Origin of the sequence: Streptomyces sp. RLB3-17 (assembly GCF_007113425.2) — a bacterium.
In the GTDB taxonomy this organism is placed as follows: domain Bacteria; phylum Actinomycetota; class Actinomycetes; order Streptomycetales; family Streptomycetaceae; genus Streptomyces; species Streptomyces mirabilis_D.
The window spans coordinates 11658096-11713530 of the sequence record NZ_CP041610.2 but is presented as its reverse complement, the minus strand read 5'-3'; the positions used below and the strand labels follow the sequence as shown (position 1 = coordinate 11713530).

At 70.8% G+C, this 55435-nt stretch carries 53 protein-coding genes and 5 pseudogenes (2 of these 58 only partly in view); 23 read left to right on the top strand and 35 right to left on the bottom strand.

The genetic code is table 11. From position 1 onward, the window contains the following. A pseudogene (locus FNV62_RS52960) lies at nt 1–772 on the bottom strand (integrase core domain-containing protein) (it extends 316 nt beyond the left edge of the window). Between the two features lie 329 nt (nt 773–1101). Here FNV62_RS52960 and FNV62_RS52955 point away from each other — a divergent pair. From FNV62_RS52955 to FNV62_RS52945, 3 genes are all read left to right on the top strand, one after another. Then, on the top strand, nt 1102–1398 hold the full coding sequence (locus tag FNV62_RS52955) for a hypothetical protein (protein ID WP_144316293.1): 297 nt from the start codon (nt 1102–1104) through the stop codon (nt 1396–1398). Beyond that, nucleotides 1386–1535, top strand: coding sequence for an alpha/beta fold hydrolase (locus FNV62_RS52950; protein ID WP_143672189.1), 150 nt, complete (start codon nt 1386–1388; stop codon nt 1533–1535). The genes FNV62_RS52955 and FNV62_RS52950 overlap by 13 nt, the downstream gene beginning before the upstream one ends. A gap of 285 nt (nt 1536–1820) precedes the next feature. Then, entirely contained in the window at nt 1821–3407 is a 1587-nt protein-coding gene (locus tag FNV62_RS52945) for a Na+/H+ antiporter (protein ID WP_060895859.1), read from the top strand. A gap of 245 nt (nt 3408–3652) precedes the next feature. Here the strand turns inward: FNV62_RS52945 and FNV62_RS52940 are convergent, their stop codons facing one another. Genes FNV62_RS52940 through FNV62_RS52930 form a run of 3 tightly spaced genes read right to left on the bottom strand, consistent with a single transcriptional unit; the run spans nt 3653 to nt 5772 of the window. Next, nucleotides 3653–3946 (bottom strand): DUF1330 domain-containing protein, encoded by a 294-nt coding sequence (locus FNV62_RS52940; RefSeq protein ID WP_143604950.1) that lies wholly within the window; start codon nt 3944–3946, stop codon nt 3653–3655. A gap of 33 nt (nt 3947–3979) precedes the next feature. Beyond that, on the bottom strand, nt 3980–5413 hold the full coding sequence (locus FNV62_RS52935) for an MFS transporter (RefSeq protein ID WP_144316292.1): 1434 nt from the start codon (nt 5411–5413) through the stop codon (nt 3980–3982). Next, nucleotides 5410–5772 (bottom strand): MarR family winged helix-turn-helix transcriptional regulator, encoded by a 363-nt coding sequence (locus tag FNV62_RS52930; protein WP_097281887.1) that lies wholly within the window; start codon nt 5770–5772, stop codon nt 5410–5412. The genes FNV62_RS52935 and FNV62_RS52930 overlap by 4 nt, the downstream gene beginning before the upstream one ends. A 151-nt stretch (nt 5773–5923) precedes the next feature. Between FNV62_RS52930 and FNV62_RS56710 the strand changes: the two are divergent. Next, nucleotides 5924–6168, top strand: a pseudogene (locus FNV62_RS56710) (arsenite S-adenosylmethyltransferase); the annotation flags it as partial. A gap of 149 nt (nt 6169–6317) precedes the next feature. On the opposite strand, the gene tnpB reads toward FNV62_RS56710, so the two are convergent. From tnpB to FNV62_RS52905, 4 genes are read right to left on the bottom strand one after another with little or no spacing between them, the layout of a single operon-like run. Beyond that, entirely contained in the window at nt 6318–7775 is a 1458-nt protein-coding gene (gene tnpB / locus FNV62_RS52920) for an IS607 family element RNA-guided endonuclease TnpB (protein WP_143604948.1), read from the bottom strand. Next, a complete protein-coding gene (locus FNV62_RS52915; protein WP_143604947.1) occupies nt 7772–8347 on the bottom strand; it encodes an IS607 family transposase in 576 nt (191 codons plus the stop codon). The genes tnpB and FNV62_RS52915 overlap by 4 nt, the downstream gene beginning before the upstream one ends. Before the next feature lie 4 nt (nt 8348–8351). Next, the gene (locus FNV62_RS52910; protein WP_225900745.1) at nt 8352–8942 is read right to left on the bottom strand and encodes a DNA glycosylase AlkZ-like family protein; all 591 of its coding nucleotides are present in this window, start codon (nt 8940–8942) and stop codon (nt 8352–8354) included. Nucleotides 8943–8966: 24 nt separating this feature from the next. Beyond that, entirely contained in the window at nt 8967–9701 is a 735-nt protein-coding gene (locus FNV62_RS52905; RefSeq protein WP_143604946.1) for an alpha/beta fold hydrolase, read from the bottom strand. Nucleotides 9702–9780: 79 nt separating this feature from the next. Between FNV62_RS52905 and FNV62_RS52900 the strand changes: the two genes are divergently transcribed. Further along, nucleotides 9781–10752, top strand: coding sequence for a helix-turn-helix transcriptional regulator (locus FNV62_RS52900; RefSeq protein WP_143604945.1), 972 nt, complete (start codon nt 9781–9783; stop codon nt 10750–10752). Between the two features lie 36 nt (nt 10753–10788). Here the strand turns inward: FNV62_RS52900 and FNV62_RS54945 are convergent, their stop codons facing one another. Together FNV62_RS54945 and FNV62_RS52895 are read right to left on the bottom strand one after the other, a co-directional pair. After that, the gene (locus FNV62_RS54945) at nt 10789–10962 is read right to left on the bottom strand and encodes a hypothetical protein (protein ID WP_225900960.1); all 174 of its coding nucleotides are present in this window, start codon (nt 10960–10962) and stop codon (nt 10789–10791) included. A 122-nt stretch (nt 10963–11084) separates the two neighbouring features. Continuing rightward, nucleotides 11085–11576, bottom strand: a complete 492-nt coding sequence (locus FNV62_RS52895; protein WP_097287833.1) for a DUF4231 domain-containing protein — start codon at nt 11574–11576, stop codon at nt 11085–11087. A 757-nt stretch (nt 11577–12333) separates the two neighbouring features. Here FNV62_RS52895 and FNV62_RS52890 point away from each other — a divergent pair. Further along, nucleotides 12334–13272 carry a Ppx/GppA phosphatase family protein gene (locus tag FNV62_RS52890; protein WP_143604944.1) on the top strand — a complete coding sequence of 313 codons (939 nt, stop codon included), beginning with the start codon at nt 12334–12336 and terminating at the stop codon, nt 13270–13272. Between the two features lie 181 nt (nt 13273–13453). Here FNV62_RS52890 and FNV62_RS52885 read toward each other — a convergent pair whose 3' ends face one another. Then, nucleotides 13454–13843 carry a hypothetical protein gene (locus FNV62_RS52885; RefSeq protein ID WP_143651821.1) on the bottom strand — a complete coding sequence of 130 codons (390 nt, stop codon included), beginning with the start codon at nt 13841–13843 and terminating at the stop codon, nt 13454–13456. A 289-nt stretch (nt 13844–14132) separates the two neighbouring features. Further along, nucleotides 14133–16193, bottom strand: a complete 2061-nt coding sequence (locus FNV62_RS52880) for a SpoIIE family protein phosphatase (RefSeq protein WP_143651820.1) — start codon at nt 16191–16193, stop codon at nt 14133–14135. A 220-nt stretch (nt 16194–16413) separates the two neighbouring features. Here FNV62_RS52880 and phoU point away from each other — a divergent pair, with 220 nt between their 5' ends. From phoU to FNV62_RS52865, 3 genes are all read left to right on the top strand, one after another. Further along, nucleotides 16414–17082 (top strand): phosphate signaling complex protein PhoU, encoded by a 669-nt coding sequence (gene phoU / locus FNV62_RS52875; RefSeq protein WP_143604941.1) that lies wholly within the window; start codon nt 16414–16416, stop codon nt 17080–17082. Nucleotides 17083–17252: 170 nt separating this feature from the next. Further along, a complete protein-coding gene (locus FNV62_RS52870) occupies nt 17253–17435 on the top strand; it encodes a hypothetical protein (RefSeq protein WP_143653922.1) in 183 nt (60 codons plus the stop codon). A 359-nt stretch (nt 17436–17794) separates the two neighbouring features. Further along, nucleotides 17795–18394 (top strand): hypothetical protein, encoded by a 600-nt coding sequence (locus FNV62_RS52865; protein ID WP_143651819.1) that lies wholly within the window; start codon nt 17795–17797, stop codon nt 18392–18394. Here FNV62_RS52865 and FNV62_RS52860 read toward each other — a convergent pair. From FNV62_RS52860 to FNV62_RS52845, 4 genes are all read right to left on the bottom strand, one after another. Next, nucleotides 18391–18660, bottom strand: coding sequence for a hypothetical protein (locus tag FNV62_RS52860; RefSeq protein ID WP_143651818.1), 270 nt, complete (start codon nt 18658–18660; stop codon nt 18391–18393). The genes FNV62_RS52865 and FNV62_RS52860 overlap by 4 nt on opposite strands. 73 nt (nt 18661–18733) lie before the next feature. Continuing rightward, entirely contained in the window at nt 18734–19402 is a 669-nt protein-coding gene (locus FNV62_RS52855; protein ID WP_143651817.1) for a peptidase E, read from the bottom strand. A gap of 343 nt (nt 19403–19745) precedes the next feature. Then, nucleotides 19746–19916, bottom strand: coding sequence for a hypothetical protein (locus tag FNV62_RS52850; protein WP_054229772.1), 171 nt, complete (start codon nt 19914–19916; stop codon nt 19746–19748). A gap of 145 nt (nt 19917–20061) precedes the next feature. Next, nucleotides 20062–20637 carry a transcriptional regulator gene (locus FNV62_RS52845; protein ID WP_143651816.1) on the bottom strand — a complete coding sequence of 192 codons (576 nt, stop codon included), beginning with the start codon at nt 20635–20637 and terminating at the stop codon, nt 20062–20064. A 574-nt stretch (nt 20638–21211) separates the two neighbouring features. Here FNV62_RS52845 and FNV62_RS52840 point away from each other — a divergent pair. Continuing rightward, entirely contained in the window at nt 21212–21712 is a 501-nt protein-coding gene (locus tag FNV62_RS52840) for an allene oxide cyclase barrel-like domain-containing protein (protein WP_225900744.1), read from the top strand. A 191-nt stretch (nt 21713–21903) separates the two neighbouring features. Here FNV62_RS52840 and FNV62_RS52835 read toward each other — a convergent pair whose 3' ends face one another. Beyond that, a complete protein-coding gene (locus tag FNV62_RS52835; protein WP_399223606.1) occupies nt 21904–22065 on the bottom strand; it encodes a helix-turn-helix domain-containing protein in 162 nt (53 codons plus the stop codon). 292 nt (nt 22066–22357) lie between these two features. Here FNV62_RS52835 and FNV62_RS52830 point away from each other — a divergent pair, with 292 nt between their 5' ends. After that, the gene (locus FNV62_RS52830; protein ID WP_143651814.1) at nt 22358–23092 is read left to right on the top strand and encodes a DUF1345 domain-containing protein; all 735 of its coding nucleotides are present in this window, start codon (nt 22358–22360) and stop codon (nt 23090–23092) included. Between the two features lie 151 nt (nt 23093–23243). On the opposite strand, the gene FNV62_RS52825 is transcribed toward FNV62_RS52830, so the two are convergent. From FNV62_RS52825 to FNV62_RS52815, 3 genes are all read right to left on the bottom strand, one after another. Then, complete coding sequence (locus FNV62_RS52825; protein WP_143651813.1) at nt 23244–24167, bottom strand: RNA polymerase sigma-70 factor; 924 nt, start codon at nt 24165–24167, stop codon at nt 23244–23246. A 181-nt stretch (nt 24168–24348) separates the two neighbouring features. Continuing rightward, on the bottom strand, nt 24349–24822 hold the full coding sequence (locus tag FNV62_RS52820) for a carboxymuconolactone decarboxylase family protein (RefSeq protein ID WP_143651812.1): 474 nt from the start codon (nt 24820–24822) through the stop codon (nt 24349–24351). 107 nt (nt 24823–24929) lie between these two features. Next, on the bottom strand, nt 24930–26435 hold the full coding sequence (locus tag FNV62_RS52815; RefSeq protein WP_225900743.1) for a hypothetical protein: 1506 nt from the start codon (nt 26433–26435) through the stop codon (nt 24930–24932). A gap of 253 nt (nt 26436–26688) precedes the next feature. On the opposite strand from FNV62_RS52815, the gene FNV62_RS52810 reads away from it, so the two are divergent. Then, nucleotides 26689–27510 (top strand): maleylpyruvate isomerase family mycothiol-dependent enzyme, encoded by an 822-nt coding sequence (locus tag FNV62_RS52810; RefSeq protein ID WP_382207862.1) that lies wholly within the window; start codon nt 26689–26691, stop codon nt 27508–27510. A 9-nt stretch (nt 27511–27519) separates the two neighbouring features. Here FNV62_RS52810 and FNV62_RS52805 read toward each other — a convergent pair whose 3' ends face one another. Continuing rightward, nucleotides 27520–28056, bottom strand: coding sequence for a hypothetical protein (locus tag FNV62_RS52805; protein WP_143651811.1), 537 nt, complete (start codon nt 28054–28056; stop codon nt 27520–27522). Between the two features lie 160 nt (nt 28057–28216). Between FNV62_RS52805 and FNV62_RS52800 the strand changes: the two are divergent. Continuing rightward, a pseudogene (locus FNV62_RS52800) lies at nt 28217–28375 on the top strand (IS982 family transposase); the annotation flags it as partial. A 73-nt stretch (nt 28376–28448) separates the two neighbouring features. Here the strand turns inward: FNV62_RS52800 and FNV62_RS52795 are convergent. Then, nucleotides 28449–29045, bottom strand: a complete 597-nt coding sequence (locus FNV62_RS52795; protein ID WP_143651810.1) for a DUF308 domain-containing protein — start codon at nt 29043–29045, stop codon at nt 28449–28451. Between the two features lie 212 nt (nt 29046–29257). Between FNV62_RS52795 and FNV62_RS52790 the strand changes: the two genes are divergently transcribed. The 3 genes from FNV62_RS52790 to FNV62_RS52780 all read left to right on the top strand — a co-directional run bounded on the left by FNV62_RS52790 (nt 29258) and on the right by FNV62_RS52780 (nt 32577). Then, entirely contained in the window at nt 29258–30442 is a 1185-nt protein-coding gene (locus tag FNV62_RS52790; RefSeq protein WP_143651809.1) for a sensor histidine kinase, read from the top strand. Next, nucleotides 30439–31098 (top strand): response regulator transcription factor, encoded by a 660-nt coding sequence (locus FNV62_RS52785; protein WP_143651808.1) that lies wholly within the window; start codon nt 30439–30441, stop codon nt 31096–31098. Before FNV62_RS52790 ends, FNV62_RS52785 begins: the two co-directional genes overlap by 4 nt. Before the next feature lie 276 nt (nt 31099–31374). After that, nucleotides 31375–32577, top strand: a complete 1203-nt coding sequence (locus tag FNV62_RS52780; protein WP_143608937.1) for an IS110 family transposase — start codon at nt 31375–31377, stop codon at nt 32575–32577. Nucleotides 32578–32825: 248 nt separating this feature from the next. Here the strand turns inward: FNV62_RS52780 and FNV62_RS52775 are convergent, their stop codons facing one another. Both FNV62_RS52775 and FNV62_RS52770 read right to left on the bottom strand, forming a co-directional pair. Then, nucleotides 32826–34706 carry a glycoside hydrolase family 15 protein gene (locus FNV62_RS52775; RefSeq protein WP_143651807.1) on the bottom strand — a complete coding sequence of 627 codons (1881 nt, stop codon included), beginning with the start codon at nt 34704–34706 and terminating at the stop codon, nt 32826–32828. Nucleotides 34707–34841: 135 nt separating this feature from the next. Then, nucleotides 34842–36098 (bottom strand): serine hydrolase domain-containing protein, encoded by a 1257-nt coding sequence (locus FNV62_RS52770; RefSeq protein ID WP_143651806.1) that lies wholly within the window; start codon nt 36096–36098, stop codon nt 34842–34844. A 532-nt stretch (nt 36099–36630) separates the two neighbouring features. On the opposite strand from FNV62_RS52770, the gene FNV62_RS52765 reads away from it, so the two are divergent. Both FNV62_RS52765 and FNV62_RS52760 read left to right on the top strand, forming a co-directional pair. Next, complete coding sequence (locus FNV62_RS52765; protein ID WP_143606309.1) at nt 36631–37107, top strand: hypothetical protein; 477 nt, start codon at nt 36631–36633, stop codon at nt 37105–37107. A 2-nt stretch (nt 37108–37109) separates the two neighbouring features. Then, a complete protein-coding gene (locus FNV62_RS52760; RefSeq protein WP_143652498.1) occupies nt 37110–37856 on the top strand; it encodes a hypothetical protein in 747 nt (248 codons plus the stop codon). A gap of 187 nt (nt 37857–38043) precedes the next feature. Here the strand turns inward: FNV62_RS52760 and FNV62_RS52755 are convergent, their stop codons facing one another. Continuing rightward, nucleotides 38044–38274, bottom strand: a complete 231-nt coding sequence (locus tag FNV62_RS52755; RefSeq protein ID WP_143651805.1) for a response regulator transcription factor — start codon at nt 38272–38274, stop codon at nt 38044–38046. 308 nt (nt 38275–38582) lie between these two features. Here FNV62_RS52755 and FNV62_RS52750 point away from each other — a divergent pair, with 308 nt between their 5' ends. Then, a complete protein-coding gene (locus FNV62_RS52750) occupies nt 38583–41174 on the top strand; it encodes a SpoIIE family protein phosphatase (RefSeq protein WP_143651804.1) in 2592 nt (863 codons plus the stop codon). 310 nt (nt 41175–41484) lie between these two features. On the opposite strand, the pseudogene FNV62_RS56705 reads toward FNV62_RS52750, so the two are convergent. The 8 genes and pseudogenes from FNV62_RS56705 to FNV62_RS52710 form a co-directional block, all read right to left on the bottom strand. After that, a pseudogene (locus tag FNV62_RS56705) lies at nt 41485–41781 on the bottom strand (SpoIIE family protein phosphatase); the annotation flags it as partial. A gap of 116 nt (nt 41782–41897) precedes the next feature. Beyond that, nucleotides 41898–43145, bottom strand: coding sequence for an RNA-guided endonuclease InsQ/TnpB family protein (locus tag FNV62_RS52740; protein ID WP_143652497.1), 1248 nt, complete (start codon nt 43143–43145; stop codon nt 41898–41900). Between the two features lie 713 nt (nt 43146–43858). Next, on the bottom strand, nt 43859–44452 hold the full coding sequence (locus tag FNV62_RS57395) for a hypothetical protein (protein ID WP_144316291.1): 594 nt from the start codon (nt 44450–44452) through the stop codon (nt 43859–43861). Nucleotides 44453–44605: 153 nt separating this feature from the next. Next, nucleotides 44606–45061: a DUF1153 domain-containing protein gene (locus FNV62_RS52730; RefSeq protein ID WP_144078807.1), complete on the bottom strand. Its 456-nt coding sequence runs from the start codon at nt 45059–45061 to the stop codon at nt 44606–44608. Nucleotides 45062–45216: 155 nt separating this feature from the next. After that, nucleotides 45217–45810: a hypothetical protein gene (locus FNV62_RS52725; protein WP_205522184.1), complete on the bottom strand. Its 594-nt coding sequence runs from the start codon at nt 45808–45810 to the stop codon at nt 45217–45219. Between the two features lie 746 nt (nt 45811–46556). Beyond that, nucleotides 46557–47786 (bottom strand): annotated as a pseudogene (locus tag FNV62_RS56695) (DUF6777 domain-containing protein); the annotation flags it as partial. Between the two features lie 592 nt (nt 47787–48378). Beyond that, nucleotides 48379–49431: a serine/threonine-protein kinase gene (locus FNV62_RS52715; RefSeq protein ID WP_054229523.1), complete on the bottom strand. Its 1053-nt coding sequence runs from the start codon at nt 49429–49431 to the stop codon at nt 48379–48381. 231 nt (nt 49432–49662) lie between these two features. Then, the gene (locus tag FNV62_RS52710) at nt 49663–51003 is read right to left on the bottom strand and encodes an aminotransferase class V-fold PLP-dependent enzyme (protein ID WP_143653946.1); all 1341 of its coding nucleotides are present in this window, start codon (nt 51001–51003) and stop codon (nt 49663–49665) included. 334 nt (nt 51004–51337) lie between these two features. On the opposite strand from FNV62_RS52710, the gene FNV62_RS52705 reads away from it, so the two are divergent. Together FNV62_RS52705 and FNV62_RS52700 are read left to right on the top strand one after the other, a co-directional pair. After that, nucleotides 51338–51799, top strand: a complete 462-nt coding sequence (locus tag FNV62_RS52705) for a hypothetical protein (protein WP_143651800.1) — start codon at nt 51338–51340, stop codon at nt 51797–51799. A 278-nt stretch (nt 51800–52077) separates the two neighbouring features. Then, complete coding sequence (locus FNV62_RS52700; RefSeq protein WP_225900742.1) at nt 52078–52401, top strand: acyl carrier protein; 324 nt, start codon at nt 52078–52080, stop codon at nt 52399–52401. Nucleotides 52402–52507: 106 nt separating this feature from the next. Here FNV62_RS52700 and FNV62_RS52695 read toward each other — a convergent pair whose 3' ends face one another. Continuing rightward, nucleotides 52508–53176 (bottom strand): nitroreductase, encoded by a 669-nt coding sequence (locus FNV62_RS52695; RefSeq protein WP_143651799.1) that lies wholly within the window; start codon nt 53174–53176, stop codon nt 52508–52510. A 145-nt stretch (nt 53177–53321) separates the two neighbouring features. Here FNV62_RS52695 and FNV62_RS52690 point away from each other — a divergent pair, with 145 nt between their 5' ends. Further along, the gene (locus FNV62_RS52690) at nt 53322–53972 is read left to right on the top strand and encodes an FMN-dependent NADH-azoreductase (RefSeq protein ID WP_143604919.1); all 651 of its coding nucleotides are present in this window, start codon (nt 53322–53324) and stop codon (nt 53970–53972) included. A gap of 162 nt (nt 53973–54134) precedes the next feature. On the opposite strand, the gene FNV62_RS52685 is transcribed toward FNV62_RS52690, so the two are convergent. Continuing rightward, nucleotides 54135–54620 (bottom strand): MarR family winged helix-turn-helix transcriptional regulator, encoded by a 486-nt coding sequence (locus FNV62_RS52685; protein ID WP_075032243.1) that lies wholly within the window; start codon nt 54618–54620, stop codon nt 54135–54137. Between the two features lie 286 nt (nt 54621–54906). On the opposite strand from FNV62_RS52685, the gene FNV62_RS52680 reads away from it, so the two are divergent. Continuing rightward, nucleotides 54907–55435, top strand: partial view of a condensation domain-containing protein gene (locus FNV62_RS52680; protein WP_143651798.1) — the 5' portion only. Its footprint extends 983 nt past the window's final position; the window shows 529 of its 1512 coding nt (coding positions 1–529); its start codon is at nt 54907–54909; its stop codon lies off the right edge, out of view.

Sequence of the window (55435 nt, the reverse complement as noted above, 5' to 3'; positions counted from 1 at the left end):
GACATCAGGGCGTCGAAGGCGGCGGTGAACTTGGAGTCACGGTCGCGGATCAGGAACCCGGCCCCGCTGCCGGCGTCCTGGAGGTCCATGAGGAGAATCCGCCCGAGCTGCGCGATCCAGTCCTCGGTCGGGTGCGCGCCGGCGCCAGGATCCGCACCCTGCGGGTGGCGTGCCCGATGACGGCGCAGACGTAAGCGTGCCCCGGTCAGTGCGGACTTCGAAGAGGCCGCAGGCGAGCAGGGCCTCGGCCTGGCCGCGAAAGAAGTCGGCCCAGGTGGCGCTCTGCCGTTCGGGCGCGGGCGGGATGCCGTGCTCGCGGAGGATCTCCCCCGACGGTGGAGGCGGCGGTCTTGATGCCGAACGCTGCAAGCTCGCCGTGGATCCTGCGGTAGCCCCAGGAGTAATTCTCTCGCCCAAGGCATAGGACCAGGACGCGGACCGAGCGGACGGTGGGCGGGCGTCCGCGTCGTTTCGGCACACAGGTCGCAGCGTGGCGACGGTTGAGCAGGTCGCGGTGCCACCCCGCAGGATGGTGTCCGGGGCGTACCAGCAGGAGGCGCCGCAGTCTCGCTGCCGGGAAGCGGTGGAACAGGCCGGCAAGGACCGCACGGTCGGTGCCGGCGAACACAGGCCGGCCGGCCTGGCACTGCAGAACGAGCAGCAGGTGCCGCAGCGCAAGGATCTCAATGCCTTTATCGCGACCGCTCATCGGCAGCAGGCGCAGGAGCGCCAGAGCACTGGCCGCGGCGATGAAGGCCAGGCACAGCAGCACGACAGACCGTGATGCCGCCCGTGGGCCCGTGCAGATGAAAACCCCGGGCGAGAGTCGCAGGCAGCCACACATCCAGCGATCAAGGCCTCGACCAACACGGATGCCTTACCAGCACCCGCAATGCCGGGTCGCCTGGTCCACCGCGCTGATGCGGCCTGACGTCGTCCGGGGGTTGTGGGCTTCGGTGTCCCGCCGCCGCAGCGTGGGCCGGTTCCTCCGCTGCAGGCGATGCGCGAGCGCTTCGGCGGTCAGTTCTCTGGAGTTACTTTAAGGCACCCGGCGTCGCGGACGCCGAGCTCGCGAAGGACCCGCACCGCACCTTCCGCCGCGTGATGTACGGGCTCTCCGGCGACAATCCGCACAGCGACCCGCCGGTCGAGCCGTTCGTCCCACCGGGCAACGGATTCCTGGACCTCTTTGAGGACCCTGAGGAACTTCCCTCCTGGCTCGCCGAAGCCGACATCGACACGCTCGCGACCGAGTTCACCGAAGCTGGGTTCACCAGCGCTCTCAACTGGTACCGCAACTGGCAGCTGACCGCCCCGTGGGAGGGCGCGCAGTACCGGATGCCCGGCCGCTACGTCACCGTGACCTGGTCTACGGGTTCCCGGGGATGGACCAACTGATCCCCGCCCTGCCCACGCTTCACCCGGGCATCGGACCGGCACACATCCTGCCCGGCTGCGGCCACTGCATCGCCGAGGGGCACTCCGACCAGGTCAATGCGACGCTGCTGGAATTCCTGGGTTCGCTGAAAAGTTGACCGGCTGACAAGTTGACGGGCACCGGATAGCACGCTTCCGGAATACCGCCTCTCCACCAGTTCGCCAGTCACCCCGACCGCGAGGCGATCATCGATCGCATGTGCGAGCCCGGAGCGCTCACCGCCGGCAGGGCCTGCCCCATGGGCAGGTGCACCGCCGCAACGACTGCCGCGCCCTGGATGGTCGCGGCTGCCTGTCAGCTGCATCACCGCCCGAGGTCGGTTACGTTGATAAAGCACCTGGTCAGAGGGGGGTAACAAGCCGTAACCCACCCGGGACACTCCATGACCGGCCTGACCGTCATCCTGCTGCTCGTGGTTCTGGCCACCGCCGTGGCGACCGGTGCCCGACGCTGGAGCTTGCCCGCCCCCTCGCTCCTCGTAGTTGCCGGTCTGGTCGTGGGGCTGATGCCCTGGGTTCCAGAGGTGCGCCTGCCGCCTCACGTGATCAACGTGCTGGTGCTGCCACCGCTGCTCTACGCCGCGGCCGGGGAAATCTCCGTCCGCGACCTGCGCACCGTGTGGCGGCCTGTGACCGGCCTGGTCTTCGGCCTGGTCCTCGCCTCGGCCATCGCCGTCGGGTACGTGGCCCACGCGATCACCCCGCTCACGGCCGCAACCGCGTTCATCCTCGGCTCTGTCCTGGCCAGCACCGACCCCGTGGCCGTGACCGCGCTTGGCCGGCGCCTGTCTCTCCCACCGCGCGTGCAGGCCATGGTGCAGGCGGAAAGCCTGTTCAACGATGCCACCTCACTGGTCCTGTACAAGGTCGCCGTGGCCACCGCGGTGTCCGGCAGCGCCATCAGTGTGCCCGGGACCGTTGAGCAGTTCCTGATCCTTGCAGGCGGAGGAGGCCTCATCGGCGCGGCGGTCGCCGCAGTGGTGGCCCTGATCCGCAGACGGACCGAGGACCCCATGCTGGAGACCGTCATCGCATTGGTCACGCCGTACGCCTCTTACGTCATCGCGGAGCAATCGCACACCTCCGGCGTGACCGCCGTCATCGTGTCCGGGGTCGTCCTCGGCAGCACCGGCCACAAGCTCAGCAACGCCCCCGTCCGCCTCCAGGTCCACGCCGTCTACGACACCGTGACCTTCCTGCTGGAGAGCGTCGTCTTCGCCCTGATCGGCCTCGAGCTCCCCTCGGCCGTCCGTCATCTCGCGCGCGACGAGCACGGCTGGCCGCTGTGGGTGCCGGTGATCGCCTTCACTCTGCTGGCGATTCGCCTGCTGTGGATCTTCCCGCTGTCCGCCCTGATCCACCACCGGCACAGGGAGGTCGACAACCGCCTCTCCTGGCGCGTCCCGGCTGTCCTGTCCTGGGCGGGCACCCGAGGCGTCATGCCGCTGGCAGCCGCGCTCTCCATCCCCCTGGTCACCCACACAGGGGCGCCGCTGCCGCACCGGGCGCTCATTCTCACGCTCACCACCGGGACCATCGCGCTCACTCTGATCTTCCAGGGTTTCACCCTGGTCCCCGTCGTCCGCCGCTCCGGCATCGCTCTGGAACCGGAGCGCACCGCCCGCGAGGAGGCCCGGACCCGCCGGCACATTGCAAACGCCGCTCTCGAAGAGCTCAAACAGCTTGGCGATCTGGATCAGCTCGCTGATCTGGGTGCCGCCGCCGAGGCCGCCTTGAAACAGGCCCGTCGTCATCTGGAAGCGCGCATCCACCAGGCTGAAGACGCCCACTACAGCGACCCGGACGCCCGTCCTGCCGACGCCTACCGCGAGATACGCCGGACACTCATCTCCATCGAGGCGGCCGAGCTCCAGCGCCTCTACGAAGCGAACAAGATCAGCAACGTCACCCGGCGCCGGATCCAGCACGAACTCGACCTCGAAGAAGCCAGCCTCCGTGACCGCGGCTGACTGCCAGTCCCGGTAACCCCCAGGTCGAAGCCTTCCGCCCCGACCAATGGACGAACGAGAGCGGCCGGCTTTGTCGGCCTCGTGCGACCAGCGGGACATGACCGAGGGCATGTCGCCTAGGCGCCCTGCTGCCGCCGGGCCGGCTTCTTCGCCGCCGCGGACTTCTTCGCGGTCTTCTTGGCAGGCACCCTCCCCGCCGTCTTCCGGGCCGTCTTCTTCTTGGCCGCCATCCGACTGGACCTCGGTCAGTCGATGCCTTCGACGATGCGGAAGTCGCGCTCGACGCCGTCGGAGAGGGCGACCAGCGCCTCCTGGTAGGCCGCACTCTCGTGCGCCGCGACGGCCTGCTCGAAGCTGTCGAACTCGATCAGGACGGTGCGCTCGGCGATTCCGGCGTCATGCGCCACGACCCGACTGCCACGGGCGAGGACCCGACCGCCCCCGGCCTCGACGGCCGGACCGGCCAGCTTGTTGTAAGCAGCCAGCTTCTCAGGGTCTGAAATGGTGCGGTAGGCGCTGACCCAGTAGCCCTTGGGCATGGAACCTCCAGTGTTGGGATGAATGCATCTGACTTACGGGTTGGTCTCGGACGAGCGTCGGCGGGCGAGAGCGAGGCTTGTCAGCGTCGTGATCGCCATGGCGCCGATGCCGACCAGCGCCGCGGTGGTGTAGGCGCTGTCGTCGGGGAAGAGGTGACCGGGGCCGGTGCCCGCGGCGAGGATCAGGCCGCCGATGGCGCTGCCCAGGGAGTACCCGACGCTGCGGACGACGTAGTTGAAGCTCATGGCGCTCGACGTCTCGCTCTTGGGGATGACGGCCAGGATGACGCCGGGCATCGCGGCCGAGAAGCCGCCGACGCCGAAGCCGAGCACGCCCATCGCCGCGAACAGTTCGGCCAGGTCCGACCGGGCCGCCGCGAACAGGGCGAACCCGCCGCCGACCACGACGGCGCTGCCGGCCAGGAGCAGGGGGTCGGCGATCCGCGTCCGGACCCGCGGCGTGAGCTTGCCGGCGACGAACCCCAGCACCGAGAACGGGATGAGGACCAGCCCGGCGACGAAGGTCGTCAGCCCGAAGCCGTAGCCGGCGCCGTGCGGCGTCTGCGCGTACCGGGTGATGAGCGTGAGCAGGAGGTACATGCCGATCCCGCCGACGAACATGGCGAGGTTCGCCCCGGCGACCGCCGGGTGCCGCACCGCCCGCACATCGACCAGGGGCGTCGTGCTGCGCAGCTCGATGACGGCCCAGACGCAGAGCAGCACCACCGCGACGACGGCGAGGCCCGCCGCCACGGCGAGGTGCCGGCTCCACAGATTCCGTTCGCCGGCGAGGAACAGCACCAGGAGCAGCGCAGCGGCCAGGACGACCGCGCCTGCCACGTCCACGTGGGCAGAGCGGCCTTCGGGGGCTTCGGGCATGGAGCGCCACGCGGTCAGGAGGGCAGCGGCGGTGACGACCAGGCCAAGGCCGTAGGCAGCCCGCACCCCGCCGAGCTCGGCGAGCAGTGCGGCCAGCGGGTAGCCGACGCCGGCCCCGATGATCGAGACCACCGAGATCAGGGCGATCACGGCCGCGCTGCGCTCCTCGGGGAGGTGGTCCCGGGCCACGCCCATCATCAGCGCCGTCAGCCCGAGCCCGACGCCCTGGGCCGCCCTGCCGGCCAGCAGCCACGCGAACGGCAGCGGCAGCACGGTGAGCGCGCTGCCGGCGACGACGACCGCCAGCGTGGCGAGGATCGTGGCCCGCCGGTGCGAGCCGGCTCCGAGCCGGCCCAGGACCGGCGTGGCGACGGCGCCGCTGAGCAGCGCGACGGTCAGCGTCCACTGCGCGCTGCCGAGCGAGACGTGGAACGAGGTCGCCACGCTGGTGATGAGCGGCGTCCCGAGGCTGGCGACCGCCGCCACAACCAGAGCGATGAACATCAGGGCGGGGACCAGCAGCCGCGCCTCGGAACGCGCCACCAAGAACGCCTTCCCCGCGACCCCGCCGACCGGCTGCCCGGTCACTGCTTCGGCCCTTCGCGGTCCTGGCTTTCGAGCTCTGCCAGATGCTTCAGCGCCGGAAGGGCCGCCACCAGCGCCTCGACCTCGTCGCCGGTGAGCTCGCCGATCAACCGCTCGAACGCGTGGACGCCCGCCTGGCGCCGCGTCCGGACATAGGAGGCGCCGGCCTCGGTCAGGCACACCAGCGTGACCCGCTTGTCGGACGCGTCGCCCCGCCGCTCGACCAGGCCGGACTCCTCCATCACCCGGACCAGGGTGGTCATCGCTGGCTGGGTGACGCCCTCGACCGCGGCCAGATCGGTGATGCGCCGCGGGCCGGTCCGGTCCAGGGTGGCCAGGGTGGCGGCGGACGTCAGGCTCATGTCCCGGGGCAGGCGTCTCGCGGCCCTGGTGGCCAGGCCGTAGAGGGCTGCCCCTATGGCGGCGGACGCGCCAGGAGCGGTGTCTTGACGACTCACGCTCGAAGCATAGCATTTTTATATTCATAGTTTATGTAAATGGTCGACTGCCGCGGGCGGCACCGCCTGTTGCGGACCCGAGGCCATCGAGATCGACGACAACTTCGGCTCCACTCTCTATGCCGCCGACGAGCGCGACACCCTGCCCGCTGAGGCCCTCGCCGCCTCCCTCGGCTGCGGCAACCCGACCGCGGTGCCGACCTCCACGAAGGCGAACGCGTCCTGGACCTCGGCTCCGGCGGCGGCATCGACGTACTGCTTTCCGCTCGCCGCGTCGGCCTCACCGGCAAGGCGTCGGGCAAGCTCGACCAAGGCGGCGTCTCCTTCCGGTTGGCGGCCCCCGACGGCGGGCAGCCAGTCATCGAGCAGAACGTACGTGGCCTCACCGTTGCTAAGAGCCTCAGCGGCTCTCAGCATTCCGGGCATTTCGGCCCGGAAGGTCCGTCTCGTCACCAAAGCGTGAGGGCTTCGGCGTGAGTACGGTCTCTCGCTTCCTCCTGCCGCTGGTGCGGCAGGGTTGCGCCACCTGCCCGCCCCGCGCTCGCCTTGCGGCGGGTGCGGGTGGCGCGGGTCTTCTGGTCGGCTCCACGAGGCTTCGACACCACCTCGGTGGTGTCCTGGTCTCCAGCCACTCCGGTACCAGTCAGGCAGGCTGCCGCGAGAGCGGCGAGGTTGAGTGCGGCGTTGTCGTCCCGGTCGATGACCAGGCCGCAGGTGTCGCATTCGTAGGTCCGGACGTGCAGCGGCAGCTTGGCTTTCACCGCGCCGCACCCGGAACAGGTCTTCGAGGAGGGGTACCAGCGGTCCGCGGCCACGAGGTGGGTGGTGTGGCGCTGGCGGGTCTTGTAGGTGAGCTGGCGTCGGATCTCTGCGAATCCGGCGTCGGCGATCCTGCGCGCGAGGCGCCGGTTGCGGAGCATCCCGGCGACGTTCAGGTCCTCGATCACGACCGTGCCGTACTCGGCCGCAACGCTCGTGGTGAGCTTGTGCAGGGCGTCCGCGCGGAGGTTCGCCACCCGGTGGTGCACGCGGTTGCGGGCGGCGTTGGCCTTCTCCCACCGCTTCGACGGCTTCTGTCCGGTGCGCCGGTCGGGGCCCTGGCGGCGGGAGACGATGCGAGAGGCGCGGCGCAGCTGCTTGCGTGCCCGGTCGTAGTGTCCGGGGTTCGCGACGGTGCGGATCTCACCCGTCGAGTCGGCCATGACCGCGAGGGTCTTCACGCCGAGGTCGATGCCGACCGCCACGTCCGGCCGCGCCACACGTTCGAGGTCGCGCTTGACCTCGGCCTGGAAGGCGACGTACCAGCGTCCGCGCTCGTGCCGCACGGTCGCGGACAGGATCCGGGCCGTCCCGGCCTCAACGCGCGCGAGGAGCTTCACCGTGGGCTCGTGGGTACGGATCGTGCCCAGCCTCGGCAGCGTCACGTGCCGGCCGCCCGTGTCCACGCGGATCGCGCCGGTCGTGAACCGGCAGGAAAGACGGGCCTTCCGCTTCGACTTGAAGCGGGGCGTACCCATCCGCTTGCCGTGCCGCTTGCCCTGCTTGGACTTGGTGTAGTTGTCGAACGCCGCCGCAGCGTTGGCGAGGCCGGTGTTGTACGCCTCTTTGGAGTTCTCCTCCCACCAGGCGGCGAACCTGGGGTCGGCGTGCTTGGTCTCGTTGAACGCCTTCCTCAGTGCGGGCAGCGACCACGGCCGCCACTGCGTCAGCCCGGCCTCGGCGATGCCGTAGGACTCCTCCGCGCGGCGCTGCCACCACGACGCGGTCACCCAACCGACAGCCCAGTTGTATGCGGCACGCGCCGCGCCGCAGTGCGAGCGCAGCGCGTGCTCCTGAGTCGTGTTCGGGTCCAGGGCGAACCGGAACGCCTGAACCTGGAACCCGGGCTGTGGCTGGAATTTCTTCACTCGGCAGCCTCGCCGGTCGCCACGGCCACCGCGCGGGCGGCCCGGTTCTTCGCCGCCCGCCGCCCGTACAGGCGGGCACACATCGAGGTCAGCACCTCGGTGATGTCGCGCACCAGGTCATCGGCGGTCTCGGTGGGGTCGAGGACAACCAGGCGCCGCCCGGAGGCGGACAGGACGGCTTCGAGATGCTCGACGCCGAACCGGGCTAGCCGGTCCCGGTGCTCGACCACGATCACCGCGGCCCGCGGGTCGGACAGCAGGCGGTGCAACTTGCGCCGACGCCCGTTCAGCCCCGAGCCGACCTCGGTCACGACCTCCGCAACCGGCAGGCCGAGCCCGGTAGCCCCCTGGACCACGCGGGCCACCTGCCGGTCAAGATCCGGCTTCTGGTCCGCCGACGAAACCCGGCAGTACGCCACGACACGGCCGGACGTCTCCGGGGCGGGCTCGTCGACCAACCACGTACCAGACGGCGTCTGGCGCACCGGGACCGGCATGCGGCCCTCTTTCGCCCACGTCCACGCGGTCTGGTAGTGCACACCGTTGCGCGCCGCCCATTCGGAAAGCTTCACGCGATCAAGATAACAGATGAGAAAAGCTGAGATTTACTGATGGACCATGCAACAGTTGAAAGCCCCCACGGTGCGGGCCGTGGCAGAGGACCCCGGTGAGTGCGGCGTGTCGGATCAGGTGGAAGGGCACCTGCCCGTCCGGCGCGACGCCTAGGGTCGCGAAGTGCTCGGTCAGCTCGGCGCGGGTGAGCGGGCCGTGCGTCGCGAGGACGCGCCGAAGGAGGCGGTCGGATCGCTGGCGCAGGACGTCGTCCAGGCCGAGTTGGTGGTAGCGGCGGCCGGTGCCAGTGAGGATCCGCGGAGCGAGCAGTCGCAGGACCCAGCGCGCGTCGTCGCTGGGGATGGTGTGCAGGGTGCCGCGCATGAACCATCCGCGGACGATGCTCCGCTCCTCCTCGTATGCCGTACGGATGCCACCGGCCCTGATGTCCCGCCCGCGCACCCGGATGCCGAGGTCGGCGGCCGTGGCGTCCTGGGCCTGAATGGCGAAGACCCGTCGGACGACCGCGGCGGCGGAGGCTTCCCGAACTCCGCCGGCCAAGGCCTGCGCGCGGGCCCGCAGCTCACGAACTCGCTCGTCGTCGAGCATGGTCATCGTGCCTCGTTGGGTCCGTCGGGGTCAGGAGACGGCTGCGTGGAGAATGTCGGCGAGCTCGGTGGGCGCCGACAGCATCGGCCAATGCCCGGTGGGCAGGTCGAAGCGCCGCCACGGCGCGTGGTTGAGGAAGGCCAGCATTGGCACCCCGGCATCCAGCAGACCCTGGAAGTCACGGCAAGCGATCAGGACACGGTCCACGCCGAGTCCGGGATCGGCATGGTTGGCGAGTCGCTGGGTGTAGGTGCCGAACGGCTGAGGAGTGGCACGCCCGCTCAGCACGTCCCGTTGGACCTGGTCGAGTCCGTCGAGGCTGCTGGACAGGCCCACGACCTCGAACGACGGCATCGGCAGCCGCCAGCCATCACCACGGGCCGCGACCTGCTGGCCCAGTTGGTCCGCTGCCTCCGGCGGCATGAGGTCTAGCATGCACATGCCCGCGGCGAACGGTGCGCTGTCCACGTAGACCACCCGCTGCAGCCGGTCGCCGAGGCGCCCGGCCGCCCCGGTGACGGGGGCGGCCGCATAGCTGTGGGCCACCAGGGTGACCTCGCGCAGATCATTCTTCTCGACGAAGTCGGTGAGGTCCGCGACGTGCGTCTCCAGGTCCGTCTGGGGGCCGCCCTCCTCTGCACGCTCAGCCAGACCGGTCAGTGTCAGCGGCAGCACCGTGTGACCGTGCTCCCGCAGCGCGCGGGCAGTGTCCTCCCAGGCCCACGCGCCGAGCCAGGCGCCGGGAACGAGTACGAAGGTAGCCATGTGATCTCCCTGAAGTGAGTGCTGCGGGGAGCGTAAAGTCGATACAGGACAGAATCAGCCCTGAAATGTCGAGTGATCCGTGTCGCATCCCCTGACCCGTGTGCTGACCCTGCTGGAACTGCTCCAGTCGAACGCCGGGCTCAGCGGGCCGGACCTGGCCGACCGGCTGGACACCGACGTCCGCACGGTCCGCCGGTACATTGCCCACCTGCGTGACCTAGGCATCCCCGTGGAGGCCGAGCGTGGCCGCTACGGGGGCTACCGACTGGCGCGCGGCTACCGAATGCCGCCCCTGGTGCTCACCAATGACGAAGCCCTCGCCGTCGTCCTCGGACTCCTCGCGGCCGAACGCCTCGGGATGGGCACGACCGTGCTGGCCGGTGCGGGCGCCCGGGCCAAGATCGAGAGGGTGCTTCCGAACGCCCTGCGGGAGCCGCTCACCGCCATGCGGGAGACCCTGTTCTTCACTGCGAACGCCGTGAGCGCGCAGGCACCCGGGAGCGGCGTCCTGCTGGCCCTGGCCCAGGCCTCCCGCACCACAACGACTGTCGGCATCAAGTACCAGTCCTGGCGGCAGGACCAGACCGAGCGCGACATCGACCCCTACGGCGTGGTCTTCCACACCGGTCGCTGGTATCTCGTCGGCCACGACCATCTCCGCGACGACCTGCGGACCTTCCGCATCGACCGCATCGCCTCCGTCACCCCCCGCTCACAGACCTTCATCACACCCAACGACTTCGACCCCGTCGCCCACCTGACCTCAACCCTCGCTCAAGGGCCGTACCGCTGGCAGGTCGAGGTAACGATCCACGGCCCCCTCGACGAAATCGCCCGCAGGCTGCCGAACAGCGCGGTCACGCTCACCGCCCAGCCCGCTGGCGTCCTGATGCACGCCCGGGCAGAACGCCTCGACGGCATGGCACACATGCTCGCCTCCCTGGAGTGGCCCTTCACCATCCACCACCCCGACGAACTCCGACCAGCCCTCAAGAATCTTGCCGCCAAGCTCGCGGAAGCAGCCGAACGGACAGCGGAGGAACTGCGGTAGTGGCCCCGACCTACGCCAGGGTGATCACATCGCGGGTCAATCGGCCCACGCGACAAGCAGGTTGTAGGTGCCGGCGGTGGTCAACTCCTGGTCGGCGGACCGGAACACGACCGAGTTGAGCGTGACGTTCAGGGTCTTCTCGAAGCGCTCACCGGTGAACCCGTTCCCGGTCGGGTTGTGCGGATCGTCCTTGCCGATCTCGAAGGTCACCGCTGACTGTGCCGTCTCATGAGGTTGGTGTCGCCTCAGCGGCGAGGCTCGCGCCCGGCCATACGTATGGGCCCGCGGCGCGCTTCGTTCTGAGACGCTTCCCACGGTGCGTCAGTGTGTGCTCACCCGCTCGATGCCGGAGATCCAGCGACGGGGGGCTGGGGCGCAGAGCGCCGTGTCTCCGCCCATTCGCCGGCCTCAGACCGAACCAGCTCCTCGGTCCTCGATGCCAGCACGGCCGAGGAGTCCGCGCCATCGTACGGGGCAGACCCACAGCTCCAGTTGACGAGCTCGCCCTGGAGCGCCATCAGCATGGAGTTCGTCCGTACCCAGTTCTCACCCCACCGGAATAGCTGCCGGAGCCCCGCCGAGACCACCACCAACGCACCGAGAATTCCCGTCACCGTGACGGAGGCACCGGCCGCCGCACACGCCGGTATGGACGCGGACAACAGCAGTAGCACGGCCTCCGAAAGGTAGTGGCCGAGCCGCTGCCGCCGCTTGTGCCACTCGTACCACGTCATGCGTTCCCGCACGTTGGGCGGGAGTTCGGCCCCGTCCGACCCCCGCAACTCCGTCCACCAGAAGCTCGCTTCACCTGCGCCGCCTGTCACGCGCGCGACCCTACGGCATGGTGTCCCGCACTGTCCGGGCGTGCCGCACAACCTGCCAGGCCGCCTGAGACGGGGCAGTGATCAGCCGGACCTGTGGAACCAACGTCGTAAGACACCACAGCTAACGCCCACCTCCCGCCAGCCTCACCGGTGCGCCGGCCTCTGTCCGGCGCGAGCGCGGAGGGCCGCCGCCCGACGCGCAACAGACACCAGGCCCGCCCCCGAACCCTCGCTCCCGATCCGCCACGTGTCTGCGTCCCCCACCCAACATCAGATACATCCCAAGAAGCAGGCAGGACAGAGAAGAGGGAAGAGGGTTGTCGCGGCGCGTGGTTGGGGCTGGTCAAGGGGACTGACCTGCGCAAACCGTGAACAAACCGCTACGTCTGCCGGTAGGGGGAACGGTAGGGGCGCCGGTAGGGAGATTGGCGGCTTGCCTGCGATCCTCTGCCTCTTATCCGCCTGCCTGGCAGGGGACCGCGTCGGGGGTGCACTAGCCTCGCTGTTTCGGTTGAGATGACGAAACGTCTCTGACCACCAGCTGTTGGACGTTCGAGGCGTCTTCCGTCCAGCCCACGACCTCGAGGACCACGGAGAACACGACCACCGCGCCAGGCCTTCGCCATGCCCAGTATGACTTCTCGCCGATGCAAGCACAAAAAGTGACACTGTGATCACATAGCGAGACGGGCGCGAGTTCGGGGTGGCCCTGATCGTTCGGTCGGGGGAATCGTGCGATGTCAGGGAAGGCGGTTGGATGCAGCAGGCAGGTGTGCTCGACGTCGGGTGCCACAGTGCGCTACTCACCGTGGCGCGGTCGCGACCAGGTGCGCCGCTGGAGACCGTCTTCTCCCGCAAGGTGCGGCTGAGGCTGCACGAGACGCTCGACCGGAAGGGGCGCCTGGGCAAGGCCGGGGTGGAGAGCGTGGAACGGGCGGTGGCCGAGGTGATCCCCACGGACCCGCATCGTCGCCTGCCGGAAGTATTCGCGTTCGCCACATCCGTCATCCGGGACGCTCCCAATCGCGACGAGGTCATCGCGCGGGTGGCCCAGACCACCGGCACACGTCTGCGAGTGCTGCCCGGCGAGGAAGAGGCACGGCTGGCCTATGTGGCCGCCCGCCAGTGGACGGATTGCGCGTCAGACTCCTTACTTGTCCTGGACATCGGCGGCGGCACGGTGGAGATCGCCTCGGGGCCGGACGCCCAGCCCCGCATCACGCGTTCGCTGCCGATGGGTGCCCGCAAAATCACCCAGGACTGGCTGCCCGGCGGCACCGCCCCCTCCAAACGGCGCCTGGCCGAGGTGCGGCAGCATCTGCGCCACTCCCTGAGTGCGGAGCCCGGCGTGCCGCGGGCCAAGCCTGGCCAGCGGGTTCTCGCCGGCTCGAAAACCTTCGAACAGCTCGCACGGCTCGCGAACGCCACACGTAACAAATCACCTAGTTTGGGACCAGAGCTGACCTTGTCTCAACTCCGGCCTGTGATTTCCCTGCTGGCCAGACTCGGCCCGGACCGCCGTGCGGCGCTGCCAGGCATTTCCCGGCACCGCGCCGAGCAGTCCCTAGCGGGCGCCTTGATCGCCGAGAGCCTCATGGAAGCGTGCGGCGTGGAGAGTGTGGAGATCTGCCCCTGGTCCACCCGTGAGGGGCTGCTGCTCGAACGCCTCGGTGTGATCAACACCGGCCGCACCTAGGAAAGTAGGGGTGAGCCCGGCGGCCCCTTTAGCCCTTGCGGGGCTGCCACTGCCGGGTTTGTCAGCCTGGCTACGGACGGGTAGGCCATGTCCAGCGCGCTGCAAGTCCTGACCAGCTCGCGCCGCCCGGCCGAGTATCGGCCACTGGTCAACCGAGTTGGGGGACCGCGATCGACCACGGTCACAGACCCGTGGTCCGACTGTGCAGCAGGATGCGGGCAGCGACGGCCGCCCTGCGTGCGGCAGCCCCGGCGAAGGGACCGGTGAGCTGGCGGAGAGCGTCCAACAACTCGCCGAGCTCGCCCACATCGCTCCTGCGGTAAAGCATCACGTCGGCGTCCGGATCGTCGGGCAGCAAGGAGGGGAGCCAATCCGCGCCGCACCGGTTGATCGTGCGAGCCACGTGCAGGTGCACCAAGTGCACGTCGGCTCGGTCGCCGCCGACGAGGCGGGCTGCATCAGCCGGGTCCGCGAGCTCCATCAGCACAAGTACCGCGATGCCATGCCCGGCGTCGAGCGCCGCGCGAATCCGTGCGGCTGGCAGCTCGGTGTGGGGGGTGTGCTCGCCCACTTGTGCTGCGCCATGTAGTCCTCCCGCCCGGCCGTGATCTCCTTCTGCTTCACGGCCACCTTGACGAGCGATGCCCACCGTCCCGCGGGCGTGCGGATGCCGGCCGGGCCAAGTGATGTGCATGTTCCCTCCCGTGAAACCGATCATCCCGCTCCACGTGTCCGAACGCTGCCTGTCGCAGACGAGCAGGGCTGCTGTCACCTTCCGGTTTCATACCGTAACGATCCGTGATTTCAAGGGTGTGAAGTTCTTGCCAGACCTTCGCGGTCTTCTGGTCGCGGAAAGGGTGCTAAGGCCGGGGCCAGCGTCGGGCTCGGGCGATCAGTATGGCGACGTCGTCGTGATCGTCTGGATCGCGCAGTGCGTCCAGGAGCCGGTCGCAGGTTTCCTCCGAGGATCGGTCGGGGCTGTGCAGCAGTTGGAGGAGGAGGTCCAGGCGCTCGTCGATGGCGTGGTGGCGGGTCTCGACCAAGCCGTCGGTGTAGAGGACCAGTTGGTCGCCGGGGGCCAGGCCGAAGGTGGTGGCTTCGAAGGCGACACCGCCGACCCCGAGGGGTGCGCCGGTGGGCAGATCGAGCAGTTCGGGGGGCTCGCCCGCGCGCATCAGCACGGGGGGCAGGTGTCCGGCGACAGCGATGTGGCACAGGGCGCGGTGCGGGTCGTAGACCGTGTAGGCGCAGGTGGCGTACTGCTCCAGGTCTGCGGTGATCTTGTCGAGGTGGTGCAGCACTTCGGTGGGTGGGAGGTCGAGGTCGGCCAGGGTGGAGGTGGCGGTGCGCAGGCGTCCCATGGTGGTGGCGGCGCTTATGCCGCTGCCCATCACATCGCCGACGACCAGCGCGGTCTTGTCTTCCGTGAGGGGGATGACATCGAACCAGTCGCCACCGACTTCGATGGTCGTTCCGGCGGGCCGGTATCGGGAGGCGACCTCCAGGCCCGCCTGTTGCGGTGGGAGGTCCGGCAGCAGGCTGCGCTGGAGGGTGACCGCGGTGTTGCGTGCGCCTTGGTACAGACGGGCATTGTCGATGCACACCGCGGTTCGGTCGGCCAGTTCACCGGCCAGGGTGAGGTCGTCGTTGTCGAAGGGCAGCGGGTTGCGGGCGCGGGTGAGGCCCAGGGTGCCGAGCACCTCGCCGCGGGCGATCAGGGGCGTCAGGAGATAGCTGTGGATGCCGGCGCGGGCCAGGATGGCGGCGGCCTCGGCGTCACGGGCGATGCGGGCCAGGTCCCGCTCGCCGACGTGGGGTATCAGGATGGGGCGGCCGGTCCGCACGCATTGGGTGGCCAGGCGATGGGCGCCGTAGCTGGCGAGGTGGCCGGCGGGGTCGGCGGCGCGGACGGCCTCGGTGGGGTACGCGGCTTTCACGGCGAGGGCACGGAAGAGTGCCCGTCCGGTGCCGGGTGCCGTCGGCTGACGGTCGTCCAGGACAGAGTCCAGGACGTCAACGGCCGCGATGTCGGCGAGCTCGGGGACGGCGACGTCGGCCAGCTCGCGGGCGGTCTGTTCCACGTCCAAGGTGGTGCCGATACGGGCGGAGCCGTCGGCGATCAGGGCCAAGCGTTGCCGGGCACGGTGCCGATCGGTGACATCCACCAGCACGATGGCCACCCCCAGTACTCGCCCGCCGGGACCATCGAGCCGGTAGTAGGAGGCTGACCACGCGTGATCGTTGTCGGGGTCGGCGGGAGTGCGTCCCACACTCTGCTGGTCGATCAGGGGCTCTCCGGACGTGAGGACCTGCCGCAGCGCGGCCTCGATCGCATCGACCTCCAGGAAGGGCAGGGCCTCGCGGACTGGTCGCCCGAGGTGGTCTTCGGCTCGGACGCCGTTGATCCGCGCCAGCGCCGGGTTGACGGCCACGTACCGCAGGCCAGTGTCCAAGACGGCCAGCCCGATCGGGGACTGCGAGACCAGCCGCATGGACAGGGCCAGGTCCCGTTCCACCTGGCGCAGGATCGCCTCGTCGGTGGCGATGCCCAGGGCATAGAAGTCACCCCGGTCGTCCGACAGCCGCATGTTGCGGAACTCCACCAGCCGGGTACTGCCGTCTTTGTGCCGGACAGAGAAGGCGCCGGCCCATCCCTGGCCCGTCCTCATGACCTCGGCGAACAGCCTGATCATCAGGTCCAGGTGCTGCTCGTCGACCAGCAGCCGCGCCGCGTACTGGCCCAGCGCCTCCTGCGCGGTGTAGCCGAACAGCTCCTCGGCCTGCGGGCTCCACAGCACGATCCGCCCCTCGGCATCGAGCAGCACCGCCGCGACACTCAGCAGATCCAGCAACTCACTGCGCTGCGGCGGCCCGGCGCCCGCCTGGTCGCCCTCGCCTCCGAAGAGGTCGGCTGTCCTCATCCCAGGCACTCCCTCCGCCAGCCCGACGCGACACACGGCCCCGCGTCCGCTTCAGGCTGCGGCCTGTCCCATACACCTCGCAGTGCTTCCATGGTCCCCCGGATCTGGGCAGCCGACAGGTCGCGCAAGACAGCTCGACACGCTCGATGCTCTGCACGCCATGTGTGGGAGCCTGGCTGCGGGCGAAGGCCGGCACACACGACTGGACGGGGAGGACGCGATGCGGGAGGCCTATCACGAGGAGCTGGACTCGATCAGTGATGGCCTGGTGGAGATGGCGAACCTGGTCGGCTCGGCCATCGGGCTGGCCACGACCGCTCTCCTGGATGCCGATCTGCGGCTTGCCGAGAGCGTGATCTCCGCCGACGAGAAGGTCGATGATCTCCAGCGTGACCTGGAGAACCGGGCGATCGCGGTGCTGGCGCGGCAGCAGCCGGTCGCCACGGATCTGCGGGTCGTGGTCACCTCGCTGCGCATGAGCGCGGACCTGGAGCGCTGCGGTGTCCTGGCCCAGCATGTGGCCAAGCTGGCCCGGATGCGGCACCCCCGGCGGGCGGTGCCGCGCGATCTGCGGCGCACGATCCTCGAGATGGGCCAGCTCGCGCAGCGTCTGATGGCGCAGGCCGCTGAGGTGGTCATCACCCAGGACGTCGACGCGGCACTCCAGCTGGAGAAGGACGACGACCGCATGGACGAGCTGCACCGCATGCTCTTCCAGCACCTGCTGGACGACCGGTGGCAGCACGGGGTGGAGACAGCCGTGGACGTCACGCTGGTCGGCCGCTACTACGAGCGGTTCGCCGACCACGCGGTGTCGGTGGCCCAGCGCGTGGTCTACCTGGTCACGGGCGAACACGCGGGCGAGCCGACCACGGACAGGCCCGCATGACCTCCATCAGGCCCGGCGAGGATGTCCGTGTGCCGGGCTCTCCCCGATCGCGCGGCGCCTAGCAGTGCGTAGCCGACGGAACAGCGGTTCGACCCCCGTTCGGCGGGCGTGGCGTTGGCAGGCCGAGCCCCGGCGGCCAGCCTGGGCACATGGTGGAACATACGACCGTCGTGCACGGCATCACCCGGAACAAACCACACCGGGGAGGGTGGACCGAGCACGAGCCGACCGGGCGCGCAGTGGTGCGATGCACCTGCGGCCTCGACAGCGGCATCGTGGCGGAAACCCAGGCAGTGCAGATCGCCGATGACCACCGCCGGACGGCTGCAGAAGCCCGCGTTGTCACCGCGTGACAACGCCGACGTACGGCAGCGGGCGAGAACTCACCCCCATGGACAGACACACCAGACTCTGGACCGCTCAACCATCGACGGGCTGTGGGCGCATCCAACGCCCCCCGACCACGCCCGCACGGGGTGGTGACCTGCACGCGCGGATCGAACGGTGGGGTCCGACCGTGCGCTACGTCAGCACGCGCGCGTAGCTGCGCACCGGCCGGGTGAAGCCACTCCGGGCGGGAGAACCTCCGGGGGCGACGCCACGTCGCGCCAGACGCGGGGTCCGGCGTAGGGGGCCTACCTTCGGTGCACGCGTCGGGTCCTTCGCGGGCAACGAAGTTCCCGTATTCCCGCGGAGCCGATATTCATCATTCATGACAACCGCCGACCAAGGGTCCGGAGCCACCAGCGCGCGTGAGACCGACAGGGAGAAGATCGACCGCATAGCCGCCTACGTGGACGACCAGCGCAAGGCGGAGAAGAGCTGGTTCCAGCAGTGGAGCACGTTCACCGTGTATCTGGCGCTTGCGGCGTTCTTCTTCGGGATCGGTACCTGGTCCGATCTGCGCAACCGTATCGCCGGACCGCCCCCGGATCCCTCCCAGTTGACCAAGGACAGCTTCGTCAAAACGCTCGAGACCTTTTGCAAGCCCTACGTTGGACAGGCTCCGAACAAGAACAAAGGCACCGGATTCGCCCGGGTCGCCGCCGATGATCTGCACGTCCTGAACGTACGCCAGCAGATGGGCCTCGTTTGGACCACCTACTCCGCCCCGACAGGCATGGACTCAAAGGCCACCCCCGTCCCCTGCCAGCCCTCCAGTGGAGTCAAGACTCACTTGCACGCTTTCTCGGCGCCGTCGGGTGGAGTCAGATCTCATCTACCACTGACCTCAACAGTCACTGATCATTTCGCTGAGAAAACGTCACTGGCTGGCCCGTTCTTCCCAGGGCTCGGCGGACGAGCCGGCTAACGCGCCACGCGGTAGCGGAGGTAGACGACTCTCGAGCGGTGGACCAGGTCCCCGCTCAGGACCGGCCAGCCTGCTGCCTTGCCCGAGGCGGAGATGATCTCCCATGTGCCGGTGCCGGTGCCGCGGGTGGGCGAGTCCGCGATGGCGGCGTAATGCTTGAGTCCTGCCGTGGTGTGGTTGTTGAGGGTGTCGAGGTAGCCGCCCTGCCAGCCGTTGTACCCGTTCTGCAAGTGGATCTGATCGCCGTACTTGAGCTCGCTCGCCAATCGGAGTTCCCCTCATTCAGCGCGCCCCTGGGCGCGGCACTGCCCTGTCCGGGGCTCCCCACCACGTGTTGAGTCACGGATGGAACCGCCACCGGCCTTCAGAAATGACATCCACCTTGCCGTCCCTGACGCGAACGGCCGTCTCATCGTCGATGAAGTAGATCGGGAAGTCCGCCCGCGCAGCGATGCGATCAGCCCAGGCGTCGTCCCGCTCGGGGAAATCCGGCGAGTACAGGTGGGGCTTGAGATACCAGTCGAAAAGGCCGAACGGCGGCTCCACGGTCGTCGCGCCGAGCACGTGGAGGTCCGTGGTGTCCCCGATGACGTCGGCGGAGTGCCCGGTGAGATTACGGCTGAAGATCATTGATCCGGCGCTGACCCCCACATAGACCCGGCTCTCCAGCGCCTCCAGGAAACCGTCGGCCAGGCCGTTGCCGGTGATGCTGCGCGCGAGGTGGTAGTGGCTGCCGCCCTCGACATAGATGACGTCGGCGTGGAGCAGCCGGTCGAGCACCATCTGCCGGGGCAGGCCGTTCAGCTCCAGGACGTCGAACTCCCGCCAGCCGAGGCCGTGCAGCCGGTTCATGTCCGCGACGAACCACCCGTGGTCCCCGGGCTCGGCGACTGACGCCGTGGGAACGAACACGACGTTCGCCGACCCGAACGGCTTTCCCAGCATGTCCCGCAGCGCATCCCGCAGTGTCTCGTTGCGCAGGCCACTCGCCGTCAACAGAAAGTTCATCGGGCGAGCCAAGCACGGCTGACGGGCGCGCGCAACGAACCCAGGGTCGGTGACCTGAACCGTCGCCGCATCCGGCTCGCCCCAGGTCTCCGGCCACTGCGGGGCAGATCCACGCTCTGCCCGAGGCGTGCGGCCGGGTGTGCCCGGGAAGTCCGCCGTGTTGGAGGTGCGCGGTTCCGGGCGCGCACAGCGGGCCTCCCGGCCACACCGCTCTCCTGCCCCGCTCCCCCACCACCCGCGCGTCAACACCGGCATCTTCACGCAAGAGTCACACGCGTGCGGGGCGGTCCCGGACGCCTGCGTCCGGGACCGCCCCGCACCAAGGGGGTGGAACTGCCGTGCGCTACCAGCGGTACCAACGGCCACGGCTGCCGCCGGTTCCAGCGGAACGCATGACGAAACCGAGCAGCCACACAGCCAGCACGATCACGGCCACGATCCACAGAGCCTTCAGCGCGAAACCCGCACCGAAGAGAACCAGCGCCAGCAGAAGAACGAGAAGCAGGGGAACCATAGTTATCAACCTCCGCAGCAGCGAGTTCCCCGGCAACACCCCGCCATGCACCCGAAGTTTATGGGTTTCTCATCCTTCGACGCGGGAATGCGGAACCGCCCCGAAACCTTCACCCGGCCGGCAGGCGGGCCCGTGAACCTGCGGCTCAGGCCGCGAAACCGATGGCGGTGACGTATTCGTACTGGCCCCACTGGGAACCGAGGTCCACGACAGCCTCGTTGATCCAGGCCTCGTCGAAGGCCTGGCCGTCGGCGGCGGCCCAGGCCTCGACGATGCGGTCCCAGTGACGGACGTTGAGGGTGCGGAACTCGACGACGCGGTGGTGCGGCCTGGTGACCTGGGACGGGTTGAGCGGGTGAAACTCCACACGGGTCCCGCGGCCTTCCCGGTTGAGACGGCCGAGCAGGTAACGCGCGACATTGCGCCGGCGCACCTGCAGATACGCGCTCTCGATGTTCCGCAGGTTCTCCCTGGAAGGACTCCGCCTGCCGTCCAGCCAGGCCTTCAGCGTCCGGCCGGTGACCGTCAGACCGGCCTCCCGGGCCGCCGCGCGGGCACGCTCCGAGCGGGCAAGGTAGCGGAGCCGGGCGAGGAGGCCGCGCTGGGCGGTGACCGGGGTGGCGACGAACCCCGCGAGCGCGTCGAGCTGCCGGGCCACGGCCTCGTGGCCCTTGATTCCGCGAGCGCCGAATTTGCCGAAATCAGTGTTCCTTTCCGGCATTTCGTCTCCTCGCTTTCCCGGCGGCCGACTTGACGGGGCCTCATCGTCCCGCATTTCAGGGTGAGTCAGGAATACAAGATCCGGGGGGGGTGGCAGTGGGCTTTGGTGAATTCCGGCATCAGTGGTCCGGAATGGTTCTTCTAGTACTCCAGCAGCGTTTCTCCATTTGTGCTGTTCAGAGTGCCTGTTTGGAGTCTAGCGGGCTGATGTCTCGTCAGGTTGGCGGTCGTTCGTTACTCACCTGATCGGGATGCGTGCGGCGTTGGTAGTGACGGTGGCGGGCAATGGCTTGGTGGCGTCGGCGCCAGTAGGACCAGTGGAGCCGGTGTGAGGGGGGCTGGAGCCGGGTCGTCGGGGAACGGGCAAGATCCAGGAGCCAATGTGCTGCACCAGCGTCAACCCGCCCGCGCGACTCGTCCGGTCGGCGGGCCGTCTCTCGTTCCGGGTTGGTCCGATTGGTCGGATCTGCCGGTGGGTCGCGCCGGGACGTTCCGGGCGGCGGCAGAGCCGAGGTTATGAATGCGTCACCTGACCATTCATGAGCATCAACCTCAGGAGCCACACGATGCGCCCCATGAGAGCAGCCTGTCTCGGCACGGCCACTGCGCTGGTTAGCCTTCTCGCCTGTGCCCCTGTCGCGGCCGCCGCCGCGACGGACACCGATTCCGCCCACGCCAAGAGCGGAGACCGGGTCATCACACTCATCGGCCGGCTCGCGCAGCAGACGCGCTTCCCCGTCAACCCCGGCGGCGCCCCCGCCCAGGGCGATCGGACCGTCTTCCACTCGATCCTCTTCGACCAGTACGGCAACCAGGTCGGCGACACCGACGGTACCTGCACCACCACCCGGGTCGACAACAGCGGAGCGGAGGAGTGCGTCGTGACCTACAACCTCCCGGGCGGCCAGCTCTCCGTGCAGGGAATGGTCTTCGGCATTCTCAACCCGGGCCCTCCCCCTTCGTTCGACAACGGGATCACCGGCGGCACCGGGGAATTCGACCGGGCTCGTGGCTCGGTCCACGCCGACACAATCGCTCCGGGCACGAGGCGCTTCACGATCGACCTCGACCGCTGACTGATCCTGCCCCCGCCCGGTGAGAAGGCTGGCCCGTCCACCTGCTCTTCGTGGTGCGGGTCGTCGGGTGCCGGCTCGGGGGCAGTGGTGTCTCGGGCGGTGGTGTCGCGGGTGCTGATCTTCGCGTCGGCGCCCTTGAGTAAGTAGGCGTACTTCTCGCGGGTCTCACCACTGGGGTCGCGGCCGGATTCCTAACCGGCGACCGTGGACGGGCTCACGCCGAGGGCGCGGGCGACTTCGGCGCGCGAGAGACCGAGGGCCGCGCGCAGGGCCCGTCGCTGCTCGGCCGGCGGAAGGGGGGCGGGTTCGGCGGCGGCCGCGAGCAGTTGGCCGATCGCCTCGAAGTCGTTCATGCCGCTCCCGGGCCCCGGTGCGCGATGCCGCTCCGGGACACCTTCTCCAGCTCTTCGAGGTGCCCGGTGCCGGCGGCGGCCCGCCGGGCTTGGGTGGTGGTGCCGTCGGCCCGGTGGCAGTGACCGTCCAGGAGCAGCCGCGGTCGGTGCTGGTCCGGAGGGAGTGCGTCAGAGACGGCAACATGTGTCCTTGTACTGGTGTCGATGCCTACTGGTGGGGCTGGTCGGCATCGGCGCCACGTGTATCGGTGCCCGTTCAAAGGGGCGGGCCCCGCCGAGGACAATCATCGCCATGAGTGACAGTACGGGTGATGCCGAGAGCCGCCTGGCGCGGATCGAGCGACTGCTGGAGAGCGGTGAGCGTGAAGTGGCGCCCGCGTGGCGGCGGGCGACGCGGGGTGAGCCGCGCTGGGCGGTGACCGCGGTGATCCTGGTGGCGGTCGCGCTGCAGTGGATGCTGCCGCACCGGCTCGCCTTCCATCCGTACTGGGCATTGCCGGCCCTGGAGTTGGTGCTGCTGGCCGGTCTGGTCGCGGCGAACCCCCGGCGGGTCGAACCCCGCACCCGGTGGCTGCGGTGGTGGGGGCTGGCTCTGACCGGTGTGATCAGTCTGGCCAACGGCTGGTCGGCGGTCCGGCTGGTGGCGGGTCTGGTCAACGGCACCGCGGCGACAGAGGCCGGGCCGCTGCTGCTGACCGGCGGCGGTATCTGGCTGACGAACGTCATCGTGTTCGCCCTGTGGTACTGGGAGTGGGACCGCGGCGGGCCGATGGCGCGGGTCCGCGGCCAGAGCCAGTACGCCGACTTCCTCTTCGTACAGATGCAGAGCCCGCAGACCGCGCCGCCGGACTGGGAGCCGGCGTTCCTGGACTACCTGTATCTGTCGTTCACCAACTCCACCGCCTTCAGCCCGACCGACGTGATGCCGCTGTCGCGGTGGGCCAAGATGCTGATGATGCTGCAGTCCTCGGTCTCCTTGGCGACGGTGGTGCTGGTCGTCGCCCGGGCCGTCAACATCCTCAAGTGACCGGGCCGCGTGGCCGTGTACGGGCGGGTGGCGGCCGGCGCGTGTGTGTGCCGTGCAGGGGGCGGCGCGCCATGGTCCGGGCCGACCGGGCACGCCACGGGGGCGATCGGTTCAGGCGGAAAGGCGAGCCGGTCCGCGCCGCGCACCGGGGTCAGTTCATCCGCCGGCGGGCCTGCTTCACCTCGCGGTCGACGGCCCAGGCATCGGCGACCGGCCCGAGGTGGCCGAGCTTGTCGGGATTGATCACCGTGCGGATGGTCTGGATCTGCCCGTCGAGCACGTCCAGGGCCAGGGTGTGGAGCACCTTGCCGTCCCGGTCCCGGAAGATCGCGCCGGGCTGGCCGTTGACCTCGTGCGGCTCGAACGTCACGTCGATCCGGCTCATCAAGGGGAAGACCGTGCCCAGCACCCGGGCCACGTTCTGCGCGCCCATGACAGCCTTGGCCAGCTGCGGGGCCTTGCCGCCGCCGTCCCCGACCAGTTGCACATCGGCGGCCAGCAGATCCCGCAGCCCGTCCACATCACCGCTCTTCAGCGCGTCGAAGAACCGCGTCGCCAGCTCGTGCCGCTCCTGCCGGTCCGCTTCGAACCGCGGCCGCCCGGCCTCCATGTGCCGCCGCGCCCGCACCAGCAGTTGCCGGCACGCCGCCTCCGAGCGCCCCACCGCCGCAGCGACCTCGCCGAACTCGAAGGCGAAGACCTCCCGCAGTACGAACACCGCCCGCTCCAGCGGGCTGAGCCGCTCCAGCAGCAGCAGCGCCGCCATCGACACCGAGTCGGCCAGCTCCACCGCCTGTGCCGGATCCTGATACGGATCGCTCAGCAGCGGCTCGGGAAACCACGGACCCACGTACTCCTCCCGCCGCACCCGTGCGGAGCGCAGCACATCGATGGAGATCCGTGTCACCGCGGCCGACAGGAAAGCCTTGGCCGACGTGGGCCGGGTCGACGAGCCGTCAAAACGCAGCCATGTCTCCTGCACCGCGTCCTCGGCCTCGCCCACGCTGCCCAGAATCCGGTAGGCGATCGAAAACAGCAGCGGCCGCAGCTCCTCGAACTCCTCGACCTTGCTCACGCCGGACCCTCTTCCCTTGAACATCCACGAACCCGGCGGCCCGGAGCCTGCCGGGAACTACGCCGTGGCGCCGGTCGGCCGATGAAGGACTCGGGGCCGAAGCGGCCCCGTGCCGGCACCGATCCACAGTGCGAGGTTCACGAGGTCACCCTTCTGTTGCCCGGCATCTCCCCTCCACCGCTCAATGGAACTGCCCCGCCTCGTAGTTGCCGGCCGGCTGCCGGGTGATGATGTTCAGCCGGTTCACCGCGTTCATGAAGGAGACCAGGACCACCAGGGCGGTGAGCTGGTCCTCGTCATAGTGCTTGGCGGCATGCGCCCACACTTCGTCGCCGACCCCGCCGGCCGCGTCCGCGACCCGGGTCCCCTCCTCCGCCAGCTCCAGCGCGGCACGCTCGGCCTCGGTGAAGACCGTGGCCTCACGCCACGCCGCGACCAGGTTGAGGCGTACCGGGGTCTCGCCGGCCGCGGCGGCCTCCTTGGTGTGCATGTCGATGCAGGCGGCGCATCCGTTGATCTGGCTCACGCGCAGTGCCACCAGCTCCTGCGTCGCGGCCGGCAGCGGCGAGTCCTTGAGCGCCTTGCCCGCCGACATGAAGTACTTGAGGGCCTTTGCGGCGGTCGGGTCGGCGAAGTAGTCCAGTCGCGCGTCCATGCTGTGCTCCTCTGGGGCCGTCGGTGGCTACATCCCCTGAGACGAGGTAGCCCGGCCTCCTGTGACATGGCCCGATGTGACCCGCGTCTCCCCTGCGCCGGCGCCTGTCAGCTGCCGGTGCGCTCGCCGTCCGCGGAGTTTCCGGGGACGGCCACGGCCCGGCGGCGACGGCGGTGTGTCACCCCTGCGGCCGCGACCGCCACGGCGGCCAGCACCGCCGGGATCAGCACCGCGGGCCGTACGGCCGACCGGTACGGCGGAGCCGGTGACGCCTCCAGCGGGATGCGGGCGGTGTCGTTGCCGGGCGTGCGGTCGTAGGGGTTGTACGTGCGGACGGTGCCGTGGGCGCCGGGCACCTGCCGGTCGATGCGGAAGCGGAAGCCCACGGTGGTGGTCCCGTCGTCCCCCGGCCACAGCACGTCGCTGTCGAGATCGCAGACGAAGGCCCCGCCCGGCTTCTTGGGCCGCGCGCACGCCCACTTCCCGTCCGTGTCCTCGAAGGTGTAGGGGATGGAGGTGACCGTGGTGCCCTCCGGCGGGACCACCTCGAAGCGGCCCCTCTCGTCCGCCGGCCTGCCGGGGCCGAGGCCACGCACCCCGAGCGTCACGCTCACCGTGTCGCCGACCCGGCCCCGCACGGTCCCGGTGAGCGCCGCGTAGTCGGCCTGCACGGTGGTCTCCACGACGGTGACCGTGCCGGTGGCGTCGTGGATGCCCCCTTCGGGTGTCCTGGTCAGCGTGAGCGGGGCGCCCGTGCCGCGCACCGTGAGCCCGGCGGGCCGCCGCGGGCCGGACGACCAGGAGTACTCCAGCGTGCCGGCCAGTTCCCCGGGGGCGGCGGTGAAGGTGAGGGGCGAGCTCGTGCGGTACGCGGTGCGCGGTGCGGCCTTCGCCGGGAACGTGCACCAGGCGTCGGTGAACGTCGGGTTGTAGGAGCAGTTGCGGTGACGGGCCGCCAGCACCAGGCCGCCCTGTGCGGTGATCCGCAGAGCGATGCCGCGCTGTGTGGAGAACCGGCTGGGGTTGGAGAACATCGGTGTCAGCGACACGGGCTTCCCCGGCTCCACTCCGGTCATCTTCCCCAGCGCCTCGGGCCCGTACAGCGTGGGCCCCCCGACGGTCATGCGGGTGGTGCCGGTGACGGAGGCCGTGTTGTCCGCGCTCGCGGTGTACGTGACCGTCCCGCTGTCGCCCGGCTGCGTCCCGTCCACGCCGTGGAGGGTGAAGGGCGGCATGCTCTCCCCGTCGTTGTCCAGGGTGCCGTACTCGCATGTCCACACCCAGCCCCCGCCGGTGCAGTTGTTGCCACTGCCCTTGCTCACTCGGGCCACCCCCGCCAGCCCCGACGCGTCCACCACGACCTTGATGTTGCGGGCCGGTCCGGTGTTCCCGGGCACGACGGCGACCGGCAGGACGAAGGCGGCGTTCTCGGCCTTCGCGCCCTCGTCGGCGTTGTACATGACGAACGTTCCGGGGGCCTCGAACCGCAGGCCGGTCTCACCGGGCCCGTCGGCGGCGGCGGGCGCGGCGGCCGTGAGGACGAGTGCGACGAGGAGTGCGACGAGGGCTCCCCACCACCTGCCCTTGTGCGGGCGTGCGGTCCGTATCGGCATGCGGGGCACTATGCCATCCGCCTCCGGCGTCCCCTCAACACAGCCCGGGGCGCCCGGACTTGGCGAACCCGCCTGGCAAACGGGCCCGGCGGACGGGCCTGGCGGGGGCAAAGGCGCTGGACAGGAGCGGGCGGTGCCGCGGACGGGGTCTGGTCCCGGCCGCGTGGTTCAGGGGCTTGTCGCTGCCTTTGTCACCTGGTCTTCTGTACGCCGAGTGATCCGTGACGGGAACGAGAAGCGAGGATGAGGCGGCGTGGAACCAGTGGCGGGACCGGACGTACGGGGTGCGGTGCCCGAGGGGCTCGGTGCGGCGATACGGGATACGGCCGAGGAGATCGCCGCACTGCTGCGGGCGGGCGCCGGCATGGAACGCCGGGTGCCGCAGTCGCAGTGGAGCGTCGGGGAGGCGGCCGCGCATCTGGCACTGGCCAACGAGCTGATGGCGGACATCGCGGCGGGCCGTGCGCGCAGCTACGGGGACGGCACGGCGCAGAGTCTGGCCGCGGCCAACGAGCAGGCGCTCGCGGCGTTCGGTGAGCGCGGGGCCGAGCCGCTGGCCGGGATGATCGTGGAGCAGGCCGGTGCGTGTCTGAGGGCGCTGGAGGAGCGGAGCGCGCAGGGGACGGTGGTCACTCCGCTGGGCCCGATGGGGCCGGATGTGCTGGGGTCGTATCTGCTCGCGCACATGCTGGGGCACGGTTACGATCTCGCCCGTGCGCTGGGGCGTGCGCACATGATCGACCGGGAGCGGGTGCGGCTGACGCTGCCGTTCTTCCTGACGGTGATGCCACGGGTGACCGACGCGGCCGGCACGGCCGGGCTGAGCGCCTGCTATGCGATCCGGTTGTGGGGTGGCGGCCGGTTCGGGGTGCGGGTGGCCGGGGGTGCGGTGTCGGTCGGTGAGCGGCTGCCGGGGCGTGCGGACTGCACCATCCTCATCGAGCCGGTCACGTTTCTGCTGATGGCGCTCGGGCGCCGGGGCCAGTGGGGCGCCCTCGCTCAGGGCCGCATCCTGGTCGGGGGGCGCAAGCCCTGGCTCGCTCCGCGTTTCCCGGCTCTGTTCAAGGCGCCCTGAGCTTGGTTGTCACCTGGGCTCGGGGGCGGTGGGGGCCGGGGCGGCGCCGAGGAGGCCGAGGAGGGTCTCGCGGTGGAGGTCCGCGATCGGGCCGAGGAAGTCCGGGTGGCGCAGCAGGGGGGCCGCGCGGTGGTCGCGCGGGCTGGGGATGGTCAGCCGGCGCGCGTCGCCCACGCTGTCGGGGCCGTGGTGGGTGGCGGTCAGGCAGGCGGCGGCCAGGGCGGCGAGGTCGGCGTCGGTCAGCAGGCAGGCCGCCCAGCTGACGACGGTCTCGTCGACCTGGGTGCGCCAGGCGTGGGTGGCGTCCGTCAGCGGGGGTGCGTCGGCGCCGGTGACGAAGTCCAGCCGGCCGGAGCCGCCGGGGCCGAGCAGGTCCAGCAGTTCGGCGTCCAGTGCGGTGGGGTAGCGCAGGGCGGCGGCGATGGTGGCCGCGTGTCCTGCCTGGGCTTCGGCCAGGGCCTGGTTCAGCGGGCCGGTGGCCGGGGGGAAGGCCGCCAGCAGCCAGCGTGTGGAGGCGGTGATGACGGGCGAGAGAGCGGTGGGCATGGTGGGCCGTCCTGTGCGTGTGCCCGCCTGTCCTGGGTGTTCCGGTGTGGGTGATCCGGTCGCGGGCACTGCGCGCCCGGGCGGGGGTGTGCGTGGCGGACAACGGTACGGCGGTCTCCCGCGGGGGCGACAGGAGCTGCGTCACAGCCGGGGCGGAGGGACCCGGCGGAGGGGACGGCCGCCACTGCTGACCGACTCCGCACTCGTCTGCCTTGCCGTGGCGCAAGGCCTGCTCGGCCACCGCTCCGAGGCGCGCTGGCTGCGCTTCGCCCGCAAGCACCTGACCGGCATGTTCCCCTGCCTCCCTCAGCAGTTGGGCTGACGATCTGCTCGACGCCGAGTTCGCGGAATACGCCGCGCCCCGGGAGAGGCGGTGGCTCCGACCGCGGTGGTCAACGCTTTTCGCGTCGGCTGCGGATGCTCAGGGCGATGACGGAGACAAGGAACCACAAGGCACCGAAGGCTGAGTATCCGGCGACGGAGGAGAGGCTGCTCGTCGCCGAGGCGGACATGGCAGCGAAGGAGGCACCGGCGAGGACGGACAGTCCGCCGCTGATGACCATGGGCCACTGGGCACCGACGGTGCGTCGGCGCTGGATCGCCACGACGAGCTGGATCGCTCCGGAAAGGAGGGCCCAGATGCCGAACACGAGCAGGGCCGTCCCGATGGTGGAGAAGACGGCAACGGTCATCCCGGCGGTGGTGGCGAGGCCGAGAGCCATGTTGGTGGTACCGAGGCGGTCCGTGGAGCCGGTGCCAGCCATGCGGCGCTCGAGGAGTGTGGCGATGACGTCCCACAGGGGGTAGCTGACGAGCAGCACGGCCGCGATCACGGTGGGCTTGTCCGCCGGCACGAGCGAGGCGGAGGTCGCGACGACGAGTGCCACCCAGATCAGGGAGAAGGCGACTCGGATCAGATAGAGCGATCGGAGCCCGGAGGACGTCGTCATAATCGTGTGCGTGCTCGAAGTCATGGTGGTCTGAGTCATCGGATGTCCCGTTTTGTGATCGTGATGGTGTGAGACGGTCGCCTCGGTGAGGAGTCTCAGCGGCCTCGGGAGGAGCCGTGTACTTCGAACGAAGTAGTTCTGCCATCCACTTCGAATCGAATGAGTTCTGCCGTCCCCATCGCCCGGACCGGGCTCGCCGTCTACTTCATTCGAAGTACACGGCCGCAGCGCACGTGGACGAGAATCGGACCATGGTCGAGGCGCAGAGCAATCAGGACGGGCCCGTGGCACCCCTGTGGGTCCGCCGCCCCAAGTCGCTGCACCTCATCGCCTATTCGGTGGCCGCGCTGGTGTTCACCGGCCAGATCGCGGCAGTGATCCTGCGAGGGTCGGATTGGCCGACGGCCCTCTCCGTACTCCTCGCCGGTGGCGGTGTCGCCCTCTCGTGGTGGAGGCCGTGGGCAGGACTGGTCGTAACGAGCGCGGCATCCTTCGCCGTCACAGCGGTGGGCCACGACCCCCTGTCGGTGTGGATGATGGCAGTGCTCGTGCTGTTCTCGGTCACCCTCAGGGGGAAGCAGCCGCTGGCCGGAACCGGCATCGTGGCGGCGTTCTTCCTGGGGGCGTTCATGACGCTGGGAGGATTCCGCGGCGGCGCGATCGTGGGAGCCGCCGCACTCTTCTCGGCCATAGCTGGAGGTGCGACAGGGGCCGCGCTGCGCATCCATCGAGAGCACTGGCGCACCCTGGAGGAACGGGCCGAAAGCGCCATCGCCACCCGCGAGATCGAAGCCACCCGACGGGTGACCGAGGAACGGCTCCGCATCGCCCGGGACCTCCACGACGTCATCGGCCACCAGGTCGCGATGCTGAGCCTGCATCTCGGTGCCGCGGAGATCGGGCTGCCCGCAGACGCCGAGTCCTCCCGGCAGGCCCTGGTCTCAGCCAGGTCCAGCGCCCGCGCCGTCGTCGTCGAAACGCAACGGATTCTCGCGCTCCTCCGCCTCGCAGACGACATCTCCGAAGACGAGGCGCTCCGGCCGACCCCGGCGCTCAGCGGCCTGGAAGGCCTTATCGCCTCTTTCGAGAGCATCGGCCTCGACGTCCATCCCTCCATCGACATCCCCGCCGGTTTCGTGGAGCCCAGCGTCGGCGTGACGGTCTACCGGGTCGTTCAGGAAGCGCTCACGAATGCCTACCGGCATGGAGAGGGGGCGGCAACGGTGGATGTGGGCCAGCGCGACGGCAGGATCTGCGTCACCGTGGAGAACCGCGTCGGTCACTCACTGCGCGGCTCCGGCTCGGGCAGCGGACTCGGGCTCGTGGGGATGCGCGAACGCGTCGAGTCCTCCAGCGGGCGGCTGACGATCGACAGTGACGACGGGCGATTCCGGGTCCATGCGGAGTTCAGCCCCCTGGGAGCCGTCGTCCGATGACGCGGATTCTGATCGTCGACGACCAGGACGAGATAAGGGCCGGCATCAAAGCGATGCTCCGGCTCGACCCAAGTCTCGTTGTTGCGGGTGATCTCTCCGATGGGCTCCAGGTCGTCCCCTTCCTCCGGGACCACCCCGTCGACCTGGTCCTGATGGACATCCGGATGCCCGGCATCGACGGTGTCGAAGCCACCCGCCGGATCCGCAAAGAGCACCCGCCCGAAAAGATGCGGGTGATCGTGCTGACCACCTTTGACCAGGACGACATCGTTCTCGCCGCCCTTCGCGCGGGCGCCAACGGCTTCCTGAGCAAGACCGTGAGCCCCGCTGAACTCGTCGCCGGAATCACCGAGGTCGTTGGCGGTGGCGGCGCGCTGTCGGCCGCCGCGACGGCCGCGCTCATCGGTCACATGACTGGCAGTCCGCCCCCGGTGATCGACCAGGAACTGCTGCGACGCTTCGACGCTCTGACACCCAGGGAGCGGGACGTGGTCGTTCTCGTCGCGCGCGGTCTCGGCAACGACGAGATCGCGGCCCAGATGTCCGTGTCGCCGTTCACCGTGAAGACGCATGCGGTGCGGGCCATGACGAAGGTCGGCGCACGTGATCGAGCGCAACTCGTCTCGTTCGTCTTCCGGGCCGGCATCTACCCCTGAACCTGCCGCCCCCCGTTATCTTCTTCGCGGTTCCGCAACGGGACCGCTGGCCTCCGGGCCCGGCATGGCTGTTCCCCCCTGTCGAACGGATGACCTGGGGGGTGGTGTCACCGGGCCCACGAGGCGCCGTTGGAGACGCTGATGAGAGGTCCGACTACCGCCTGGCCGAGCGCAATGCCCGGCCGTTTTCGGGCGGCAGGTCTGCATAACGTGGATGCGCGCATACGACGCCGAAGCCCTGGCCAGCACCGCACGAACCCCGTTCGGGAGGACGGCTTGTACGACATCGACGACGTGGGCGTCTTCCTCGGCCTGGACGTAGGCAAGAGCGCCCATCACGGGCACGGCCTCACCCCGGCCGGCAAGAAGGTCTTCGACAAGCAGCTGCCCAACAGCGAGCCGAAGCTGCGGGCCGTCTTCGACAAGCTGGCCGCGAAGTTCGGCACCGTGCTGGTGATCGTGGACCAGCCCGCCTCGATCGGAGCCCTGCCTCTGACGGTCGCCCGGGACGCTGGCTGCAAGGTCGCCTACCTGCCCGGACTCGCGATGCGCCGGATCGCCGACCTCTACCCGGGCGAGGCGAAGACCGACGCGAAGGACGCCGCGGTCATCGCGGACGCCGCCCGGACCATGCCGCACACCCTGCGCTCGCTTGAGCTCACCGACGAGATCACCGCCGAACTGACCGTGTTGGTGGGCTTCGACCAGGACCTGGCAGCCGAGGCCACCCGCACCTCCAACCGGATACGCGGCCTGCTCACCCAGTTCCACCCCTCGCTGGAACGCGTCCTTGGCCCACGCCTGGACCACCCCGCGGTGACCTGGCTGCTGGAACGCTACGGCTCTCCGGCCGCGCTGCGAAAAGCCGGACGCCGCAAGCTCGTCGAGGTCACCAGACCCAGAGCTCCACGCATGGCCGAGCGGCTGATCGACGAGGTCTTCGATGCCCTGGACGAACAAACCGTCGTCGTTCCAGGCACGGGCACCCTCGACATCGTCATCCCCTCCCTTGCCCGTTCGCTCGCCGCCGTCCATGAACAGCGACGAGCCCTTGAAGCGCAGATCGGGCAGTTGCTGGAGGCTCACCCTCTTTCCCCGGTCCTGACCTCGATGCCCGGGGTTGCGGTCAGGACCGCCGCCACCTTGCTGGTCACCGTCGGCGACGCAACCAGCTTCCCCACCGCCGCCCATCTGGCCTCCTACGCCGGGCTCGCCCCGACGACGAAGTCTTCGGGAACCTCGATCCACGGCGAACACGCGCCCAGAGGCGGCAACCGGCAGCTCAAACGGGCGATGTTCCTGTCCGCGTTCGCCGCCCTGCACGATCCCGCCTCCCGTTCCTACTACGACCGCTGCCGAGCTCGCGGAAAGACCCACACGCAGGCCCTCCTCCGCCTTGCCCGACAGCGGATCAGCGTGCTGTTCGCGATGCTCCGCGACGGCACCTTCTACGAACCCAGAACCCCACGCCTCGCTTGACGAAGGACATAGAGGCACCCCCCCCGAAACAGGTGGCCGCCGTGGCGATGCCGAGCAGTCCGGCGGGCGGGACGGCGTGGGCACGTACCTGGAAGACCTCGCCGTCGCGCTGCGCGAGCGGCGTGCCCGGACCTGTGCCTGCGGGGCAGGGCTTGCGCCAGGGCAAGGCAGACGGGTTGCGTCACAACATGGTCTTGAGCGCCCTCTCTTCACGCTCGCGCACCGGCCCCGGCATCGGACTCATTCGTCTAGCCGAGCATGCGGTCGAGGTTGAAGGCGGCGCTGATCAGGGCGAGGTGGGTGAAGGCCTGGGGGAAGTTTCCGCGCTGTTCGCCGGTGTGGCCGATCTCCTCCGCGTAGAGGCCGAGGTGGTTGGCGTAGGTGAGCATCTTCTCGAAGGCGAGGCGGGCCTCGTCCAGGCGGCCGGCGCGGGTGAGTGCCTCGACGTACCAGAAGGAGCAGATCGAGAAGGTGCCTTCCTCGCCCTGGAGGCCGTCGGGGCTGGCCTGGGGGTCGTAGCGGTAGACCAGGGAGTCGGACACCAGGTCCTCGCCGAGGGCGTCGAGGGTGGCGAGCCATTTGGGGTCGGTCGGGGCGATGAACTTCGCCAGCGGCATCATCAGCAGGGAGGCGTCGAGGATGTCGCTGTCCTCGTACTGGGTGAAGGCGTGGCGTTCGGCGGACCAGCCGTGGCTCATGATCCGCCGGTAGATCGTGTCGCGGACGGCGCCCCAGCGGACCATGTCGGCGGGCAGGCCGCGGTGCCGGGCCAGCCGCATGGCGCGTTCGATCGCCACCCAGCACATGAGGCGGGAGTAGAGGAACGTCTTGCGGCCGCCGCGGGTCTCCCAGACTCCCTCGTCGGGCTGGTCCCAGTGGTCGCACACCCAGTCGACGAGCTCGCTGATGCTGTCCCAGTGGGCGCTGGAGATGGGCTTGCCCCACTTGTCGTAGAGGTAGAGGGAGTCGATGAGTGCCCCGTAGATGTCGAGCTGGAGCTGGTCGACGGCGGCGTTGCCGACGCGTACGGGGGCTGAGCCGCGGTAGCCCTCGAGGTGGGGCAGTTCGCGTTCGGGCAGGTCACGGCATCCGTCGATGCCGTACATGATCTGCAGGGGGCCGGTGGGTCCGGTCGGGCCGTCGGGGGCGCGCTGGACGTGCTCGGTGACGAAGCCCATGAAGGCTTCGGCTTCGTCGGTGAAGCCGAGTCTGAGCATCGCGTACACGCAGAACGCGGCGTCGCGGATCCACACGTAGCGGTAGTCCCAGTTGCGTTCGCCGCCGATCTGTTCGGGCAGGCTGGTGGTCGGCGCGGCGACGATGGCGCCGGTGGGGGCGTAGGTGAGGAGTTTGAGGGTGAGGGCGGAGCGGTGGACCATTTCCCGCCAGCGGCCGCGGTAGCGGGACTGGGACAGCCAGTGGCGCCAGTAGCGCACGGTCGCGTTGAATTCTCGTTCCGCCTCGGCGACGGCGCAGAAGCGGGGTGCCACGTCGCCGCCGATCTTGTCGATGGTGAAGACGGCCGTCTCGCCCTCGTGCAGTTTGAACAGGGCCCAGACGTCCGGGCCGTCGACCTCGATGGGCACGGTGGAGGTCAGGGCGAGGCGCAGCGAGGCGGAGGCGAAGACCGCCTGGCCGGCCTCGGCGTGCACGGTGTGGGGTGCGGTGCCGTATTCGAAGCGGGGGGCGACGCGGGCGCGGAAGGGGAGTGCTCCGCGGACGCACACCACACGGCGGATGAGGCGGTGGCGGTCGGCCTCGCGTGATTCGTCGACGACGGGCATGAAGTCCTGGATCTCGCCGACTCCGTCGTCCGCGAAGAAGCGGGTGATCAGGACGTTGGTGTCGGGGAAGTAGAACTGTTTGGTGCGGGTGGGGACGTCGGGGGCGAGTTCGAAGGACCCGCCCCGTTCGGCGTCGAGGATCGAGGCGAAGACGCTGGGTGCGTCGAAGCGGGGGCAGCAGTACCAGTCGATGGTGCCGTTCGTGCCGACGAGGGCGGCGCTGCGCAGGTCGCCGATCAGGCCGTGCTCGGCGATGGGCAGGTAGCCGGGGGTGCCGGTGCCGCGGGGGCCGGTGTATGTCCGGTCACGGTCCTTCGCTCCGGCCTCAGGAGTCGCTTCAGCCACGTCAGCCTCCTTGGGCTTCGCCCGAGCCGCCCCCTGGTGTCCAGGCTAGCGAGTTGTCGCACCCGTGGGCCTGCGGAGCGGGGGCTGCGGCGGTACGCGTTCCTCTCCCCCGCCGGCGCCGCCTCGCGGGGGTGGTCAGCGGGCCGCGGGCTGGGCGGGCAGGTTGAAGACGTGGCCCGGGGAGACGATCTTCGTGATCGCCTGCCCGAAGAGGGTGCTGGGCTCCGCGCCGTTGTGGTCGATGTCGGTGTTCAGCAGGACGACGAGGGTCGCCTGCGCCGCGGGGAGGTAGATCGTCAGGGATTCGTAGCCGGGCAGGGAGCCGTCGTGCCCGATCCAGCCCTGGACGTCGAAGATGCCCAGGCCGTACCCGGCGCCCGGGATCGTGGTGGGAGGCGTGGTCAGCCGCTGTTTCTGCGTGGCCGGGCTGATCAGGGTGGTGCCGTCGGGCAGGACGCCGGTGGCCACCGTGCGCGCCCACACGCGCAGGTCGTCCAGGGTGGAGATCATGGCGCCGGCCGCCCAGGCCCAGGACGGGTTCCAGCCGGCCGTGTCCTCGACCTTCCCGGTCGCGGTCTGGTCGGTGTAGCCCTGCGCGTGCGGGCTCGGGAAGGCGGCGTCGGTCGGGAAGAGGGTGTGGCGCAGGCCCGCCGGGGCGAGGACGTTGTCGTGGATGTAGTCCTGGACCGGTTTCCCGCCGGCCTTCTCGACGACCAGGCCGAGCAGGATGAGGTTGGTGTTGCAGTAGGAGAACTTCTGGCCCGGCGGGAACAGCACGGGATGCCCGAAGGCGTAGGCGAGCAGCTCGTGCGGGGTGAAGGGCCGCCGCGGATCGGAGGTGAAGGCCTTGAAGAAGCCCGGGTCCTCGGTGTAGTTGAACAGGCCGCTGCGCATCCCGGCCAGCTCGCGCAGGGTGATCCTGTCCCCGTTCGGCACCCCGGCGACGTATCTGCCGATCGGGTCGTCCAGGCCCGCCTTGCCCTCGTCGACGAGTTTCAGCAGGGCCGTCACGGTGAACGTCTTGGTCTCGCTGCCGATCCGCGTGTACAGATCCGGCGACATCGGCCGGCCGCTGCTCTTGTCGGCGACCCCGAACGACCTTATGTAGGTGCCCTGGTGGGGTGTCCACAGGCCCACGGTCACCCCGGGCACGTTCGCCTCGCGCATGACCTGCTGCACGGTCCCATCGAGCTGTCCGGTCACGGCGGGGGTGAGGGTGCGGACCTCGCCCGTCGGCGAGGCGGAGGGCGGGGGCGGCTGCGGGGCGGTGGCCGCGGTACGCACGGACCCCGGCGCCGCGAACGCGGCCGGGCCCGCGACCGGCACCGTCAGCATCCCCACCACCGTGGCGGTTACGGCTCCCCTGCGCAGCCGTCTGCACGCGTGCGTCATGAGCCCACTCCCAGCAGCCGAGGACGAAGCCCGCGAGCGTGGTGGACGGTGGTGGACGAGAGCGCCGGGCAGCTGCGCGGCGAACCGCGGGGCACCGCCGTGCCGTGGACACCACCCTCGAGCTCCTGCCCCACCAGCATAGGAGCGTGGCCTTGCCCCCGCCCGTCGGGCGAGGGGGCCCGGACGATGCGGTCAGGGCCGTACGGCACCGGCCGGCCGGTGCGGCGCGCGCGGACGACATGGTCCGGACGGCGTGGGCCTGGCGGACAGGCCGTGCGGGCAACCTGCCTGCGGGCACGGATTTGTGACGGCCTGTCAGCCATGGCGGCCGCATGCCGGCTGCCGGCCCGGCACCGGACGAGGAACGGACGGGACGGCCCGATGCCGGCTGCCGGCCGTTGGGTCGGGCCCGGTGCAACCGCCCGCCCTCCCTTGATCGTCCCCGCCCCCGGGGAACCGTGACGGGAGGGGATCATGTGGTGCGGGATCACACACGTCTTGAGCACGAGGGCAAGGGCCGGGGGGAGACGAAGTGAGTTTCCTGCTCTGTCTGCTGGTCGTCCTGGTCGCGGTCGTCTCCGGCGTGGTGTTCCTGGGCCGGGGACTGGCCTGTGTCTGGAGAGGCGGGCTCGCGCGCTCGCTCCGCGGTCTCGCGTATGTCGTGGCGGCGGGCGCGGCCGTGATGTACGCCTGGGGAATGCTGTACGTCGCGGGCGCGGCGCTGGACGCGGAGGACGGCGGGGCGGACTCGTCGCCCATCCGGCCGTGCCGCACGGGCGTGCAGGAACGCGACTACTGGATCGACGACTACCACGTCTGGTGGGTACCGGTCCGGTTCGTGTGCCATCGAAGCGACGGGACCACCTACGACCGGGAGGTCCCCGGGTACGTGAACCCGGCGCTGGCCGGCCTCACGGTCAGCGCAGTGGCCCTGGCCGTATACGCCCGGTCCATATCCGCCCGGTCCGCATCCGCCCGGTCCGTGGACGAGCGCGCGCGGAGGCCGTGAGCATGCTGGTGTTCTACGCCGTGCCGCTGGTCAGCCTCTTCCTGTGCGCGGCCGGATCGGTTGCGTACCTGCTGTGGGCGGCCCTGCGCCGTCCGTCCCGGCAGGTCCGCTGGGCCGTCATAGGCGCGGGTGTGGCGGTGCTCGGATACGCGGGTGCCGTGGCGTACGGGCTGGCCTTCACCGATCCCGTGCAGGTGTGCGGCGAGAAGACCCTCGACAACGACTTCCCGCTGGTGCGCGTGCGCGTGGACGCCTTCCCGCCCGACGTCGCCTGCTACTGGAGCGACTCGGGGGCTTATGGGCCGTCGCACCCCACGGTCCTGAGCACGTGGATCATGTGGGCGGGCACGGGGGTTCTGGTCGTGGCCCTCTCCGTCATCCTGATCGGGCGGAGGTCGCGGGCCTCGCGCTGGGTGCGGGCCGGTGCGATCTGGTCGCCGTTGGTGGCCGCCGTGATCTGGGTGACCGGTGTCGGCCCCGTGATGGAACTCTCTCGGACCGAGCTCTACGACGCGTGCCTGCACGCGAAGACAATCCCCCCGGACACCAAGCTGATCCGGATCGACGTACGGGACATCGAAAGAACCGTCTTTCCGCCCTCCCTCACCTGCACGTACTCCGACAGCGAGGCCGACCTCCTCGTACCCGAGCGGACCGGCCTGCTCGGGTGCGGTGTCGCCTTCGTGGCGTTTGCGGGGGCCGCCCTGTCCCAGGCCGCACGGGCGGGCCGGCCCAGGCCGGGCATGTGAGATGTGCGAGGGGCCGGGCATGGCCTTCCGGCACCGGGGCGGTGCCGGAACGGCGCCGGTGTGCCGCTGCTGACGGGGCCGGGCCGAGGGGATTTCGGCCTGGGCCGGTGAGCAGCGGCGGTGGGGCGCGGCGGTCACGTCGTGGTCGCGGGGAGCGTGGTGGTCACGGCCTTGGGGAGCGTGGTGGTCATAGGCCCAGGGAGATGGCCAGCCGGGTGAGTTCGGCGGTGCTGTTGATGTTGAGCTTGGCCCGGATGCGGCGGAGGTAGGCGTCGACGGTGTGCTTGGAGAGTCCCATGTGGCGGGCCGTCTGGAGGTAGGTGCGCCCTGCGGCGATATGTCGCAGCGTCTCCTGCTCGCGGGGGGCCAGCGCGGGGACGGGGGCTTCGGCGTGCGGCGTGGAGAGTGTGAGGCTCATGGGATTTCCTCCGACGTGTCGGCTCGGTCGTCGCTGCTCACACCCTTGAAAGCAGGGGACATATGACCGAATAAGGCTTTTTGTCCGCTTTACATAAAGCGTGGCCGGGGGACTTCATGACGGTGTCCGCCGACTGTCACAGGCCTGTCACAGGGAATCCCCCGCGGGTTTGCAGCGGCGCGGTCACGGACGGGGCGGCGGGCCGCGCCCCGGTGACGGCGCCGGGTTGGTGCTCCGTGCCCCCCGGGATCATGCTTGTCAGGAGAGCCCCCGGCCGTGCAGGTTCCCGAACGGCGAGATGAGCGGCGATGGAGCGACTTCCCACCCATCCTGGTGAGCGGCCACACGAGTCGGACACCTCCCCCGGTCCGGCCCGCCCGGCCCCTCCCACTCCCCCTCCCCCGGCCACCGCCGCCGTCGACGCGCGGGGCATCGTGACGGAGTGGAGCGAAGGCGCCCGGCAGTTGCTCGGCTACCCGCCCTCGGAGGTCGTGGGACAGCCCGCCGCCCGTCTGCTCGCCGACGACGCCGACGACGCCGGCACGGTCGGCGCGGCGGCGCTGCGGGACGCGGCCGGACGGGAGCGGTGGAGCGGCACCGTGGCACTGCGGCACCGCGACGGCCGCCGGCTGCGGCGGGAACTGCTGGCGCACCGCCGTACGGCGGACGGCCCCGTCACCGAGTGGCTCGTGGTGTCCGCCGTGACCGGCACACCCGAGGGGCAAACACCCGCCGGCACACCCGAAGGAGAAGCACCCGAAGGAGAAGCAGCCGGGGGCGGGACGTCCGGGAGCGAGGCGGCGGGAAGCGGGACGTACGGGAGCGGGCGGCTGGGGGAATGGGCGTTTCGCCAGGCGCCCTGTGTCATGGCCGTCTTCGACGCGGACCTGCGGCTGGTGCGGGCCAACGCCGGTATGGAGCAGGTGCTGTCCCTCACCGAGGACCAGATGCGCGGGATGCGTCTGCCGGAGATCGTGCCGCATCCGGTGAGCGACGAGACCGAGGCGAAGATGCGCCGGGTGCTGGAGGGCGGCGGCCCGCAGCAGCTGCGGGCGGGCGCCGGCCCCGCAGGCACCGGGGCAAACGACGGCTGGTCGACCTCCCTCGTCCCGCTGGAGGACCCCGCCGGCCGGGTGCGCGCGGTGTGCCTGGCGGCGCACCAGCGGCTCCAGGAGCATCTCGCCCGGCAGCGGATGCTCCTGCTGAGCGAGGCCTCGGCCCGCATCGGCACCACCGCGGACAGCGGGCGCACCGCGCAGGAACTGGCCGACATCGCCGTCCCCCGGCTCGCGGACTTCGCCGCCGTCGATCTGCTGGACGCCCCCCGGCACGGCGGCGAGCCCTCCCCCGCCGCCCCGGCCGGGCCCCTCGCCATGACCCGTACCGCGGTGCGCTCGGTCCTCGACGACGGCCCCACCGCCTCCGCCGCCTCCGCCGCGGGCACGGCGGGCACGGCGGGCACGGCGGCCCTCTACCCGGCCCTGTCGCCGGTGGCCCGGTGCCTGGCCCAGGGCCACGGCGCCCTGTACGACGCGGCCGACCCCGACCTGCTCCAGTGGGCTCGGCAGGACCCGGGAGCCGCCCGGCTCCCCGGGAGCGGAACGCACTCGGTGATGGTGGTGCCGATGCGGGCCCACGGCGCCACACTCGGCGTGGCCCTCTTCGGCCGGCACCGGCACGCGGAGCCCTTCGAGGCGGACGACCTGTGGCTGGCCGAGGAACTCACCGCCAAGGCGGCCGTCAGCATCCACACCACCCGCCGCGACAGCCGCGAGCACACCAGCACCATGACCCTGCAGCGCAGCCTGCTCCCGCAGACGCTGCCCGACCAGGGAGCCCTGGACATCGCCACCCGCTATCTGCCCGCCGGCACCCGGGCCGGCGTGGGCGGCGACTGGTTCGACGTCATCCCGCTGTCCGGTGCGCGGGTGGCCCTCGTCGTGGGCGACGTGGTCGGCCACGGCATCCGCGCCTCCGCCACCATGGGCCGGCTGCGCACCGCGGTGCGCACCCTGGCCGACGTCGACCTGCCGCCCGACGAACTGCTCACCCACCTCGACGACCTCGTCCTGCACCTGTCCGCCGACGAGGGCGGCACGGGCGGCGCCGACGAGAGTGCCGGGGGCATCGGCACCACCTGCCTGTACGCGGTCTACGACCCGGTCTCGCGCCGCTGCGCCCTCGCCCGGGCCGGCCACCCGCCGCCCGCCGCGGTCACCCCGGACGGCGCCGTCCGCTTCCTTGACGTCCCGGCCGGGCCACCGCTGGGCCTGGGCGGCCTGCCGTTCGAGACCTTCGAGACCGAACTGCCCGAGGGCAGCCTCCTGGCCCTCTACACCGACGGCCTGCTCGCCGCCCGCGACCACGACATCGACGAGGCACTGGACAAGATGTTCGCCGCCCTCGCCCGCCCCGCGAAAACCCTCGACACGGTCTGCGACAGAGTCCTCACCGCCATGCTGACCCACCGTCCCGACGACGACATCGCCCTGCTCGTCGCCCGCACCCGGGCCCTGCACGCCGACCGGGTCGCCGCCTGGGACCTGGCCTCCGACCCGGCCGTCGTCGCCCGGGCACGCAAGCACGCCACCGAGCAGCTGACCGCCTGGGGGCTGGACGACGCCGCCTTCATCACCGAACTGACGGTCAGTGAACTGGTCACCAACGCCATCCGCTACGGCCGGCCGCCCATCCAGCTGCGGCTGATCCACGAGGACTCCACGCTCACCTGCGAGGTCTTCGACTCCAGCAGCACCGCCCCGCACATGCGGCGCGCCCGGACCTTCGACGAGGGCGGGCGGGGCCTGCTGCTGGTCGGCCAGCTCGCCCGACGCTGGGGCACCCGGCACGCCGTCACCGGCAAGACCGTCTGGGCCGAGCAGTCCCTCTCCCCCGGCTGACCGCCGCCCGGGACGGACGGCCTTCGCCCGCCTCGCAACTCAGTGCAGAACCGGCCTGAAGGGCGCGCGGTGTGACCGTGCCCGCGGACGACTCCGGCTCCGTGCAGGAGGCACAGCGGGGTGCCCGGTCGGCTCGCGGGTCGCGGCCATGCGCGGCTGACGGACCACCGTGGCGGCGGGGGCCCCGGGCAGCCGGCGCCGCGGCCGCTCGCGGCGTCACCGTACCGGTCGCAGTACCGGTCGTACGGGCACGCGCCCCGCAGGGCTCGGGCAACCGTCACGCAGGAGCGCGGCCGCGCAGACGTGGCCGCTAAAGGCGCACGACGACCAGGGCGACCTCGTCGCGCCCGCCGCTGCTGACACCGAGGCGGGCGAGCAGCATGTCGGCCAGGCGTTCGGGAGCAAGACGGGTGTGGCGGGTGAGAGTGTCGGTGAGCCGGCGCAGGCCGACGTCGATGTCCTCCCCCCGGCGTTCGACAAGCCCGTCGGTGTAGAGCACGAGGGTGTCTCCCGCGGTTCGGCCGGGGGGCGGGGACACGGCGGGGCGGGGGGTCGGTGGCCTGGTCGAGCAGGTCGAGGAGCCGCCGGGGTGCACCAGAACGGGCGGGACGGAGACGACGAGACGGAGAGACGGACGGACGGAGAGAGGAGAGAGAGAAGAAGAGATGACCCGCGCTGCTTTGACTTGCTCCCCCTGCTGAAGCAGGGAGATTCTGGCCTTCCTCACCGGGTGCTGTGCCGCTGTGCGGCACGAGTTCCGGTGTGGATTCCGTGGCTTCCTGCTTCTTCGCGCTGCGCCGGAACGAGTCCCGGTCTTACCTGCGCTCGACAGGCTGTCACCGCCAGTCCGGCGGCCTGTTTGACGTTCTTGGCGGCGTTGTGGTCCCGGTCATGGACCGTGCCGCACTGCGTGCACGTCCAGGTGCGCACGTGCAGGGGTTTGGGCCCGTCCTTGACTCCACAGACCGAGCACACCTGGCTGGTGGGCTCGAACCGGCCGACCTTCACAAAGACGCGCCCGTACCGGCCGGCCTTGTACTCCAGCATGGCCACGAATGCCGCCCATCCGGCGTCGTGCACGGATTTGCCGAGCCGTGTGCGGGCAAGGCTTTTCACCGCCAGGTCCTCCACCGCGACCGCTTGGTTTTCGCGGATCAGGCGGGTGGAGAGCTGGTGGTGGAATTCGCGGCGGGCGTCGGCGACCTGGGCGTGCGCGCGGGCCACCTTCAGACGGGCCTTCTCCCGGTTCTTCGACCTCTTCTGCTTGCGGGACAACTCCCGCTGCGCCTTCTTCAGCTTCTTCTCCGCCCGGCGCAGAAACCGCGGGCTGTCGATCTTCGTCCCGTCCGACAGGACCGCGAAATGAGTCAGACCCAAGTCGATCCCCACAGACGGCAGACCATCGGCACCCGGCATCCGCGCCAGGTCGGCGTCCGGGTCGCTCTCCACGACGAAGGAAGCGAAGAACCGCCCCGCTGCGTCCCGGATCACCGTCACGCTCGACGGGACCGACGGGAGCCTGCGCGACCAGCGCACCTTCACCTCGCCGATCTTCGGCAGAAGCAGCCGCCCCGCCTCGGTGATCTTCCATCGGGCATTCGCGGTGAACCGGATCGCCTGGCGGGCATCCCGCTTCGACCTGAAGCGCGGCGCCCCCACCCGTGCCCCCTGGCGGGATCCTTTCAGAGAGGAGAAGAAGTTGGTGTAGGCGCGCTCCACGTCCCGCAGCGCCTGCTGCAGGATGACTGCCGACACCTCGGACAGCCACTGCCGCCCGGGGCTCTGCTTCGCCTCGGTGATCAGCGTCTTCGACAGCACGCCCGCACTCGGAAACGCAGCACCCTCCCGCCGGGCCCGCTCCCGGGCGGCGACCGCGTCGTTGTACACCACCCGCGCACACCCGAACGCCCGCGCCAGCGCAACACGCTGACCGGACCCCGGGTCGAGGCGGAAGGCATACCGAAGCTGCATGATCCGGACGCTAACACCCACCACCGACAACCCCGACCCGATCAGCCCAACCCAGCCCCGCCGGAACACTTCCGCACTGCCGTCATACGGGCCACACCGGCCCGGACAAAGCACTGCCCGGCTCCGCTGGCAGCCCTGCGGGCGCTCCGCGCCCACCCCCACCCCCACCCCGGCACCGCGACGCTCCGCGTCGCAGCCACAGGATGCGCTTCACCCCCAGGCGCAAATGCTCTCCTGCACAGACCGGACAGCCACCACCAGCCATGACGGCCTTGCTCCGTGACGCCCCGCGGCCGGGCGGCTCGCAAGTCCGGCGCTGCGTCATCGGGATTCCTCCGTGGATACCCCCGCCTTCAGGCGGGGGAGGAATCGGACTCCTGCGGAGCAGGGCAGGGAAAGCCGATTCGCCGCCAGGGCGGATCGGCGTCTACCGCCAACGACCCGCAGGAGACTGGTAGTTTGTAGGCCGTCCGGCCGTTTGATAACCAAGCTGGCCGGGCCTACCGCCGGGCTGGCGGGATGTCAGGTCTGTGGAGCTGGCGTAAGACTGCTGGGCGTACCAACGTCCCTTGCCGTTAGTTCGGGGCAGCTGCTGTCTGAGAAGCAGAAAGCTCAACCCGCGAGGGGAGAATCCCCCTGCTTCAGCTGGGGGAGAAGTCAATGTCTGCCGGACAGGCCCTGGCGGGCACCTACCAGCCCTCGGGGGGCAAGCGTCAGCCGGCGCCGCCGGTGCCGCCGCGGCCGCCCATGCCGCCGCTCTCGCAGCCGAACCCGAGGCAGATCCCGCCGGTGCCGCCCTTGCCGCCGCGGCCGCCGTCGCCGGTGCCCACCGCGGCTCCGCCGGTGCCGCCGGTGCCGCCGTTGGCGCTGCCGCCGCAGATCCCGGCGCAGATCCCGCCCTGACCGCCGATACCGCCCTCGTGGCCTGGCGCGCCGGTCGTGCCGGTGCCGCCGTTGGCGCTGCCGTTGCACAGCCCGGCGCAGATCCCGCCCTGACCGCCGTTGCTCCCGTTGACGGTCCCGTTGCAGTTGCCCGCACACACCCGGTCGCCGATCCGCACGCTGCCGCCGCCCACCTTGACGGTGCCGAACTGACCACCGGCGAACTGGCCGTTGGCGAACTGGCTGCCGCCGCCCGGTCGGGCGCCGTCGGCGGGGAGCTGCCGGGCGGCGGCCACCACGGCCGTATGGTTCTGCGGCACCGGCGCGGCCATCGCGGCCGGCGCCAGCGCGCCGGCCGCCACACCGGCGGTCAGGGCGGTCGAGACCGTGAGACCGAGACGGACCTTCCAAGAACGTATACGCATGGCATTCCTCTTCCCAAAGAATTATTTTCCGTACCGCGGTTTCCGCTGTATCGAATAAACCCGGTCAAGGGCCTCGCCGTCACGGCCCGGAAATTCGGGACTTGACAAGGAACGCCCCGGCCCGCACCGGGCCGGGGCGTCGAAGGAAGTTCCTCAGGAGCCGAAGAGGGAATTCAAACCCATCAGCGCGGCCCAGTCCCCGTCGCGGAACTGCTTGTCCCAGGTGTCGAACTCCTTCTCGGAGATCTTGTACTTCTTGGCGACGTCGGCCTTCTTCGCCTGCCCGGACTCCACGGTCAGCACGATCCGTATCTTGTCCACGCCCGTGAGCTCCGACTTGGGCTTGTCGGGCAGGTCGTCGAACTTGAAGCAGCCGAACCGGCCGGGCTTGCCGGGCTCCCCCGGCTGACCGGGCGCACCGCCCTTGCCGCCTTCCCCGCCCTTCCCGCCCTCCCCGCCATGGCCGCAGTGGGACGGGTCGGCCGGGGCCATCTGGCTGGTGCCTGTGGTGGCACCCGGCGCCGCCTGGGCTGCGCACGCGGTGCCGGTGGCGAGGGCCACCGAGGCCACCGCCAGGACGAGCGGACGCTGCCAGCGAGTTCTGGACATGGGGGTTCTCCGTTTTCCTTGAGCGAGGTTGTGGTTCTGCGGGCGCAGCGCCGGCCGTCCGGCTCCGCGCCTGGCCAACGGGGTGAGGGGCGGGGGTGGGGTGGGGGGTCGGGGGCGGAGGCTGTGCGGGCCTCCGCCCCGCCGGGGCGTAACGGTCAGAAGATGCTGCCGCCGCCGGCGCCACCGCCGCCGCCCAGGCCGCCGAAGAGGATGCCGAGCCCGCCCGCGCCGCCCTTGCCTCCGTTGCCGCCCTGGAAGACACCGAAGCCGCCGTTGCCGCCCTTGCCTCCGTTGCCGCCGATGACACCGGAGCCGCCGGAGCCGCCGGAGCCGGCGCTGCCGCCGAACAGGCCGGTGCCGCCGTCACCGCCCTTGCCTCCGTTGCCGCCGATGACACCGTCGCCGCCGCCACCACCGCCGCCGCCACCGCCGCCGGACAGGATGCCGTCGCCTCCGTTGCCGCCCTTGCCTCCGTTGCCGCCGACGCCCAGGACGCTGCCGCCGCCGGAGCCGCCGGAGCCCCCGCCGCCGCCGACGAAGCCGCCGCCGCCGGCACCGCCGTCACCGCCGGCACCGCCGCCGTGGACGAAGCTCACGACATGCGCGGCGGGCATCGGCGCGGCCATCGCTGCGGACGCCGGAAGGACGATGCCCCCGGTGATCACCGCGGCCGAGGCGGCGAGTGTCGCGAGGCGGAAGCCCCGGCGCTTGGAACGGGCATCGCTGTGGGTGTGAAAAATACGGGTCATGGGTTTTCTCCTACCGATTAAGGGGACTCTTCTGTCCGCCCCGTAAATTCGGGACGACAGCCGGCGGACCGTTCTACCGGGACCGCCGTACCGGGATAATTCGCGGTTTCGGTGAAAGAGAAAACCCTCTGCCGAAGATTTCCGTCCTACCGTCCTGCCTCATTCATTTTCCGGATTTCCTTTCCGGTGAGGCCCGCACTTCAAGTAGGCCCCACGGGCACCGCACGGTCACGTTCCGAGGAGTCGTGACTTGACCCAGCGGAACGAGTCGGGTAAAGCGCGCAAAAAAGACGCCGCACGGTGGTCCTGGGACACCGTGCGGCGTATGTGCACCAGCGCTGTTAGGACCCCTCGGGGCCGGGCGGTTGCTGCTGCTGTTGCTGTTGTCCTGTGTCGGCGGGCGGGGGTCCGGAATTCTGGGGCGCCGTGTTCTGGGGCGCGGAGGACAGGGGCGGAGGTGCGGAGGTCTGGGGCGCGGACGTCTTTGGCTCGGGCTTCGAGGAGGGCGGCTCGGAGGACGGGGCCTGCGGCTTCGAGGACCCCCCGGACGACGGAGAGGACGGCTTGCCCGACCCCGACGAGGACTTGTCCTTCGACGGTGACGACTCCTTGCCGGACTTCGACGACTCGGAGGACTTGGAGGGCTTGCCAGACTCGGACGACTTGGACGGCTTGCCAGATTCCGACGACTTGCCCGACTCCGACGGCTTCGAGGGCTTGCCCGACTCGGAGGACTTCGACGGCTTACCCGACTCCGACGACTTCGACGGCTTACCCGACTCCGACGACTTGCCCGACTCCGACGGCTTCGAGGGCTTGCCCGACTCGGAGGACTTCGACGGCTTACCCGACTCCGACGACTTCGACGGCTTACCCGACTCCGACGACTTCGACGGCTTACCCGACTCGGAGGACTTGGAGGGCTTGCCCGGTCCCTGCGAGGTGTTGCCGTTCGAGGGTGTCTGTTCCCTGCCCGGCGTGGACGGCTTCGGTGGCGGCGGGGGCGGTGCCGTCTTCGTGTCGTGCTCGCCGCGGTGGTCGCCCTGGTCCCGGGTGAACCATTCGCCCTTCTTGTGGCCCGCCACGACGAACTTCTTCACCGGGCGGGGCGCCGGCGCGACGACGACCACGTGCGAGGGCCGGTAGCCGGACCACGACTGGCCCACCGGCCTGGGGTCGGCACTCTGCTGCGCGGCCGGCGGTGTCAGCGGGTTCCCGCAGGCGCAGCGCACCCGCGGTACCCCGCGGTCGTCGACCAGGACGGCGGTCCCCGCCTGCAGCACGGCCTGATAGGTGGTGGCAGAACCGTTGCGGTAGCCGTGGTTGGTGACCCGGGTGTCCGCCCGGAGCTGTACGGGGGTGAGGGTGCGCAGATAGCCGGGGACGGCGGAGGGCTGGATGCCCATCACCGAGGCGAAGGCCGCGTTCTTCGACGGGGCCGCCTTGAGGGCGGTGATCTGCTTCTCCACGTCGCAGCTGGCGACGTTGCGCGTCCCGCCGTAGAGGCCGGGGGCGTCACCGCTCACGCTCTGTACCGTGTTGCCCGTGCCCGTGGCCGTGGAGGGCAGCGAGGGTGTCGCCGTCGGCGCGGTGCCCTCCTTCGCGGTCGACTCCGTGAACGGGTCCGTGCCCGTGCTCCCGGCGGACTGCAGGAAGACCTCGCCCCGCTGCTGGTTCGAGGTGCCGTCGGAGCGGGTGAACACGAGGATCAGGGCCACTGCCGCCACGATCGCGGTGGCGACCACGGCCACCCGGGGCGCGGACTTCCACCACGGGTGGTGCGGGCCCTCGTCGCCGCCCCCGCCGCCGGGTCCGCCGGGCGGTCCGGCCGGTGGTTCCGACCGCCCGCCGCCGGGGCGGATTTCGGCCTCCGGGGGTGTGGGCCGGTCCGGCTGGGAAGGCCCCGCCAGCGGCCCCGACGGAGGACCTTTGGGACGGCCGGACGACGGTTGGGACGACGACGGTTCGATGCTCACGAGCTCCACTCCCGGCATCGGGGCCTGCGGCACACAGGCCAGCGGCACAGCCTCAGGAAACCCGCAACACAACCTCCTGCCGTCCGGCCCCGCGCCCGCCCCCTCGCCCTCCGCCCGTCGGTTCCTCTTCACCTGTTCCTCCGAGGATGCCCCGGCCTTCAGGCCGGGGAGGAATCGGACTCCTGCGGAGCAGGGCAGGGAACGGGGTTTCGCCTCCAGGGCGAAAGACCGTCCACGCGAGCGGGTAGGGTGCTCGATGTGCGTTGCGAGAACCAAGCGCGCACACCGTGCTGAACGAGAGTCAAGCCGGCACAGCAACTCCTTTGCCTGTAGTACCAAACCGGGCAGGTTCCGACCCGGCTGGTGTTGAGGGTGTAAGACCCGTAGGCCCGCTGGGCCCGTGGGCAGCCTGAGCCAGGGATCCCCCTGCTTCAGCGGGGGGAGGGTTCAAACCATTGTGTGCGGCCGTCCCGCACACCTCGCAAGCCGACGGCCCCGCACCCCGGCAGGAGCGGGCAGCGCCGGACCGGGGGCGGGCAGCGTACGGCCGGACGGGCGTACGGCGTGCCCCGACCGGGCGTACGGCGTGCGGCTATCCGGGGGTACGGCCGAAGACCGGCCGGGCCCACCGCGGCGGATCCGGCACCGGCTCCAACGCCGGATCGGGCACCGGGTCGGGTGCCCGCGCGGCTTCGGGGACCGCGGGGACCACCTGGGTCGGCGCGTGCACGTCCTTGCCGGCAGCGGCGGCGGCACCCGCGCCGCTCGCGGCGGCCCGCAGTGCCGCCACGAACTCCAGGCAGGAGTCGTAACGGTCCTCGGGGGCCTTCGCCAGGGCCTTGGCCAGCACGCCGTCCAGCGCCGGCGGGATGCCCGGCCGTTGCTCGCTCAGGGGCGGCGGCTGGTCGTACTGGTGCGCCCACAGCAGCGCCATGTCGTCGTCCCGCTGGAAGGGCGGGCCGCCCGCGAGGGTTTCGTAGACGACGCAGGCGAAGCCGTACAGGTCGCACCGGCCGTCCACCGGGCGGCCCGAGATCTGCTCCGGGGCCACGTAGTCGAGCGTGCCGACGAACTCGCCGACGGTCGTGAACCCGGTCAGCGACAGCGACTTCTTCGTCAGCCCGAAATCCGTGAGGTAGACGTACTCGGGATGATCACTGTCGGTGCCCCGGGCCACCAGGATGTTGCCGGGCTTGACGTCCCGGTGCACCAGGTCGTGTTCATGGGCCGCGTCCAGCGCCGACGCCACCTGCCCGGCGATCCGCAGCGCGGTCGTCACCGGCAGCGGGCCGTCCCGGTCGAGCAGGGCCCGCAGATCCAGCCCCGAGACGTACCGCATGGCGATGTACAGGACACCGTCCGTCTCGCCGGCCTCGAAGACCGGCACGATGTGCGGGTGGTCGATGGCGGCGGCCACCAGCGACTCGTGCGTGAAGCGGCGCCGGAAGGTGTCGTTGCGGGCCAGTTCCGGGGCGAGCAGTTTCAGCGCGACCGTACGGTCCAGGCGCAGGTCCTTGGCGCAGTACACGACGGCCATGCCCCCGCGGCCGATCTCGCGCTCCACCCGGTAGCCCGCGATCTGCGCCCCGATCAGGCCCGAGGCCCGGCCGGAGTACAGCTCCCTGCCCCCCGACGCCGCACCCATCACACACCGCCGCCGGCCCACCGCGCGAGCGCCCCGGGACAGCCTCCCGCGCCGCCGGAACCGGCTCCCGGAGCGGGTCCCGGCGCAGCCGTGGGGACGGGCCGCTCACCCATGCCCGAATTCTATCCGGCGCTTTCTCCGGGCGCTTGATCACGGCCGGTCCGCGGACGGGCGTCCCGGACGCATCCTTCGGGTTCGGATTCGGGTTCGGGTTCGGGGTCAGCGTCGGGGTCAGGGTGTGGGGCACAGGGTCAGGTGGCGGCGGGCGGACGGCCGGGGCCGGGGCCCCGCGGGCGGGACCGGGGCCGGGGCAGAGGCAAGGACGGGAGTGGGGGCGGGAGGGAGGGTGCGGGCGGGGCGGGGGCGTTGCGCACCGGCGGTCTCCTCGCGGACGACTTCCCGCAGGGCGCGGCCGAAGCGGGCGATGTCCTGGGGGGTGGTGTCGGGGCCGAGGGAGGCGCGCAGGGCGGTGGTGGCGCCGGAGCGGGGCAGGTGGAGCGGGGTTTCCTGCGCGACCGTCTTCCACACGACGACACCGCGGGCCGCCAGCCGGCGGCGGACGAGCGCGGCGGGCAGGTCGCGGTGGCGGAAGGCGAGGATGGCGGACTGGACCCGGCCCGGGGCGATCAGTTCGGTGCCGGGGCACTCCTCGACGGCGGCGCGCAGGGCGGGCAGGAGCCCCTGCCCGGCCAGGCCGGCGGGCCCGTCGGTGGTGGCCGTGGCGGTGGTGGCGGTGTGGTGGGCCAGGGCGGCGTTCAGGCCCGCGACGGCCGCGTTCGGCGGCAGGGGGCGGTGGGCGGCGGCGTCCTCGAACGCGGCACGCAGCCGGGGCGCCAGGAAGGCGAACCCGACGGCGTAGGGGCCGCGCAGGAACCGCCAGCCGTCCCCCGTCAGCAGCTGGCAGCCGATGCGGCCGGCATCCACGGGGAGCTGGCCGGCGGAGTAGGAGGCGTCGACGGCGTACACGCACCGGTACGGGGCGAGGATCTGCCCGATCTCCTCGACCGGGTTGACGATTCCGCAGCCGGAGGGGACGTGGACGACCGAGACGAGGGCGACGTCGTCGCCGATGTGCCGGGCCATCCACTCCAGGTCCAGGTCCCCGTCCTCGCGCAGCGGGACGACCTCCACCGTGCAGCGGGTGCGGTCGCGCAGGGCGTAGAGGGCGGTCAGGCGGGCGGCGCTCTCGTAGGGGGTCGTCCAGACGCGCTCGCCGCGGCCGGGGGCGAGGCGGGAGACCAGCGCGTCGAAGGCGCTGGCGGCGTCCGTGACGACGGCGGTGTCGGCGGCCGGGACGCCGAGCAGGGCGCCGAGGCGCTCGTGGACCTCGGTGCGCAGGACGTCCTCGAGGTCCTCCTCGAGCTCGTGCGGGCCGTAGCGGTCCTCGCGGCTCGCGCAGTCGGCGACGAGTGCGCGGACGGCGGCGGGCATGGTGCCCCAGCCCGCCGTGTCCAGGTGGACCGTCCGGCCCTCCTGGTCCGCGGGCTCCGTGCGGTCCGTGGCCGTGCCGTACGCGTGGTCCGTGCCGTACGTGTGGTCCCTGTGGTCCGTGGATGACGGCGTCGCGTTCATTTCCGGGGCCTCCCCCCGCTGTCGCCAAATATTGCCAACTTGCTTGGCAATACATTGCCTAGCGTGAGGCCGTGATGGCAACGGGGGCTCCGGCGGCGCTCTAGCGGAGGGGCCGTGAAAGTGCTGTTCAACCCCCTCGGGCCCGGCTCCGTACGACCCGCGGAGCGGGGTGTTTGACAAACATTGCCAGGCATCTGCACAGGCGGTGCGACGTCTCTCGCCGGCCTCCAGCCCATCTCCAGCGAATACCGAGCAGATCCCGAGGAGGCGTTGCCAAGCTTCTTGGCAAGAAGTTACCAACGCAGATTCGCTTCATTGCCACGGAGGAGCTGTCATGAAGAACCTCGTCGCCCGCCTCGCCGTCACCGCCGCCACCGCCGCCGTCGCCTCCGCCGTACTCACCGCCGGCGGCATCAGCACCGCCGCGGACGGCATCGGCTGGCCCAAGGCGGCGAGCACCACGACCACCGCCTCCTCCATCGGCTGGCCGAGGACGGCCGGCACCGTCTCCGCCGCCTCCGCGCAGGGCGACATCGGGTGGCCCAAGGCCACCGCCACCACCGCCGCGGCCACCGACGACATCGGGTGGCCGAAGGTCACCGTCGTCTCGGCGAACGGCAACATCGGCTGGCCCAAGGCCGCCACCACCGTCTCCGCCACCGACGACATCGGGTGGCCGAAGGTCACCGTCGTCTCGGCGAACGGCAACATCGGCTGGCCCAAGGCCACCGCCACCACCGCCGCGGCCACCGACGACATCGGCTGGCCGGTCGCGGGCGGCAGCGCGGCCGTCTGAGGGTGCCGCCCGCCCTCGCGCGGCCGTTCCGTCCCGCGCGTCCGCGGAACCCTTCCCCGCCGCCGCTCCCCGCTCCCCGTACGACGTCCACCGGACCACCACCCCCCGCCGAACCCGTGAGGCCCCCGCCGGCAGCAGCACCGTGGCGGGGGCTTCGGTCATGTCCCGGGGCGGGCCTGCGGCCTGAGCGGGCGTCCACGGCAACTCGAGCGGGACACGGCACGGTGCTGCCCGGAGCACCGCTTCGCCTCTCCCGTGTCCCGGAAGGAAGTCGCCCAATGGCCCACACACCGTGGAACGCGAAGTTCGAGGACGTCCTGCGCCAGGGCCTGCCGGGGCTCGGCAGGGACAAGGAGCCCGCCGCCGACGTCCCGATGGAGGCCTACGGGCTGGACTCCATGGCGCTCATCGGCATCGTCAGCGCGCTGGAGTCCGCGTTCCGCGTCAGCCTCGCCGGCCAGATCGTCGTCCCGGTGCACGCCCTGACCGCCGGCCAGCTCTGGGGCATCCTCTCCGCCGCGCTGGCCCCGGCATGGGACGAGAGCCGGCCCGCCGCGGCCGCCCGCCGCACACGCGACCTGGGCCCCTGGGCCGTGGCCTGAGCGCCGACGGCACGCCGGCCCCTTGTGTGCGTATAGACCACTCATATGGACCACTTATGTGCGCGTGGCGGGAAGCGGCGCCTTGACCGGTCGAGGGCGGGCGGTGTCAGTAGTCACCGACGAAGGTGACCGTCTCGTCGAGCGGCGCCCGGCCCGTACGGGCGTAATCCACCGTGACGTCCTCGAACCCGATCGACATGCCGCAGAAGAGGATGAGTTCGTCCGGGGGTGACAGGACCTCCGCGACGGTCTTGCGGTACTTCGCCCATGCCATCTGCGGGCAGCTGTGCAGCCCTTCGGCGCGCAGCAGCAGCATGACGGTCTGCAGGTACATGCCGGTGTCGGACCATTGGGCCGGGCCCAGGTCGCGGTCGATGTAGCAGAACAGGGCGGCGGGGGCGCCGAAGCAGTCCCAGTTCGCGGAAGCGGCCCTCTGGCGTGCCTCCATGTCCTCGCGCGGAATGCCGAGTGCGCCGTAGCGCTGCTCGCCGAAGGCGGATCGGCGTTCGCGGTACGGGGACTTCAGTGCGGGCGGGTACTGCTCGTACTCCGGCTCGTCCCAGGGGTCGCCCGCGGTCAGGCGCTCGTCGGCGCGTTTCTTGAGTTCGGCCAGCGGTCCGCCGGTCAGTACGTAGGTGTGCCAGGGCTGGAGGTTCGATCCGGACGGTGCCCAGGCCGCGGCGGACAGCACCCGCTCCAGCACCTCTCTCGGGACGGGCCGGTCGGTGAATCCGCGTACCGCCCGCCGGGTCGTGACCGCCTCGTAGACGTCCACGATCGCCCACCTCCCTCCGTTCGACGCGGCATTTTCGTTTCACTCAAGATAGTATCACTCAATACCATCTCGTGTTTGACTATCGCTGCGTACACATCCTCCGCCCCTGGTCCCCCGCCTCGGACACCGCTCCTGGAGAAATTCCATGGCCACGCTGCTGCACATCGACTCGTCCGTGTTCCCCGGCGAGGCGTCCTCGTCCCGTTCGGTCACGGACGCCTTCCGCAGGGCCTGGGAGGAGCAGCACCCGCAGGGCACCGTCATCTACCGCGACCTCGCCGCCGCCCCTGTCCCGCACATCACCGCCGACGCCTGGTCCGCCGGATACGCCGCCCCGCGCGAGCACACCCCGGAGCAGTCCGCCGCGTTCGCCGCGCGCGTGAAGCTCATCGAGGAGCTGGAGCAGGCGGACGCCGTCCTGATCGGCGCCCCCATGTACAACTTCTCGATCCCGTCGACCCTCAAGGCGTGGCTGGACAACGTGCTCCTGCTGGGCCGTACCGCGGGCGAGACTCCCTCCGCCCAGGGCACCCCGGTCATCGTCGTCGCCAGCCGCGGCGGCTCCTACGCGGCGGGCACCCCGCGCGAGGACTACGAGTTCGTGCAGAACTACCTGGAGGCCGTCCTCAAGAACACCCTCGGCCTGGACCTCGACTTCATCGTCCCCGAACTCACCATGGCCCCCCGCAGACCGGCCATGTCCGAGCTGGTCCCCCTCTACGAGGCCTCCCGCAAGCGCGCCTTCGAGGACGCGACCGCCAAGGCCAGACAACTCGGCGGGCGCCTCGCCGTGTGACCCCCGGGCCGTGGACGCCGCGTGACGTCTCACCCCGGGACGTCACGTGGCGTTCTCGTCGCCTGCGCCCTGTCCGGCGGTGACGGCGGCGATGCGTGCAGGAGTGAGGAGCGCACCGCCGGCCGGGTGTGCGGCGCAACAGCCGTGCGGACGCGGGCGTGCTTAGGCCTCGCCGCCTGCGGGATGGGCAAACCGGGTCAGCAGATCCGTCAGCTGCTCGGGCTCGCCGGGCGCCAGGTCGGCAACCAGGCGCTCAGCCAGCGGCGCCGCCGCCACATGGGCCGCGTCGAAAAGCTCGACGCCCTCAGGCGTGATCTCCACCGCCCGCACCCGCCGGTCCCCCGGAACATTCCTGCGTACGGCCAGCCCCCTGCGCTCCAGGTCGTCCACGACCCGCATGATTCCCGCCTTGTCCGACCCCGTCGCCGCCGCCAAGTCCCGCTGCACCGTGGGCCCGCGGTCGACCAGCACGATCAGCACGGCAAAATGCCGCAGCTCGATGCCGAGCGGCCGGAGCGCCTCCTCCATCACCGCGGCCGCACGCCAGTGCGCCCGGCGCAGCAGCAGGCCGAGAGCGAAAGGCGAGGCGTCGCCGGGGCGGTCGGTCACACGTGAGGGGGTGGTTCGGTGAGGAACGTCGGCGTTCATGGGGCCAGATTACCGCCATGGATTCGTTCGATACGGTCTCGTTTGAAACTAAATGCGGCTCCGTCTGCCGCGGCCCTGTCGCCTCACGCCGGTACGGCTCCACCGGGCCCGGTATCGGCCATCGCCCTTGGGGAACGCGGCCTCGTCGCGTCACCGGGGCGCCGGGGCGGGGGCTCGAGTGGTGCTCCAGTGGTTCGAGACGGCCCCTCAGGATCCCGTTGCCAGGATCTTGGCAAGGTTTTGCCAAGCCTTCCTTCTGTAGCCGCTGTCGAAGGAGCGAGCCGCGATGTCACTCTCCGGTCAGAAGCCGCCCGACCGCCTGGTCCCCTCCGCACGGACGGCGCTCACGGCGCTCACGGCTCTGCCGCGGGGCGCGGGCGGCGGCGGCGACGGCGCCGAGCACGCCGCGCCGCCCGCGTCCGGCGCCGAACCGCCCGGCACCCCCCTGCAGGAGATCGTCCGCGACCTGTTCGCCGAGGCGATCGGCGTGCCGCGGCGCACCGTCCACGCCGACTCCGACTTCTTCCGCCTCGGCGGGCATCCCGCGGCCGCGGCCCGGCTGCTGGCCCGGGCCCGCCGGGTGCTGGGCGCCGGCCTGGACGACCGCGCCCTGCGCGAGGCGCCCACCCCGGCCCGCTTCGCCGCGGCGGCCGGCGAGCGGCCGGCCGCCGCCACCGGGCCCGCCGGGGCGCTCGACGGGACACCCGACGGGGAGGGCAGCGCGGTCCTGCCGCTGCGGCTGCGCGGGGCGCTGAACGCAGGGGCGCTGCAGGAGGCGCTGGGAGACGTGGGGCGCCGTCACGGGGCGCTGCGCA

Coding starts and splice junctions, on each gene's coding strand:
- FNV62_RS52950 (WP_143672189.1), top strand. CDS start 1,386: ATGGACCAACTGATCCCCGCCCTGCCCACGCTTCACCCGGGCATCGGA.
- FNV62_RS52945 (WP_060895859.1), top strand. CDS start 1,821: ATGACCGGCCTGACCGTCATCCTGCTGCTCGTGGTTCTGGCCACCGCC.
- FNV62_RS52940 (WP_143604950.1), bottom strand. CDS start 3,946: ATGCCCAAGGGCTACTGGGTCAGCGCCTACCGCACCATTTCAGACCCT.
- FNV62_RS52930 (WP_097281887.1), bottom strand. CDS start 5,772: ATGAGCCTGACGTCCGCCGCCACCCTGGCCACCCTGGACCGGACCGGC.
- FNV62_RS52910 (WP_225900745.1), bottom strand. CDS start 8,942: ATGACCATGCTCGACGACGAGCGAGTTCGTGAGCTGCGGGCCCGCGCG.
- FNV62_RS52905 (WP_143604946.1), bottom strand. CDS start 9,701: ATGGCTACCTTCGTACTCGTTCCCGGCGCCTGGCTCGGCGCGTGGGCC.
- FNV62_RS52890 (WP_143604944.1), top strand. CDS start 12,334: ATGCAGCAGGCAGGTGTGCTCGACGTCGGGTGCCACAGTGCGCTACTC.
- FNV62_RS52880 (WP_143651820.1), bottom strand. CDS start 16,193: ATGAGGACAGCCGACCTCTTCGGAGGCGAGGGCGACCAGGCGGGCGCC.
- phoU (WP_143604941.1), top strand. CDS start 16,414: ATGCGGGAGGCCTATCACGAGGAGCTGGACTCGATCAGTGATGGCCTG.
- FNV62_RS52865 (WP_143651819.1), top strand. CDS start 17,795: ATGACAACCGCCGACCAAGGGTCCGGAGCCACCAGCGCGCGTGAGACC.
- FNV62_RS52855 (WP_143651817.1), bottom strand. CDS start 19,402: ATGAACTTTCTGTTGACGGCGAGTGGCCTGCGCAACGAGACACTGCGG.
- FNV62_RS52850 (WP_054229772.1), bottom strand. CDS start 19,916: ATGGTTCCCCTGCTTCTCGTTCTTCTGCTGGCGCTGGTTCTCTTCGGT.
- FNV62_RS52845 (WP_143651816.1), bottom strand. CDS start 20,637: ATGCCGGAAAGGAACACTGATTTCGGCAAATTCGGCGCTCGCGGAATC.
- FNV62_RS52840 (WP_225900744.1), top strand. CDS start 21,212: ATGAGAGCAGCCTGTCTCGGCACGGCCACTGCGCTGGTTAGCCTTCTC.
- FNV62_RS52835 (WP_399223606.1), bottom strand. CDS start 22,065: ATGAACGACTTCGAGGCGATCGGCCAACTGCTCGCGGCCGCCGCCGAA.
- FNV62_RS52830 (WP_143651814.1), top strand. CDS start 22,358: ATGAGTGACAGTACGGGTGATGCCGAGAGCCGCCTGGCGCGGATCGAG.
- FNV62_RS52820 (WP_143651812.1), bottom strand. CDS start 24,822: ATGGACGCGCGACTGGACTACTTCGCCGACCCGACCGCCGCAAAGGCC.
- FNV62_RS52815 (WP_225900743.1), bottom strand. CDS start 26,435: ATGCCGATACGGACCGCACGCCCGCACAAGGGCAGGTGGTGGGGAGCC.
- FNV62_RS52805 (WP_143651811.1), bottom strand. CDS start 28,056: ATGCCCACCGCTCTCTCGCCCGTCATCACCGCCTCCACACGCTGGCTG.
- FNV62_RS52795 (WP_143651810.1), bottom strand. CDS start 29,045: ATGACTCAGACCACCATGACTTCGAGCACGCACACGATTATGACGACG.
- FNV62_RS52790 (WP_143651809.1), top strand. CDS start 29,258: ATGGTCGAGGCGCAGAGCAATCAGGACGGGCCCGTGGCACCCCTGTGG.
- FNV62_RS52785 (WP_143651808.1), top strand. CDS start 30,439: ATGACGCGGATTCTGATCGTCGACGACCAGGACGAGATAAGGGCCGGC.
- FNV62_RS52770 (WP_143651806.1), bottom strand. CDS start 36,098: ATGACGCACGCGTGCAGACGGCTGCGCAGGGGAGCCGTAACCGCCACG.
- FNV62_RS52760 (WP_143652498.1), top strand. CDS start 37,110: ATGCTGGTGTTCTACGCCGTGCCGCTGGTCAGCCTCTTCCTGTGCGCG.
- FNV62_RS52755 (WP_143651805.1), bottom strand. CDS start 38,274: ATGAGCCTCACACTCTCCACGCCGCACGCCGAAGCCCCCGTCCCCGCG.
- FNV62_RS52750 (WP_143651804.1), top strand. CDS start 38,583: ATGGAGCGACTTCCCACCCATCCTGGTGAGCGGCCACACGAGTCGGAC.
- FNV62_RS52740 (WP_143652497.1), bottom strand. CDS start 43,145: ATGCAGCTTCGGTATGCCTTCCGCCTCGACCCGGGGTCCGGTCAGCGT.
- FNV62_RS57395 (WP_144316291.1), bottom strand. CDS start 44,452: ATGCGTATACGTTCTTGGAAGGTCCGTCTCGGTCTCACGGTCTCGACC.
- FNV62_RS52730 (WP_144078807.1), bottom strand. CDS start 45,061: ATGTCCAGAACTCGCTGGCAGCGTCCGCTCGTCCTGGCGGTGGCCTCG.
- FNV62_RS52725 (WP_205522184.1), bottom strand. CDS start 45,810: ATGACCCGTATTTTTCACACCCACAGCGATGCCCGTTCCAAGCGCCGG.
- FNV62_RS52715 (WP_054229523.1), bottom strand. CDS start 49,431: ATGGGTGCGGCGTCGGGGGGCAGGGAGCTGTACTCCGGCCGGGCCTCG.
- FNV62_RS52710 (WP_143653946.1), bottom strand. CDS start 51,003: ATGAACGCGACGCCGTCATCCACGGACCACAGGGACCACACGTACGGC.
- FNV62_RS52705 (WP_143651800.1), top strand. CDS start 51,338: ATGAAGAACCTCGTCGCCCGCCTCGCCGTCACCGCCGCCACCGCCGCC.
- FNV62_RS52700 (WP_225900742.1), top strand. CDS start 52,078: ATGGCCCACACACCGTGGAACGCGAAGTTCGAGGACGTCCTGCGCCAG.
- FNV62_RS52690 (WP_143604919.1), top strand. CDS start 53,322: ATGGCCACGCTGCTGCACATCGACTCGTCCGTGTTCCCCGGCGAGGCG.
- FNV62_RS52685 (WP_075032243.1), bottom strand. CDS start 54,620: ATGAACGCCGACGTTCCTCACCGAACCACCCCCTCACGTGTGACCGAC.